The organism is Paenibacillus monticola (genome assembly GCF_009664975.1).
Taxonomy (GTDB): Bacteria; Bacillota; Bacilli; order Paenibacillales; family Paenibacillaceae; genus Paenibacillus_AQ; species Paenibacillus_AQ monticola.
Map to the genome: position 1 here is coordinate 173015 of NZ_WJXB01000003.1, position 57671 is coordinate 230685.

General features: G+C 47.9%; 51 protein-coding genes, 2 pseudogenes, 2 riboswitches and 1 other annotated feature (2 of these 56 running past the window's edge). Of the genes and pseudogenes, 14 read left to right on the plus strand and 39 right to left on the minus strand.

Going from position 1 to position 57671, the window contains the following annotated elements:
* From GJB61_RS09885 to leuC, 9 genes are all read right to left on the minus strand, one after another.
* Positions 1-2491 carry the 5' portion of a dynamin family protein gene (locus GJB61_RS09885; protein WP_229521588.1) on the minus strand. Its footprint begins 1193 nt before the window's first position, so only the first 2491 of its 3684 coding nucleotides appear in the window; the start codon lies at positions 2489-2491; the stop codon falls past the left edge of the window.
* A 231-nt stretch (positions 2492-2722) separates the two neighbouring features.
* Complete coding sequence (locus tag GJB61_RS09890) at positions 2723-2989, minus strand: NAD/NADP transhydrogenase alpha subunit (protein WP_154118352.1); 267 nt, start codon at positions 2987-2989, stop codon at positions 2723-2725.
* 25 nt (positions 2990-3014) lie between these two features.
* Positions 3015-3695, minus strand: coding sequence for an endonuclease III (gene nth / locus GJB61_RS09895; protein WP_154118353.1), 681 nt, complete (start codon positions 3693-3695; stop codon positions 3015-3017).
* A 210-nt stretch (positions 3696-3905) separates the two neighbouring features.
* Entirely contained in the window at positions 3906-6629 is a 2724-nt protein-coding gene (locus GJB61_RS09900) for an S-layer homology domain-containing protein (RefSeq protein ID WP_154118354.1), read from the minus strand.
* Positions 6630-6742: 113 nt separating this feature from the next.
* Positions 6743-7402: a GerMN domain-containing protein gene (locus GJB61_RS09905; RefSeq protein ID WP_229521589.1), complete on the minus strand. Its 660-nt coding sequence runs from the start codon at positions 7400-7402 to the stop codon at positions 6743-6745.
* A 106-nt stretch (positions 7403-7508) separates the two neighbouring features.
* Entirely contained in the window at positions 7509-8951 is a 1443-nt protein-coding gene (locus GJB61_RS09910; protein ID WP_154118355.1) for an N-acetylmuramoyl-L-alanine amidase family protein, read from the minus strand.
* 165 nt (positions 8952-9116) lie between these two features.
* Positions 9117-10691, minus strand: coding sequence for an N-acetylmuramoyl-L-alanine amidase family protein (locus GJB61_RS09915; protein WP_154118356.1), 1575 nt, complete (start codon positions 10689-10691; stop codon positions 9117-9119).
* Between the two features lie 191 nt (positions 10692-10882).
* On the minus strand, positions 10883-11485 hold the full coding sequence (gene leuD, locus GJB61_RS09920; protein WP_154118357.1) for a 3-isopropylmalate dehydratase small subunit: 603 nt from the start codon (positions 11483-11485) through the stop codon (positions 10883-10885).
* 27 nt (positions 11486-11512) lie between these two features.
* Complete coding sequence (gene leuC / locus GJB61_RS09925; protein WP_154118358.1) at positions 11513-12937, minus strand: 3-isopropylmalate dehydratase large subunit; 1425 nt, start codon at positions 12935-12937, stop codon at positions 11513-11515.
* A gap of 211 nt (positions 12938-13148) precedes the next feature.
* Here leuC and GJB61_RS09930 point away from each other — a divergent pair, with 211 nt between their 5' ends.
* From GJB61_RS09930 to GJB61_RS09940, 3 genes are all read left to right on the plus strand, one after another.
* Complete coding sequence (locus tag GJB61_RS09930; RefSeq protein ID WP_195724299.1) at positions 13149-13478, plus strand: MerR family transcriptional regulator; 330 nt, start codon at positions 13149-13151, stop codon at positions 13476-13478.
* Between the two features lie 66 nt (positions 13479-13544).
* A complete protein-coding gene (locus tag GJB61_RS09935) occupies positions 13545-14006 on the plus strand; it encodes a GyrI-like domain-containing protein (protein WP_229521590.1) in 462 nt (153 codons plus the stop codon).
* 115 nt (positions 14007-14121) lie between these two features.
* Complete coding sequence (locus GJB61_RS09940; RefSeq protein WP_154118361.1) at positions 14122-15039, plus strand: NAD-dependent epimerase/dehydratase family protein; 918 nt, start codon at positions 14122-14124, stop codon at positions 15037-15039.
* 367 nt (positions 15040-15406) lie between these two features.
* Here the strand turns inward: GJB61_RS09940 and GJB61_RS09945 are convergent, their stop codons facing one another.
* Entirely contained in the window at positions 15407-15958 is a 552-nt protein-coding gene (locus GJB61_RS09945; RefSeq protein ID WP_154118362.1) for a GNAT family N-acetyltransferase, read from the minus strand.
* Positions 15959-16061: 103 nt separating this feature from the next.
* Here GJB61_RS09945 and GJB61_RS09950 point away from each other — a divergent pair, with 103 nt between their 5' ends.
* A complete protein-coding gene (locus tag GJB61_RS09950; RefSeq protein WP_154118363.1) occupies positions 16062-16973 on the plus strand; it encodes a LysR family transcriptional regulator in 912 nt (303 codons plus the stop codon).
* Between the two features lie 109 nt (positions 16974-17082).
* Here the strand turns inward: GJB61_RS09950 and GJB61_RS09955 are convergent, their stop codons facing one another.
* Entirely contained in the window at positions 17083-17280 is a 198-nt protein-coding gene (locus tag GJB61_RS09955) for a hypothetical protein (protein WP_154118364.1), read from the minus strand.
* A 151-nt stretch (positions 17281-17431) separates the two neighbouring features.
* Positions 17432-17646, plus strand: a binding site (T-box leader).
* 60 nt (positions 17647-17706) lie between these two features.
* Here GJB61_RS09955 and proB point away from each other — a divergent pair.
* From proB to proC, 3 genes are read left to right on the plus strand one after another with little or no spacing between them, the layout of a single operon-like run.
* Complete coding sequence (gene proB, locus GJB61_RS09960) at positions 17707-18810, plus strand: glutamate 5-kinase (protein WP_154118365.1); 1104 nt, start codon at positions 17707-17709, stop codon at positions 18808-18810.
* A gap of 42 nt (positions 18811-18852) precedes the next feature.
* Entirely contained in the window at positions 18853-20100 is a 1248-nt protein-coding gene (locus GJB61_RS09965; protein ID WP_154118366.1) for a glutamate-5-semialdehyde dehydrogenase, read from the plus strand.
* 44 nt (positions 20101-20144) lie between these two features.
* A complete protein-coding gene (gene proC, locus GJB61_RS09970) occupies positions 20145-21011 on the plus strand; it encodes a pyrroline-5-carboxylate reductase (RefSeq protein ID WP_154118367.1) in 867 nt (288 codons plus the stop codon).
* Positions 21012-21101: 90 nt separating this feature from the next.
* Here the strand turns inward: proC and atzF are convergent.
* From atzF to GJB61_RS09990, 4 genes and pseudogenes are all read right to left on the minus strand, one after another.
* Positions 21102-22878 (minus strand): annotated as a pseudogene (atzF, locus tag GJB61_RS09975) (allophanate hydrolase).
* A gap of 27 nt (positions 22879-22905) precedes the next feature.
* On the minus strand, positions 22906-26517 hold the full coding sequence (gene uca, locus GJB61_RS09980) for an urea carboxylase (protein WP_154118368.1): 3612 nt from the start codon (positions 26515-26517) through the stop codon (positions 22906-22908).
* Between the two features lie 29 nt (positions 26518-26546).
* Positions 26547-27203 (minus strand): urea amidolyase associated protein UAAP2, encoded by a 657-nt coding sequence (locus GJB61_RS09985; RefSeq protein WP_154118369.1) that lies wholly within the window; start codon positions 27201-27203, stop codon positions 26547-26549.
* Positions 27204-27236: 33 nt separating this feature from the next.
* Positions 27237-27959 carry an urea amidolyase associated protein UAAP1 gene (locus GJB61_RS09990; RefSeq protein ID WP_154118370.1) on the minus strand — a complete coding sequence of 241 codons (723 nt, stop codon included), beginning with the start codon at positions 27957-27959 and terminating at the stop codon, positions 27237-27239.
* A 71-nt stretch (positions 27960-28030) separates the two neighbouring features.
* Positions 28031-28136: riboswitch (guanidine-I (ykkC/yxkD leader) on the minus strand.
* A gap of 192 nt (positions 28137-28328) precedes the next feature.
* Positions 28329-28435, plus strand: a riboswitch (guanidine-I (ykkC/yxkD leader).
* Positions 28436-28552: 117 nt separating this feature from the next.
* On the opposite strand from GJB61_RS09990, the gene GJB61_RS09995 reads away from it, so the two are divergent.
* Genes GJB61_RS09995 through GJB61_RS10020 form a run of 6 tightly spaced genes read left to right on the plus strand, consistent with a single transcriptional unit; the run spans position 28553 to position 34146 of the window.
* The gene (locus GJB61_RS09995) at positions 28553-29599 is read left to right on the plus strand and encodes an ABC transporter substrate-binding protein (RefSeq protein ID WP_154118371.1); all 1047 of its coding nucleotides are present in this window, start codon (positions 28553-28555) and stop codon (positions 29597-29599) included.
* 58 nt (positions 29600-29657) lie between these two features.
* Positions 29658-30263 carry a cysteine hydrolase family protein gene (locus tag GJB61_RS10000; RefSeq protein ID WP_154118372.1) on the plus strand — a complete coding sequence of 202 codons (606 nt, stop codon included), beginning with the start codon at positions 29658-29660 and terminating at the stop codon, positions 30261-30263.
* 33 nt (positions 30264-30296) lie between these two features.
* The gene (locus GJB61_RS10005; RefSeq protein WP_154118373.1) at positions 30297-31103 is read left to right on the plus strand and encodes an ABC transporter permease; all 807 of its coding nucleotides are present in this window, start codon (positions 30297-30299) and stop codon (positions 31101-31103) included.
* A 1-nt stretch (position 31104) separates the two neighbouring features.
* Positions 31105-31881 carry an ABC transporter ATP-binding protein gene (locus GJB61_RS10010; protein ID WP_154118374.1) on the plus strand — a complete coding sequence of 259 codons (777 nt, stop codon included), beginning with the start codon at positions 31105-31107 and terminating at the stop codon, positions 31879-31881.
* Positions 31882-31903: 22 nt separating this feature from the next.
* Positions 31904-32698 (plus strand): N-acyl homoserine lactonase family protein, encoded by a 795-nt coding sequence (locus GJB61_RS10015; RefSeq protein WP_154118375.1) that lies wholly within the window; start codon positions 31904-31906, stop codon positions 32696-32698.
* A 29-nt stretch (positions 32699-32727) separates the two neighbouring features.
* Complete coding sequence (locus GJB61_RS10020; protein ID WP_154118376.1) at positions 32728-34146, plus strand: DHA2 family efflux MFS transporter permease subunit; 1419 nt, start codon at positions 32728-32730, stop codon at positions 34144-34146.
* A gap of 115 nt (positions 34147-34261) precedes the next feature.
* Here the strand turns inward: GJB61_RS10020 and GJB61_RS31615 are convergent.
* The 23 genes and pseudogenes from GJB61_RS31615 to GJB61_RS10130 form a co-directional block, all read right to left on the minus strand.
* Positions 34262-34505 (minus strand): annotated as a pseudogene (locus tag GJB61_RS31615) (hypothetical protein).
* Positions 34506-34631: 126 nt separating this feature from the next.
* Positions 34632-35405, minus strand: a complete 774-nt coding sequence (locus GJB61_RS10025; RefSeq protein WP_154118377.1) for a DnaD domain-containing protein — start codon at positions 35403-35405, stop codon at positions 34632-34634.
* A gap of 21 nt (positions 35406-35426) precedes the next feature.
* Positions 35427-36722 carry an asparagine--tRNA ligase gene (asnS, locus tag GJB61_RS10030; RefSeq protein ID WP_154118378.1) on the minus strand — a complete coding sequence of 432 codons (1296 nt, stop codon included), beginning with the start codon at positions 36720-36722 and terminating at the stop codon, positions 35427-35429.
* 22 nt (positions 36723-36744) lie between these two features.
* Complete coding sequence (locus GJB61_RS10035) at positions 36745-37953, minus strand: acetate/propionate family kinase (protein WP_154118379.1); 1209 nt, start codon at positions 37951-37953, stop codon at positions 36745-36747.
* Complete coding sequence (locus tag GJB61_RS10040; RefSeq protein ID WP_154118380.1) at positions 37950-38822, minus strand: 3-hydroxyacyl-CoA dehydrogenase family protein; 873 nt, start codon at positions 38820-38822, stop codon at positions 37950-37952. Before GJB61_RS10040 ends, GJB61_RS10035 begins: the two co-directional genes overlap by 4 nt.
* Before the next feature lie 133 nt (positions 38823-38955).
* A complete protein-coding gene (locus GJB61_RS10045; protein WP_154118381.1) occupies positions 38956-40458 on the minus strand; it encodes an AAA family ATPase in 1503 nt (500 codons plus the stop codon).
* A complete protein-coding gene (locus GJB61_RS10050) occupies positions 40451-40993 on the minus strand; it encodes a hypothetical protein (RefSeq protein ID WP_154118382.1) in 543 nt (180 codons plus the stop codon). The genes GJB61_RS10045 and GJB61_RS10050 overlap by 8 nt, the downstream gene beginning before the upstream one ends.
* A 435-nt stretch (positions 40994-41428) precedes the next feature.
* Positions 41429-41947: a cell wall elongation regulator TseB-like domain-containing protein gene (locus GJB61_RS10055; protein ID WP_154118383.1), complete on the minus strand. Its 519-nt coding sequence runs from the start codon at positions 41945-41947 to the stop codon at positions 41429-41431.
* Between the two features lie 53 nt (positions 41948-42000).
* Positions 42001-43302 carry an amidohydrolase gene (locus GJB61_RS10060; protein ID WP_154118384.1) on the minus strand — a complete coding sequence of 434 codons (1302 nt, stop codon included), beginning with the start codon at positions 43300-43302 and terminating at the stop codon, positions 42001-42003.
* On the minus strand, positions 43289-43945 hold the full coding sequence (locus GJB61_RS10065) for a redox-sensing transcriptional repressor Rex (protein ID WP_154118385.1): 657 nt from the start codon (positions 43943-43945) through the stop codon (positions 43289-43291). Before GJB61_RS10065 ends, GJB61_RS10060 begins: the two co-directional genes overlap by 14 nt.
* Positions 43946-44013: 68 nt before the next feature.
* Positions 44014-46875, minus strand: a complete 2862-nt coding sequence (dinG, locus tag GJB61_RS10070; RefSeq protein WP_154118386.1) for an ATP-dependent DNA helicase DinG — start codon at positions 46873-46875, stop codon at positions 44014-44016.
* A 116-nt stretch (positions 46876-46991) separates the two neighbouring features.
* Positions 46992-47633, minus strand: a complete 642-nt coding sequence (locus tag GJB61_RS10075) for a tetratricopeptide repeat protein (RefSeq protein ID WP_154118387.1) — start codon at positions 47631-47633, stop codon at positions 46992-46994.
* Positions 47634-47745: 112 nt separating this feature from the next.
* Positions 47746-48129: an aspartate 1-decarboxylase gene (gene panD, locus GJB61_RS10080; protein ID WP_154118388.1), complete on the minus strand. Its 384-nt coding sequence runs from the start codon at positions 48127-48129 to the stop codon at positions 47746-47748.
* A complete protein-coding gene (gene panC, locus GJB61_RS10085; protein ID WP_154118389.1) occupies positions 48122-49012 on the minus strand; it encodes a pantoate--beta-alanine ligase in 891 nt (296 codons plus the stop codon). The genes panD and panC overlap by 8 nt, the downstream gene beginning before the upstream one ends.
* Position 49013: 1 nt before the next feature.
* Complete coding sequence (gene panB / locus GJB61_RS10090; RefSeq protein WP_154118390.1) at positions 49014-49880, minus strand: 3-methyl-2-oxobutanoate hydroxymethyltransferase; 867 nt, start codon at positions 49878-49880, stop codon at positions 49014-49016.
* A 427-nt stretch (positions 49881-50307) separates the two neighbouring features.
* Positions 50308-51105: a biotin--[acetyl-CoA-carboxylase] ligase gene (locus tag GJB61_RS10095; protein ID WP_154118391.1), complete on the minus strand. Its 798-nt coding sequence runs from the start codon at positions 51103-51105 to the stop codon at positions 50308-50310.
* On the minus strand, positions 51092-52375 hold the full coding sequence (locus GJB61_RS10100) for a CCA tRNA nucleotidyltransferase (RefSeq protein WP_154118392.1): 1284 nt from the start codon (positions 52373-52375) through the stop codon (positions 51092-51094). The genes GJB61_RS10095 and GJB61_RS10100 overlap by 14 nt, the downstream gene beginning before the upstream one ends.
* A 10-nt stretch (positions 52376-52385) precedes the next feature.
* Entirely contained in the window at positions 52386-53546 is a 1161-nt protein-coding gene (bshA, locus tag GJB61_RS10105; protein ID WP_154118393.1) for an N-acetyl-alpha-D-glucosaminyl L-malate synthase BshA, read from the minus strand.
* 68 nt (positions 53547-53614) lie between these two features.
* A complete protein-coding gene (bshB1, locus tag GJB61_RS10110; protein ID WP_154118394.1) occupies positions 53615-54313 on the minus strand; it encodes a bacillithiol biosynthesis deacetylase BshB1 in 699 nt (232 codons plus the stop codon).
* The gene (gene mgsA / locus GJB61_RS10115; RefSeq protein WP_338115781.1) at positions 54310-54732 is read right to left on the minus strand and encodes a methylglyoxal synthase; all 423 of its coding nucleotides are present in this window, start codon (positions 54730-54732) and stop codon (positions 54310-54312) included. The genes bshB1 and mgsA overlap by 4 nt, the downstream gene beginning before the upstream one ends.
* Positions 54733-54747: 15 nt before the next feature.
* Positions 54748-55551, minus strand: coding sequence for a 4-hydroxy-tetrahydrodipicolinate reductase (gene dapB, locus GJB61_RS10120; protein WP_154118396.1), 804 nt, complete (start codon positions 55549-55551; stop codon positions 54748-54750).
* Between the two features lie 32 nt (positions 55552-55583).
* Positions 55584-56105 (minus strand): tetratricopeptide repeat protein, encoded by a 522-nt coding sequence (locus tag GJB61_RS10125; protein ID WP_154118397.1) that lies wholly within the window; start codon positions 56103-56105, stop codon positions 55584-55586.
* A gap of 59 nt (positions 56106-56164) precedes the next feature.
* Entirely contained in the window at positions 56165-56494 is a 330-nt protein-coding gene (locus tag GJB61_RS10130) for a nucleotide pyrophosphohydrolase (protein WP_154118398.1), read from the minus strand.
* A gap of 213 nt (positions 56495-56707) precedes the next feature.
* On the opposite strand from GJB61_RS10130, the gene GJB61_RS10135 reads away from it, so the two are divergent.
* Complete coding sequence (locus GJB61_RS10135) at positions 56708-57577, plus strand: YitT family protein (RefSeq protein WP_154118399.1); 870 nt, start codon at positions 56708-56710, stop codon at positions 57575-57577.
* 73 nt (positions 57578-57650) lie between these two features.
* Here GJB61_RS10135 and GJB61_RS10140 read toward each other — a convergent pair whose 3' ends face one another.
* Positions 57651-57671 carry the 3' portion of a sporulation protein YpjB gene (locus GJB61_RS10140; protein ID WP_154118400.1) on the minus strand. Its footprint extends 876 nt past the window's final position, so 21 of the gene's 897 nt are visible here — the last part of the coding sequence; the start codon falls outside the window, past its right edge; it ends in the stop codon at positions 57651-57653.

Below are 57671 nucleotides of genomic sequence, written 5' to 3' on the forward strand. Positions count from 1 at the left end.
GATTGTAGTAAGTTACAAAACAAATCGCATCCGCATCCTTCATATATCCAAAGGTCACACCCGTATGGCGTGCATGCAAGGAATCTGCGCCAGGGGTATCCACAAGCACAATACCGCTTTCTGTTAAGGGACAACTGTAATATAAATCTATACTCTGCACGTAGCAGGCCCGAGTCTCCTCCGCGACAAGCTTGCGATATTCATCCAGTTCTACCGTCCGCACGGTTCCGAGGAGCGGCTCGGCTTCCTCCCAGCCTACCGCCGCGGCCCGCAGAAATCCGGCATGCGGCAAACCCGAGGGATGAACTCCACCTGCTTGTAAATCTGCTGCGACGTGAGTCCATGATTCCCGCTGCGGCTGACCTAGCTGAAGCACGCCAAAGGAGTGAGTAATGTCATCCCAGAATTCCTCCGCGGTCTTCATCTTCACCACTGCACTCTTATCGCGGAAGTCTCCCTCCGGCGCCAGTATGCGATTAACTGCTGCCGTGGCGGGGTGGGGAGACACGGGCAGCACGGCTTCGCCGAGCAAAGCGTTGGCGAAGGAGGACTTGCCGGCGCTGAAGGCTCCGAACAGCGCCAGGGTAAAGCGGCCGCCGGCGAGATCCGCCGCCCGCGCCGCCAAGCTGCGCACCGCCGAGGCCATGGCCGGCTCGCTGCGCAGCAGTTCACTCGCCGCGCTCAGCGTCGCGGCGGCTACGGAGAGCCGGCGGCGCCCGCCCGCCGGCTGTTCCGTGCCCGCCGCCCAGCTTGCGGCGGCGGGGTCTCGCCCAGCTGCGCGCAGCGGCTGGGCTTCACGCGGTGCGGCGCTGGGCGCGCTCGCACGCGGGGTTGCCCTCACCTCCGGCAGAATGCCGGGGGTGAGGGGCCGGCGCGGCGGCAGCAGCGCCGCGAGCTCGTGCGCGCGGGCGGCAGCCGCGCGGTCAAGCGTGCCAAGCGCGGCGAGGGCGCGCGCTTGGGCGCGCAGCGCCTGCTCGCGGTGCGACAGCTCCGCGAGGCGCTCGTCCAAGAGCGCGGGCAGCTTCGCCAGCAGCTTATCGGCTAGCCCTAGTGCGGCGCGGCGGTACTGGCGCTTAATTTCCTCCGCAAGGCTGCGGCAGAAATTAAGCAACGCCTCGCCTGTTGTCCCGGTTCCCGGCTTCACTGCAGCCGCCAGCCATTCCTGGCTCACCGCCGGGAGCCCTTCTTTCAGAGTCAGCTCGGCCTCTTCATTCCAGAGACCCAGATTCTCCGCCCATTCACGAATCAGCAGAATCATGTGCCACTCCAAGCGGGCGGAAATCTCCCGTGTCAGCAATTCAAACCAAGCACCCAGACGTTTGTGCTGTTCCTTCTCCCGCCGTGCGGCAGTAAACAGTAGACCTAGCCGGAACCCTGGGCTGACACTTTCGACATAATTCTTCGCTGCCTCCCTAACATCCGCAGGCATAAGCGTAACATTGCCCAGCAGCGCATCTAAAGCACTCCGCAGATTCACAAGCGATTGCTGAAGAAGACCTTCGATCAGCTCGCGCTCGTTTTCCAGAGAAGCAAGTCCAGTTTCCACCGTCTCCTCCTCAGCACCAGCCAATTCTTCCAGTAAAGCTTCACGCTCCTCTTGCTGCTCCTCGCGGAAGTTCGCCAATGAAGAATCTGCCGTATGCTGTATAGAACGTAAAAGACTGTATTGAAGCAATTCATCCCGGTGACCCAATAGATCCGTGAAAAGTCCTAGCAGAACGTCCCAATCATTAAGTGGATGTTCCTTAACCTTAAGCGAAGTGAACAGAATACCCGCACAATGAATGCCCCATTGACCGAAAGCGCTTTCTAATTGCCGTTGATATTCCTCAATGGAAATCTCCTGTTCCCGATGCTTGTCAATTTGGTTAACAATGAGATACAACGGTTTGCCCCAGTCACTGAGATTTTTGGCAAAAGCCAAATTGTTCTCTGACTGCACATGATTGTAATCCATCACATAGAACACAACATCGGCCAAGTGCAGCGCGGAGTGGGTTGCACTTTGATGTCCATCATCTGTAGAATCTACACCTGGAGTATCCATAAGAACCCCATGGTTAGCCAGCAATGGAATCTCACCCCAAACTTCTATAGAAGAATATTCTCCGCCGTTACGGCAATATTCTTGCAATTTATCTGCTGTTGTCTCCCATGGAGCCTGCTCTATCTTCTGGACCTCTTTTCTGGGATGAATGAGTATACGAGGAGCTCCACTGCGAATAGATACAATGTTTGCACTCGTTGGCACGGGCCCGGAGGGCAGCACAGCGCTGCCGCAGAGCAGATTGATCATACTGGATTTCCCGGCCGAGAAATGCCCGCAAAAAGCTAGGGTTAATTCATTTGCACGCTCTTTATTCTGTAAATCTGCATAAATACGACCTGTTTCCCCATCGCCCCACTGCTCCATTAATCCTCTTAGCCGGGACAACAGTAGTGCCGTTTCACTTACAGTCACCTTTTGGGCTCTAGTCTGTTCCGCTCCCATTAACTTCCCGCCTAACTGTGCCATTTATAGTCCAGATTCCATCAACAATAGAATAATTCCATTTTATCACCAGATTGCCACAAATCAAATGTGCACTACTTACAAAATAACCTATAACCTCCTACGAAATGAGCTCTAGTCCCCCACAAATTTCTACGTTTTTCCATACAAAAAAAAAAAAAAAAAGCCAGCCCCTGGGCTGACTCCATTGATGTGGTTCGATACTAATACTTAAGCAGTTTCCAATACAGGTAGCAGAATTTCAAATACTTTACCATGCTGTAGAATAGTCAGACCACGGGATTTATCTCTCATAACAACAACTTCAGGCTTCACGGACATACGCTCCAAGTAATGCTCAGGAACGTCACCGGAATGGCTGATTGTAATCCCTTCTACTTCTTGCTCTTCGTTCTCTTCAAGGGGACTATCCACTACACGTTCAAAAATATCGGAAAACACTTCAAAATTGTTGGTATATACAGAAATGCATTTCATCTCTATCCCATCCTCTTCTTCATCTCTAATTTCTTGGCATATGCTCTTTATCTTTCCTGATCACAGCCGTTTTCATACGTTTCTTTCCTTCACGACACACATCAAGGAGTGGGCAAACCTGACATTTCGGAGTCTGTGATTTACAGTGGTAACGTCCGAAAAAGATGAGCCGATGGTGCGTGAGCGTCCATTCCTCACGTGGCACCGCCTTCATCAACTTCTTCTCCACTTCCAGAACAGAGTCTTTCCAGCCAGCCAGGGCAAGCCGTTTCGCAACCCGCTCCACATGTGTGTCTACAGCAATAGCAGGAACACCAAAAGCATTAGAAACTACAACATTTGCAGTCTTACGACCGACACCGGGCAGTGTCACAAGTAAATCATGAGCTTGTGGCACTTCGCCACCGTACTGCTCTATGAGTATAGAGCATAGGCTTTGAATATGTTTGGCTTTATTGCGATATAAGCCGATACGCCGGATATCCCCCTCCAGTTCTTCGAGCGGTACTGAAATGTAGTCAAGGGGGGCTTTATACTTTTGGAACAGAACCTCGGTCACTTTGTTCACCATTACGTCCGTACATTGAGCTGATAACAACACCGCTATCGTTAGCTCGAAGGCGTTGCTGTGGTTCAATTCACAATGTGCATCAGGGAACAAGTCTCCAATTGTATCCAGAATGTGGCGGACCTCTGCAACCTTCATTATGTCCCCTCCACAGAGTATTTACCCTCAGCGTGCCCTCTAGGGCAGCCTCTCTGAGGTAAGGAAATATAGCAAAGTACGTATTATAACGCATACTTTCATATATTTCAAGCAAACTCATTACTGGTCTATATTTCAAAAAAAACGTCCTGACGCAAGCAAAGCCCCTGCGTCAAGACGGTGATTCACACGGAAATCCACCACTCGCAATTATTGTTTCACTATTTCAACCACAACATCATTATTGAAATATACTGTAATATTATCATTTTCTTTAAGAGATTGCACGGATAATGTCGTGTCAGCTTGATGAATATATACATTAGCAGCCAGACGGAAGATATTATTATCGTTTGTACTGATACGCTTAGTCACAACTCCGTTAGTTGTACTATCATAACGGGAGAATGTACGGCTAAGTTGGGGCAATACACGGATAATGGTCGTTCCATTAGCATCTTTGCGCAGCTCTACCCGGTCAGCTGTTGTAAGATTGCTGAGTGCAGTGGTAGTTGTCGCATCGCGGATAATTCTAACCCCTCCACTTACAGCAAAGGTTTGCACCGCAGCTGTATAGTCCTTCAAGGTAAGCGTACCGGCGACAGCATCGAGAGCTGTTACCTGACCCGAGGTTAGCTTAACGGATTGTATAGAGAGCGGAGAACTTCCATCAAAGGTTACATTAACGAAATCTCCAGCTTTTAAGTCGCTAAGCTTTATGGTCTGCCCCGCCTCATTGGTCAACGGAATAGCCAGGGTATTAATCTCACTAGTTCCGGCGGTCAATTTAACACTCACCCGGTTTGTTCCTGCATTAACGGTTGCAGTTTCAAGCTGCATTACCGTCTTCACCTTCAATACTGTAACAATTTCCTGACTGGCTGACAAAACAGCCGTCACGGCGCTGCCAATAGGCACATCACTGATCGTTGCGCTTGTTTTGCCAAACAGATCGACAAGCTGTGGATAAGGCAGGGTTACACTTTGTCCATCACTAAGCTTTAATACTATGGTTCTGCTTGTGGCATTAACAGCAGTCACTGTACCTTCATACTTTGCGACAATCTCCAAGGATAAAGCCCGCTGTCCAATCGCTCTAACATTGACCTTGCGGTTCTCCGTAAGCCTGCCTCCAATAGTGGATAGAGTGGGCAGTACGCCTTCATAGTACAGCTTTGTTTTTTCATCTAGTTGAAACACATGCGGCTTATTGCTGCTGTCCATGATCGTCAAAAGCTGTGTTTTGGTATTGTAATCAACGATAGCTGCACCACTAAACTGATCGATTTGCCGACTGAGCACTTCAATCTTTGTAACCTGATCACTGCTATTCAGTGTAAGCTGCACATTATCACCGCCAACTGCATCAGCGATCAGATCGCCAGCTACAGGACTGGTAATATTAGGTATTATGATCGTTGGCGTTGCCCCAAGCAGTTTAACCTCTTTCGTGCCATCAGCCTTTTTATAGACAATAGTGCTGCTTGTCAACTCGTTAATGCTGCCCAGGACGGTACGTTCTACCCCTTGAGTTACTTCTACAGAGCGGATCAAGTTATCCTTGATCGTATACTTCACAGCAGAATTAACCTTCAACTCAGCTGGAAGCAGCACGGAACTTTGAGAGCTGAACAGAGTGGTACCTTCCTCCCATTTGAAGGTTTCAGCGGTACCCGCTGCATTCTTAAATGTAATACTTTTCGCGGTAAGATCAATACTTTGGATAATACCTGTGTTTGTTTTGTTGACGATGCCCGATGTTACTTGAACATTGACAACTTTATGGGAGCCACTATAGGTTTCGCGCTGTAATGTGACTACACTTCCGGCAGCAATCGAAGCTGGCTCAATCTTGTCACCATTCACATCTACAAAGGTAGTCGCAGCATCATAATAGTATTCATTAAAGGTATCCGTAGACTCAAGCCATATTTTATTACCCGACGACAGCTTTGCAAAACTACCAGAAACGCTATCAACCTGTGGTGTTGGATCGGTCACCTCGACATAGGCTGCATTATAGGTAGCTCCAATAACGGTAACCTTGGTGTAAGGCTGAACATCATTCAGACTGATTCGGGTCTCTGAAGTGCTGTTAAAATATGCAGTGCTTGCACTTAAATTAAAAGGGGAAGAGACCCCGTTGTTATAAACAGTGAGCTTACCGTCTTTTATTTCGCTGATACTGCCTTTAACGGTATTGTCATATTCAAGCGTGTTGTGCCCCTCGGCCCGGCTGAAGAAGGTGGCCAGTTGCGCACGTGTCACTACACCCTGCGGATCAAAACGGTTACCGTCCAGACCATTGGCCAGTCCTAGATCAACAGCCGTGTTTATGTATCCACGTTTGCTGGCAGACACTTTGGAATCATCGGCAAAGCCGGTTGGCTCACTTGCTACCGCTGCTGCATCTGAAGTTTTGCCAAGAGCACGGATTAACACTTCAGCAATCCATTCACGGGTTGCCTTGCGTTCACCCCAAGCAGTCTTCAAATTGTCTGTAGCCATCTCCGTAGTCTTATCTAGCAAGCCCTGCTGGAACGCGAGTACGACATAAGCCTTGTAATAATTCGATACCTCAAAGCCCGTTGGAAGTGCCACCGCAGTATTATTATCCACATTGCCCTGCAGCTTCATAAAACGCAATGCCATAAGCACAGCTTCCTGCTGGGTAACTGAATCTCCTGGACGGAATAAACCATTATTCCCGACTACGATACCTTGGGATGCCAGCTTGTAAATATGTTTTTCGGCCCAAAACCCTGTTTTCACATCGCTAAATATACCTGTCGCAGCCGTATTTGTCTGAGTCGTTACTGTGGCTGGAGTTGAAGCAGCTACTGTAGCAGCATCTGCAAATGCAGAACTTGCACCGCCCATAACCATTGCACCAGCCAAAACTGCAGATATCGCTTTAGTAGAATAAGCTTTCATGGGACGGCTAGACCTCTTTTGTGCGGACAATAGGTTGTTCCCCTCTCTAAGACCCTTATAATGAAGTATGCATTTATGTTCGTCAGCCAATCTCTTTATTCCTGCCTTTACACTTACAAACCACTATTTTCTCGAGTCATGGGATGCTCCAGATCTACATGTCCCATCAAGCTCTCCACTTGCTCACCATCTACTAGCATTTCAACACTCTTCACTTCGGAAAATTGAAAAAAAGTTTGCGTTAAAGCACTGATCGCAAAAGCTTCACCACCGGCACCTAGTTGAGCTTCCTCAGGTTTATGAATATCCATCAGAACTTGCCCGTTCTCATACTTCAGGGATTTCAATTCAATCTTGCTCCAGAGCGAGACTAGCTCTGTATTATCGCTCGCTTGCAGCGCTTTAAATGCCTCTGTATATTTCTCTACATCATCAGCAAAGCTTATAGTTGCCTTGGCAGGCACCAGATCCATAAGCTGTGAGTCTGTAAAATAAACCGCTATGCTCTGACTCTGCTTCTCAGGCGCCGCGGGCTCCGTGGAAGCAGGAGTTGCGCTGGCTGTTGGCTGTGCAGTGCTGGCTGAATTCTGACCTTCGTCTCCATTGGTACCCTCTGTATTTCCTGTATTCTCCCCTGCGCCACTGACTACAGTGGAAGAATTTTGTCCTGCTTCATTAGACGGAGCCGCAGCAGGTTTTTCCCCGCAACCAGCTATCACCAGCAGAAGCAATGCAGCTATACCTGCATGACTCAATTTTTTGTTGATCATCATTAACGCCTCCTCTAGATGAATACGGGCAGACCCGTGCCGCAAAGCCATTCTGCCCTTTTGCAATAGGCATATGCTGGCTTTGCGGCGCTAATCTGCCACTTGGCTGTTATTTTAACCCGAGATATTCTTTAACACCACTAACGATAGATGCAGCAACCTTATTTTGGAAAGCATCCGTAAAGAGAGATTTCTCATCGCCTTTGTTGCTCAAGTAACCTACTTCAAGTAGAACAGCTGGCATTTTCGTTTCACGAATGACGTGGAAATTCCCGTATCGTACACCGCGATCACTTAGGCCCGTTGCCTGAACTAGATATTTGTGCATCACATTGGCTAATGCCTTACTGGCGGCCCGCTGATAATAGGTTTCAGTACCGCTGGCTACAGAGGAACCCCCACTGTTAGCATGCACAGAAATGAATAGGTCAGCCTTCAAGTTATTGGCGATAGCTACTCGCTCCTTCAGTTCCAAGAACGTATCGTCACTGCGTGTCAACACAACATCAATATTGCTTTCATTCTTGAGTAGTGCGGCAGCCTTAAGTACAACGGCCAAATTAAAGTTCTTCTCATACTTGCCAGTTACGCCTACTGCGCCTGAATCTTTAGCTCCATGTCCGGCATCTAGCACTACCAGCTTTCTACCACTGTTGCCAGGCTGGGTAGTCGTATCGTCAGTGCCAGCTGCATTCAGATCAATTACAGCCAACTTTGAAGAATCACCCGAAATGTTAACGCTATAGTTCTTAGCATTGTTCAAGTCAATTACAAAACGAACCGTATAAGGATTTGTGCTGTATAGCGAGTACCGTACGGCGGATACATCCGGATAATCTGTCACGACCAGACTACCATTCAGATTAGGGTCAAGGAGTTGACCTGTACCGAATAGATCAGAAAAGGTGGCATTAGGTATATCTACTATAATTCGGTCAGGACCCGTTATCTTGGAGACTTTAGGAACTGAATTACCTTCCATAGCAATGGTCAGCCGATTCTCGCTAAAGCTCACACCGTTAACCAGCGTCAGATTTGCAGTAGTATCAGCAGGAGGAACGACAACACCCGTTCCACTGTCAACAGTACCTCCGCCTGTATCATTGTTATCACTCGGCGTTTCTGGGGTAATAAGATTTACAATCTTGTTTGTGTTATCCCAAGTGACGGTGAGACCAAATTGTTCGCCTATGAACCTGATCGGCACAAGTGTCGTATCGTTACGCAACACAGGAGCTGTAGGAAGGATAATTGTCTTGTCATCTACTGAAGCTGCGGTTTGGTCTACAGCCAGTTTGACAATCCTTCCCTGCTGTTCAATCGTAATCGTCTTATTCTGCTGATCCCATTGCACCTGATAGCCAAGGTTCTCAACAATCATTCTTAGGGGTACCATAATACTGTTATTCACGTTCTCAACCGGGACGTTCTGGACTGCAGTAAGCTCTTTGCCGTCTAAAATAATCTTACTGTTTGCGGCAGCAGCATGTCCATTCTGTGGCAACGCCAATACAAAGAGCAGCAACATCAGTATAAAGCCAAATTTCTTCATTCTTCACCTCTAGGAATCTAGTATTCCGCCTGAGTACAGCGTTCATGTTGATCTAACCACCGGCAACCTTCGACAACTATTATAGACGCGTGCAAACTTCAAAAGTTGCGAATATATTCCATCCTATAATAGGATTCCGCTAATATAAGTTACTAGAATCGAGGACTATAATCCAAGATATTCCATTATCCCCGCTGCTATTTCCCGAGCCAAGTTATCCTGAAGCTTCTCAGTGTACAGCGCGGCTTCGTCGCCCAGATTCGTCAAATACCCGGCTTCCAGCAGTATAGCAGGCATGCTTGTTTCCCTTGTCACATGCAGGCTTTTGTTTCTTACTCCATTATCTTTGAATCCGGTTCCTGCTACTAAATGCTTATGCATAATCTGTGCTAAAGGCAGGCTCTCGCTGCGGCTGTAGTAAGTTTCACTGCCGTTCACGTAATTCCAGTTGGTAGAGGAAGAATCCATCGCGTTCGCATGAACAGAAATAAATAAATTAGCCTTTACAGCCTTAGCTATGTTCACCCGATCCTGTAAACCAAGCGTGATATCATCCGTCCGGGTATAAATGACTTCCACAAGGGAGTTCTGCATAAGTAAAGCTCCAACTTTGCGAATCACCGCAAGATTAAAGTCTTTTTCCTTCTTGCCTGTTACGCTGATAGCACCAGGCTGTGAGCCGCCATGGCCCGCATCAAGTACAACTATCGGCTTCCCACTACCAACAGGTACTGCCGGACTGCCTCCTACGTTGCTTAGTACGTTCAGATCAATAGTCACAAGCCCGGTACTCTCATCCGTGCTAAGTTGATAAGGCTGGCTACCTACCGTTTGAATAACAAAACGCACTGTAGGCGGACTTACACTGAATAACGCATATCTAAGCTCAGAGACTAGAGGATAACCGGTGACATCCAGCTTGCCTTGAGGGCTGCCATTCGCGACAATCACCGGCAGACTGCCGGCAAACTCAGGGGCAAAAGCAGCACCGGGAAAATCTACAATAATACGGTCAGGACTACTCATTGTTGTGACTGTTGGCTTCACAGCACCCGTAACGGCGACAATTAATCTGTTCTCGCTGAATACCGCTCCCTTAACTTGGGGGCCGACAACAATCCCGCCACTGCCTTCTGGTGTAGGACTAATCAGGGGCAGCGGAGTCGGAGTGGCTGAACCTGTTACATTGCCCTCTACCGTCCCTGTTAGGGGAGTTGCTGTAGGAGTGGGAGCTGGAGAGTATGTAGCTGTTGGAGTAGCTGTAGGGATAGCAGCGGTATCCGTGCCGCTTGACAGTCCACCGGTTAAATAGACCGTCTTATCCATATTGTCCCAACCCACTTTAAGTCCAAACTGCTCGCTGACAAAGCGGATAGGAACAAGCACCGTACTCCCACTCTGCTTAGGCGCTGCATTCAAATCAAGGGTTACCCCGTCAGCATTGGCTGTCTTGCGTCCAACAGCCAGTTCAATGCTTTTTCCATCCTGCTGCACGGTTACCTTACGAGTCTTCTGTTCCCATAGCACTTGGAATCCGAGATTCTCCACCACAACGCGAACCGGAATCATAACGCTTCCATTCACATTCTCAAGAGCTATCCCTTTAGGCATAGTGAGTTCCCTATTATCCAGAATAATTCTGCCCGTACTGCTAGCAGCTGCAGAAGCCTCATAGCCGGTAAATGAAAGTAATAACAATGGCAACAGCAACAGTAGTAATACCCGACCGGCTCTTCTCATCCTTTTCTCTCCTTCGGCAAGTAATAGATTTATAGACAGATAAGTATCAGACGACAGAAATCTCCAAATGTTGCCTATCACAGCAACGAATATATCGATTATAGCAAAAAAACTTCTATTTCCGACACCCGGAAATAGAAGTTTTGTGTAAAATTTGTAAAGTTTACGTAAAAGTCCAGCTAATTCATGCTTTAGGCAAACAATTTAGCAGCATTTCGTTCCTCATAAGCCGTAATCTCATCCGCATGCTGCAGTGTCAGCCCGATATCATCGAGACCTTGCAGCAAGAACTGGCGACGATGCTCATCCAGCTCAAAAGTGATACTAAGACCGTATTCATCGCTAAGCTTATTGTTCTCAAGATCAACGCTCAGCTTGTAACCTTCATGCTCAGCCGTCCGCTTGAACAGCTCATCTACTTGTTCTTCCGAAAGCTTGATCGGCAGAATCCCATTCTTAAAGCAGTTATTGTAAAAAATATCGGCATAAGATGGGGAAATTACGACTTTAAAGCCATAGTCAAGAATCGCCCATGGTGCATGTTCGCGTGATGAGCCGCAGCCAAAGTTGGCCCGCGAGATCAGGACAGATGCGCCTTCATAACGCGGTTTGTTCATCTCGAACGTTGCATTGTCATTTCCCTCTTCATCAAAACGCCATTCATAAAAAAGAAACTGTCCAAAACCTGTTCGTTCGATCCGTTTCAAGAACTGCTTCGGAATAATCGCATCCGTATCTACATTTACCCGGTCTACCGGGGCAACGATACCTGTTAATTTTTTAAAAGCATCCATTATATTATCCTCCCACTTTCTCTTGTTCTACAAGCTGACGGCTTCCGTCTTATAGTTCCAATCGCGAATATCGGTAAAATGACCCATTACCGCTGCCGCTGCCGCCATCGCAGGGGATACCAGATGCGTACGTCCGCCGCGGCCCTGACGTCCTTCAAAATTACGGTTCGAGGTAGAAGCACAACGTTGTCCTGGTTGCAGAACATCCGGATTCATCGCCAGGCACATACTGCAGCCTGCTTCACGCCATTCAAATCCCGCTTCTGTAAATACTTTGTCGAGGCCTTCTTTCTCTGCCTGCAGCTTCACGCGTCCTGAACCTGGTACAACGATCGCCGTTACCTTATTAGATACTGTATGTCCTTTGGCTACCTGTGCGGCAGCTCTCAAATCCTCAATCCGGCCATTCGTGCAAGAGCCGATGAATACATAATCAATCGGAATTTCCGACATCGGTGTGCCTGGAGCCAAATCCATATATTCAAGCGCTTTTTCAGCAGCTTTACGTTCATTTTCTGTAGTGAAGTCAGCAGGATTAGGTACACTTGAGGTAATGTCTGCACCCATACCTGGGCTTGTGCCCCAAGTCACCTGCGGGATCAGCGTCTCCACATTAAAGTCAAGAGTAGTGTCATATTCTGCACCTTCATCACTTACAAGGCCCTTCCAAATCTCAACAGCAGCATCATAAACTTCGCCTTGCGGTACATATTCACGACCACGCAGGTAGTTAAATGTAGTCTCGTCAGGTGCGATCAAGCCCGCTCTGGCCCCGCCTTCGATCGACATGTTGCAGACCGTCATACGTTCTTCCATCGACAATTCGCGGATAGCTTCGCCTGTGTACTCGATAACATAACCTGTTGCAAAGTCTGTACCGTATTTCGCGATAACGCCCAGAATCAAATCCTTTGCCGTTACGCCTGGATTGCGTTTGCCTGTGAAGCGAATTTCCATAGTCTTAGCCTTGGACTGCTGCAAACATTGCGTAGCCATTACATGTTCTACTTCACTAGTGCCAATACCAAAAGCGAGTGCGCCGAAGGCACCGTGAGTAGAGGTGTGGCTGTCACCGCAAACAATCGTTTTGCCGGGATGTGTCAGGCCAATTTCCGGGCCCATAACATGCACGACACCTTGATCGATGTTATCAAGATCATACAGCTTCACGCCAAAATCGCGGCAATTCTGCGAAAGAGTGTCAATTTGTTGTTTGGAAATCGGATCTTTAATGTTGAAACGGTCAGTCGTAGGAACATTATGATCCATGGTTGCAAAGGTAAGCTCCGGACGGCGAACCTTGCGGCCGCTGAGACGAAGACCTTCAAAAGCTTGTGGGGAAGTAACCTCATGTACCAGATGCAGGTCGATATACAAAATACTCGGCTTGCCTTCTTCTTGATGAATAACGTGATTATTCCAAATCTTCTCAAACATTGTCTTGTTGCTCATGATTTCACCTCATTAGTAGAATCGTTCAGTTGGAAGAGAGCGTGGAGTCTCTCTTGAATGTTCTAAATATAACATCCCTGTGTTTATAATTCCAAGATATGATATCTATAAAACCCATAGGTGTGGCCTATAAGATGGAATAGGTTTGAATTATCAAGTAATTGCCACTAACATGAATATATTATTTATTTATAAAGGAGTTGTTGGAGCTATGAGTAATGATCAATCTTATTCCATAGGTCATGCCGCAAGGATATGTAATATATCCGTTCAAACTCTGCGATACTATGACAAAATCGGCCTGGTGATCCCCAACCACACGGATAAGCTCACCGGTTACCGTTATTATGCAAATCAGGATCTGCTTAGAATTATGATCGTGCAGGATATGAAAATGCTGCAATTCTCGTTAGAAGAGATCGGAACGCTTTTGAAAAGTGGTAATTTGAAAAGCCTGCAAATAACCCTCGAAGCCAAACATAAAGAAATGTCAGAAGAGCTTAAACGATTAGAACAGACTGTGAAATCAATAGAACTATGAGCGGCTCGAATTATTCTGCTTCAGGAACTGGGCAAAGGGTTGGTAGACTTAGACGTACTGGTAGAAATGAAGCAGCTTCCAGAACGGCATGTACTGTCTGACCGAGGGTTCTATGCCTGTGGAATGGAGCCTTCAATCGTAAAGTTCACAGAATTATTCCACAAAATTGAGGCCAGTGGATTAACTCCAGAAGGAATCATGACCGTCTATCATGAGAATATTATGGATTTTGATCGTGCTAAATCTGACTTGGAATATTGTGTCATGCTCGAGAGCATTGGATTGGAAACCGCTCCTATACGTACCCTTCCCCAGGGAGATTACATCACTGCACGTTACTGCGGAATTCCCAATGATACATCCTGCAAAAAGATTTATAGTAAGCTTCAAGATTGGATTGAGACTCACGGATACATAGAAAGTGGTGATCCAATAGAGTACTATATTGTCGATAGAGCACAGATGTTGAAGCCGGAGGATTTTATCGTAGAACTGCAAGTACCCGTTCGTAAGGTCTTGACCCTATAGTAGCTATAGGGTTTATTTTATTATTATCCAGTACTTATGGTTATGCTTTCGAAGCGAGTTTTGAATGAAGTGACTCAGTTGAAGCAGATACTATCAAAAATTTAGGAGGATAATAATGAATATAATTCTAGGAACAGGACCGTTAGGTATGGCTGTAATGAGGGAGCTTGTGGCTCAAGAGGAACCAGTTACCATGATCAGTACCAGTGGGAATGCGTCTGTGCCGCCAGGAGTAAGGTTAGAAAGAGCTGATCTCTCAGATATAGAGCAAGCAAAGGCAAGTCTGAAGCATGCTTCGGTGGTATTTCAATGTGCACAGCCTCCGTATCAAAAGTGGAGTAAGCTGTTTATGCCTTTTCAAGATCATATTATTTCAGGTGCGATGGCAGCTGGAGCAAAGCTAGTTGCGGCTGAGAATATGTATATGTATGGCTTGGTTAAAGGATCGATGCACGAGCAGCTTCCTTATGCAACGAATACCAAAAAAGGTCAAGTCAGGGCATCGATGTCCGAAAAGTTGCTGAAATTATATCAAAATGGAACTATGCAGATGGTAATGGGCAGAGGTGCAGATTTTTTCGGACCTAATGTCCACAATTCTTCCGTTGGCTCAAGGCTGTTTCAACCCATCGCTAAGGGTAAAGCATGTACGGTATTGGGAAATCCTGATAAGAAGCACACATATACGTTTATAGTTGATTTTGGAAAAGCACTCGTTCTGCTGAGCCAACATGAGGACGCCTTTGGCCAAGTATGGCATGTACCGAATGCTGATACTGTTACTACAAGAGAATTTATTGATACGTCCTACCGGATTGCTGGCTTCCCCCCAAAGATCAGAACAATGGGAATAGGCATGTTAAGATTCGGTGGCTTGTTCATTCCCGCAGCCAGAGAAAGCATAGAGATGTTATACCAGTTCGACGAGGATTTCATTGTGGATAGCAGTAAATTCACCGAACGATTTGGGATGACTGCAACACCCTTAGAAGCTGCGATAGAGCAAACTCTTCAATCCTCACTTAGCATATAGATTGTTCCAGTTATTCTATGGAGAACAGCAAGCGCAGTTTAACTACCCCCAGCTTTAACTCGAAGTGATTGCCAGCACAGCGATCGCAAGAACCCTCCGAACCCGTAGCGCTTGTTTCACAAACGGTCAACCGCTGGTTTTGGTTTTGAGCCACAAGAAAACCCAGTCCACCTGTATCGGTGTGAGATGGTATTTAGTATGCATATAATTTGTCTATACTGATGTATATGCTGACGATTTGATATCCTAATCTTTCCATGAATTTCCGAAGGATTGTTCAACCAAGCTAATAAAAAGACCTTCTTTATTCTTAAAATGGTGATAAGTACTCCCCTTGCAGTCGCCGGTAGCTCTGCTAAGCCATACATTATTGTCCCTTTCCAGCTTCGATATAAAACAGCAGATGTTCTTCCCAATTTCCATTGATTTTGACTCTATGAGGATTGCTTCCTTCTACTGTTTGGAAACCCGCCTTCTTCAGTACCCGAATCGAAGCGGCATTCTCGGGAACGGCCCCTGCTTCAATACGCTTGATCCCCGCCTCTTGAAAGGCATAATTCAGAACTAGCGGAATGGCTTCGCTCATATATCCATGACCCTGGTGCGCCTGATCCAAGGCATAACCAAGAATCCATTGCTTTGTGGTGTCTGGCATGATTTCCACCAGTGAAATATCACCGATCAATTGCCCTGTTTCGTGCAGAAATATCCCGAATGCATAGCGCTGATGTGCTTCTATTTCTTGTGCCCAACGTGTGATAAGCTCGACCTGACCTTCCAAGGTGTAATAGGATTCGTCACGATCGATTGATACTTTTTCAAAAACAGCCCGGTTGCGGATCTGCACATCCACACGCTCCTGCGCATCGCCAGCGACAAAAAAACGAAGATAAATTCGTGTTCCAAGCTCATTATTCAAGTTGATCAGCTCTTCTCGTTGATGTAGGTTTACTTATATTAAACCCCAGCTTTATAGGATATACTTATAAGCAATTCTATTCATTCCCAAGGAGTTTATCAATATGGAACTAAGACAATTGCAATATGCGCTGCAAATTGCAGCCGAAAGGAACTTCTCCCGGGCGGCTGAGAAGCTGCACATTGCTCAGCCCTCGCTCAGCCAACAGCTGTCCAAGCTGGAGAAGGAGCTCGGAGTCCTGCTTTTTCAGCGGAATACAAGTTCGGTGGAATTGACCCATGCTGGATCAAAATTTATAGAACAAGCCCAGATTATTATTGACGCTGTTGAATTGCTGCGTCAGGAAATGTCCGACATTTCCCAACTGCGTACCGGCCGCGTTGTTGTTGGCAGCATGCCAATTACCGGTGCACATCTATTGCCGCATGTACTGCCGGTCTTCAAACTAAAGTATCCGGAAGTGGAAATCACACTGCTTGAGGATTCCTCCATGAATCTGGAAAAGCTTACCGCTAGTGGACAGACTGATCTCAGCCTGCTCTCTCTTCCGCTGGAGATCCCTAGCCTTGCTTACGAAGTGCTTGGTGAGGAAAGGATTGATCTCGCGGTCCCGCCTGAACATCGGCTAGCTTCCCGCAATGCTAAGGGAATCCGCACTTCTCTGGTAGAGCTGAAGGACGAACCCTTTATTGTACTTAAGGAAGGTCAAGGCTTTCGTAAAATGACGGTGGAACTCTGTCAGGCGGCAGGTTTTGAGCCGCGGATCGTCTTTGAGAGCAATAACATGGAAACGGTACAGTCACTTGTTGCTACAGGCATGGGGGTAACGCTGGTGCCTCATTTTATTGCCCGTGCGCCACGGAGTGAATTCGTTCCTATCTATTTGCCGCTCGCTGATCCCATTCCCAGCCGTACATTAGTGGTGGCTTACCGGCGCGGCCGTTATTTGTCTAAGGCTGCGGAAGCTTTTATGGAAACCTTTAAATCCACTGTTGCTGGTCTGGTAGAGAAATAATATGATAAAGAAGAGCAGCTGCATCTAACACAGCTGCTCTTCTTTATCAATCAATGTAAGTGAAATCGCAGCACCCGTCTCGCAACTGATATCCATATGATCCTGTGGCCTAATCCTGCCTATTGTGCTCAGTAATTAGCCTGTTCTGATCGTCTGACATACGGGCGGTACTCTCATCAACCGGTCCCTTGGTTCCAGGGTTTCCGGTCTTTTCTTCCACAAATTCGCGGATCGCATTACTATGAAACGCTAGTGATTCATCTGAATTCTTATGCGGTTCCTTATTGATATTTTCACTTCCAGCCATTTTCATCAACCTCCTACTAACAGATTATAAGTATTTTGCCCGATCTACCGCAGGATAAACATAATATTTGAGGCTTGCTACAGTTAGAAAGATATAGTTCCATCCCCCTTTGCAAACCGTCTTGCTCCATGGTATTCTAAATGACAAATAGTGAAACGTGCAGACGGGACCAGTAAGAACGAGTCTACCGCGCCCAGAGAGTAAATCCTGATAGCTGAGAGAATTTACCGCGGTATCGTTCTGAATCCTACCCCCGAGCGGCCTGCCTTGTTGCAGGACGGATGCTCCCGTTATGAGAATGAAGTCGGATGAACCCTCATCAATGAAGGTGGTACCGCGGAAGTTAACCAAGCTTTCGTCCTTTGCTAAGTCTAAGGATGGGGGCTTTTTTGTCATTTTATTAATCCATTGAGGAAGTGAAAGGCAATGACGACACGAGTAGTGGTCAAAATAGGGAGTAGCTCGCTTACAGGCCCGGAAGGCGGATTAAACCGCGAGGCTGTCGCTTTCTTCGCCGCTGAGATTGCCGGACTACGGCAAAGTGGCTGTGAAGTTCTGCTGGTCACCTCAGGTGCGGTAGCGGCAGGCTTCCGCAGTATCGGTTATCCAGCACGCCCAAAGCTGTTGCACGAGAAGCAGGCCGCCGCAGCTGTAGGCCAGGTGCTGCTCATGCAGGCTTATCAGGAAGCCTTCGCAGCGTTTGGTCTTACAACCGCTCAAATATTGCTGACCCGCACCGACTTCTGCAGCCGCCGGGCGATGAATAATGCAGTAATGACAGTTGAAGAACTGCTCCGGCAAGGCGCTGTCCCCGTATTCAACGAGAATGATACCGTCTCGGTCGATGAACTGAAATTTGGCGACAACGATACACTATCGGCGCTTGTCGCCAACCTGCTTAAGGCGTCGCGGCTGTTGGTATTGACCGATATGGATGGATTATACAGTGGGGACCCGCGCAAACAACCTGATGCTGTCCGCTATCAGACGGTGGAGGATATCACACCTGAAATTTATGCCATAGCCGGTGGCGCTGGCTCCAGTGTAGGAACAGGCGGCATGCGTTCCAAAATTGATGCAGCCAAGATTGCTACTCGAGGCGGGGTCCCTGTCTTTATCGGGAGAGCAACCGAACCGGGAGATTTACAGCTCGCGGCGGATGGGGCGGGTAGAGGTACTTATTTTGCCACTACATCAGCTTCCCTACCCGTCAAGAAACAATGGCTCGGCTTCATGTCCACTCCGCTTGGCTCCCTTTATGTAGATGAAGGGGCCGTTGAAGCTCTGCTGCACGGCGGCCATAGTCTGCTCCCTGTTGGTGTCAAACGGACAGAAGGCAACTTCCATGCTGGCGATGTGGTTGAGGTTCTCGGACCAGATTCACAACTGCTTGGACGGGGCATTGTCAATTATGATGACACACAGCTTCGCAGCATTCAAGGATTGCCTAGCCGGCAGGTTGTGCCTAAGCTGGGGGAAGTGCACCGCCTGGAGGTCATCCACCGAGATGAATGGATAACCTTGAGATAACAGGTTTAACTTATGCTCGCAAATTTTTTAGGAGGTATCGCCATGAGTGAAGTTGTAAATAAAGCAACCTTAGCCAAGGGAACCACGGGAGTGTTGGCAAGCTTGACTACTGGACAGAAAAATGAGGCTTTGCTTGTGATGGCCGCAGCACTACGCCGCGAAGCCACGGCCATTATTACCGCCAACGGCGAGGATCTGGAACGCGGACGCTTGAATGGTACGCCGGAATCTATGCTCGACCGACTCGCCCTAAATGTGGAACGAATTGGTAGCATTGCCGACGGGCTGCAGCAGATTGTTGTACTTCCTGACCCCATCGGCGACACGTTAGAAACCATTGAGCGCCCAAATGGGCTCTCCATTGAGAAGATTCGCGTACCCCTTGGTGTTATCGGCATCATCTATGAAGCGCGTCCGAATGTAACTGTAGATGCGGCAGGACTATGTCTGAAGACTGGCAATGCTGTAGTTCTGCGCGGCGGCTCTTCTGCACTGTCGTCCAACCGCAAAATCGTCGAGGTGCTACACAGCGCCCTTGCCGAAACTGACATGCCCAAGGATGCGCTGCAACTGATCGAAGACCCTACACGGGCCTCTGTAGATGAAATGCTGAAGCTGAACGGTTTGCTTGATGTTATTATTCCGCGCGGGGGCAGCTCGCTTATTCAGAATGTCGTGCTTAATGCCACAGTACCTGTTATTGAGACAGGGGCCGGTATTTGCCACACTTATCTTGACTCCAGCGCTATCCCGGAAATGGCCTTAAATATTAGTATCAATGCTAAGGCTCAGCGTCCCTCCGTCTGCAATTCCATGGAAACTCTGCTTGTACATCGTGATTATGCCAGCAAATCCTTGTATTCTCTAGCCGAAGCTTTCCGGGAGGTTAATGTAGAGTTGCGTGGCTGTCCAGAAACAGTAGCTATTGTTCCTTGGGCTTTACCAGCAAGTCTGGAGGACTATGCAACGGAATACAACGATTATATTCTTAATATCAAAATCGTCAGCAGCCTTGATGAAGCCTTGGCCCATATCGCCAAGTACGGGACCAAACATTCCGAATGTATCGTTACTGAAGATCAAGCGCAGGCGGCACGTTTTTTGCAAGAGGTTGACGCTGCTGCTGTATACCACAATGCTTCCACTCGCTTCACGGATGGCTTCGAGTTCGGGTTCGGTGCCGAAATCGGCATCAGCACCCAGAAGTTGCATGCCCGCGGACCGATGGGCCTGCCAGCACTCACTTCAACCAAGTATAAAATATACGGCACCGGCCAAGTCCGGAGTTAGTATTCATTTATTTGATTCACCAAACATTTAGGAGGAATTTAGCCATGTGTCAGCAACCTTCCATTCCACTCATTAATCATAATATTGTGTTTTATGGCGCAGGCTCGATGGCAGAAGCTATCGTTCGCGGAATGATTTCCCGCAGTGTGGTGTCGTCCGACAATATCATTATGCTAAACCGCAGCGGCAGCGAGCGCCTGGCTGAATTGCGAAGCCGCTATGGCGTTATAGGCAGCAACGATTCTGGGCAAAAAACAGAATATCTGCGAAATGCTCCGGTCATTGTATTAGCGATGAAACCCAAAGATGCTGCGGAAGCTTTGCGGAGCCTTGGACCGATCCTCTCTGCGAATCAGTTGATCGTCTCTGTCATTGCAGGCCTATCTATCCGTACTATTCAGGGTCTGCTTGGCACCCAGCAACCGATAGTGCGCACGATGCCCAATACTTCAAGTTCAATTGGCCTCGGCGCTACAGGTATATCTTTCTCCAAGCAGGTGGATGAGAATGGCCGACGCCTTGCGCTTAATATCTTTGAAGCCGTCGGCCTGACAACCGTCATCGATGAGGAACGTATGGAAACCTTAACCGGTATCTCTGGCAGCGGACCAGCTTATATCTATTACATGATGGAAGCCATGATCGCTGCCGGTATCCGTGGCGGACTTCCTGTGGAACAGAGCACTGAACTCACGGTACAAACCGTTCTGGGGGCCGCCCGCATGGTACAGCAGACCGGAGAAACACCCGCTGCTCTGCGCAAGAAAGTAACTTCACCGAACGGTTCTACCCAAGCAGCTCTGGAAGTATTAGATAAAGGGGAATTCTTCGAAACTGTCATTGCCGCAGTGAATCGCTGCGCAGAACGCTCCCGGGAGATGGGCGTGGCACTGGAGCAAGAACTCAAATAAGCTGTTTCCTAATATACCCACTATAATAGAAGAAGTATGAAAAAGATCGCAGTCCAGTCCAAAAAAGGACTCTGATTGCGATCTTTATTATTACTGGCTTATATTTCGCCAGCCCCCAGAAGAAGTAATATCTTCGGCTCCCTGCGCCGCATATCCCTCACAGATAAAACCACTGACTTCTTCACCATTCTCCAGCTCCACCTTGCTGATCCCAAGCGGTGCTGGAATCCCGGCAGTAAAGGCTCCGAATTCTGCCAGCGGCATTTCCCAGATTTCCAGTCGGATCATATTGCCGCCTACTGTTTGTTTAATTAGACCTGGCTTAGCTGGTACGGTAGGCAGCTTGTAGAGCTTATATTTTGCCGCTGTATTATCTTCACGCAGAAACTCTGCATGATATTCGATCATCTGTTTTTCGAGTGGAAAACCCCGCATATGCAGACCGCACACCGCTACTAATAGGGTTGTATTCTTATTGTTCAACAACATGATCACTCTCCCCCCTTAACTCCAGCTCTAGCGAAATAGTGAAAAGCTTCGCTGCCGCACGGACAAGCCCCTCCGCTTCTGCGGGTGCAAACAGGGTAATGCCAAATGGCAGATCCACGTCCGCATAACCGGCTGGCAGTGCTACGGCACACAGATCCAGTAGATTACAGTGATTCGTATACAGACCCATCTGGCGGTTGGTGGCAATAGGGTCCGCTCTGACCTGATCGCGTGTCCAAGTTCCTCCTGCTGTTGGAAGGATTAACACCGCATCTTGAAGTCTTTTCCGGGCTTCAAGCTTAAAGCTCTGCAGCTTATGCATCGCCCGAAATACCGAAGCTGCATCATATTCAGCAGCCGCTCCGGAGCGCAGCACGGTTTCGGTAACCGGAAAAGCTACACCAGGATTAGCTTCAATAAAGCTCCCCAAGTCAGCCCAGCGCTCGGCTACCCAAGGACCTTCGTACAGAATCGCTGCTGCCTCAGAAAACAGATCTGTATTTATGGTTTCTACGGTAATGTTTAAAGTCTGCATTCTCTCCAGTGCTGACTCCCAAGCGCGTTGATACAATTCCGCGAACGGACCAAAGAAGACTAGCGGCTCTTCCGGCACACAGATTCGTAGAGGTAATTTCTCCTCTGGTGCCGGTAAATGGCGTGACCACGGGTCATTCTCATGGAAACCTCTGGCAACTTCGTCAACCTCCAGCACATCTTCCAGCGTGTGAGCCATAACGGTGACACAGTCAAGGCTCGCACAGGCGGGAACTACTCCAATAACGGGCCAAGAGCCTAGACTTGGTTTCCAACCCACAAGCCCGTGTAAGGCAGCAGGCACCCGTCCGGAGCCGGCAGTATCGGTGCCCAGCGAGAAGGCTGCCTGTCCACGGGCGACAGCAACCGATGAGCCCGCACTGGAACCGCCACTAATCAGTTCAGGCCGCAGCGCATTGTGGGCTTCACCGTAAGGACTTCGTGTTCCGACCAACCCGGTAGCGAACTGATCCAGATTACTTTTGCCCACCGGGAGAGCACCTGCTTCAATTAATCTTGCCACTATGCCAGAATGCTGCTCGGGGGTATACGCATACTCCGCACAACCCGCTGTAGTCTCCACTCCGCCAAGATCGATATTATCCTTGATGGCAAAAGGAATGCCCCAAAGCGGATATTCCTGTGGATCAAGCGTCGACAAACGGTCCAAGTAAGGCTGAATCAAAACCAAGGATGGCGGTGTAATCCAAATATTCATGTTTTCGTCATCGGAGGCACGTGCTATAACGGCAGCGATGACTTCTTTTGGTGTCAATTCACCAGCCAGATAGGCTGTCCGTAGTCCGGTTACCGATAATTTCAAAGGAATTTGCTTAGGGAACATATGGTGAATCTCTCCTCTCATATTCGACTATTCGACGATGCTGACCAGAAGCTGTCCAGCTTGAACTGCCTCTCCCTGATGGACATAAATGGCAGCAACGGTACCGGTACTGATTGCCTTTTGATTAAACTCCATCTTCATACTCTCCTGAATTACCAGCGTATCTCCTTCGTTAATCTTCTGACCCACCTCGACCAGAATCTTCCACACACTACCCGGCATATCACTTCTTATCGCTACTGCTCCGTGAGGAATCTCCTGTTCTACAGACGATTCAGTAGTTTCCTGCTCAGACATATATTCAGCCAGTCCTAATCTTTTCCAGCTTTCCCGTTCCTCATTAAAAGCCTGCTGTTGCCGGCCGCGGAACTCTCCAGCAGTCTCTTCGATCGAATCCAAGAAATCCAAATATCCACCAAGATCAAAGGTAGTCTCTACAATATCCGCTTCAAAACGGCCATGCAGGAAATCCTCACGCAAAACCAGCAGCTCCTCCGCACTCACCGGATAAAAGCGAATCTGGTCGAAGAAACGTAACAACCACGGTTTATCCGGCTGGAAGCTTTCTGTCGAACGCAGCCGATTCCACATCTGAACCGTACGTCCAACGAATTGGTAGCCGCCTGGCCCCTCCATTCCGTATACACACATGTAAGCTCCACCTATGCCGACGGCATTCTCCGGGGTCCAGGTTCGGGCCGGATTATATTTCGTTGTGACCAGTCGATGGCGCGGATCGGTCGGTGTAGCTACGGGCGCACCCAGATAGACATCCCCTAACCCAAGTACTAGATAATTGGCCTCAAAAACAATTTTTTTCACTTCTTCCATACTGTCCAATCCATTGATCCGGCGGATAAAATCAATATTGCTCGGACACCAGGGTGCATCAGGACGCACATTATTCTGGTAACGCTCAATAGCAATCCGGGTAGCCGGATCATCCCAGGACAAAGGGAGATTCACAATACGCGAGGGTACGCGAATCGAGTCCAAGGAGGGAAGCTCACGGTCAATGCGAACAATAATTTGCGTGGCTTCCTTAACTGTCATTTGGGATAGGTCCAGATGAATCTGCAAAGAGCGGATGCCGGGTGTCAAATCTATGAGCGGGATTTCCCCATTATCCTGTATGGCTTGCATCAAGGTATGAACCTGGAATCGAAGCAGCAGATCCAGCTCCATAGCCCCGTACTCTACCAGTACATTGCTGTCACCGCTGCAGCGGATGGTAATCGGAAACTGGCGATTTCCTTCCTCATGGAAGAGGATCGGATAATTCTGCATAAATTCCCTGGATAGCTGCGGCAATCCAGGGAGCGGTAAGTCGGCAACCCGGTTATTTCCCAGAGCCTGCAGAAACTGCTCTTGGGAATCTCGCAACTCTTCAGCTTCTTCCAAGGTCAGTAGTTGAAAGTGAACCTTGTCCCCCGGGCGAAGCTGTCCAAGCTTCCAGAATTCCGCTGTAGCGGTAGTTACCGGACAGACAAAACCACCCAGACTTGGACCGTCAGGGCCAAGCAGAATCGGCATGTCACCCGTTAAATCAAGTGTACCTACAGCATATGCATTATCATGAATATTCGAAGGATGTAGTCCTGCCACGCCACCATCCTCCCGCGTCCAGAGTGGGGCCGGACCAATCAGGCGTACGCCGGTGCGCGAGCTATTGAAATGGACTTCCCATTCTGTTCCTGTCAACTGATCCAAGTACTCAGGACTAAGAAATTCCACTGTGCAATGCGGACCTGGGATTACGCCTATTGTTGGCGTACGGGAGAGTATCGGACGGCTCGCTGGCAATAAAGCTTCGCGAAGTACAGAAGGCTTCGAAGGCATAATACCCAGCACATCCCCCGTGCGGAGCGCCCTACCTCCATGCCCCCCAAACTTGCCTAGGGTGAATGTTGAAGAGCTGCCCATCACCTGCGGCATATCAAGTCCGCCTGCTAGCAACAAATAAGTGCGAATGCCCACTTTCGCCTCGCCAAACAACAAAGTCTGGCCTAGTCTGGCCTGGACCGGAGCCATCATCGGGACGAGTACTCCATCTAGGGTTGCACTCATATCCGCACCAGTGAGGCAGAACCAAACCTCACCACGGAACCGGTAGGAACCTCCTCGGAGCGTCATTTCTAACCCCGGAGCATGTTCTGGATTGCCCAGCAGCTTGTTGCCGATTCGGAACGACAGCGGGTCCATCGGACCACAGGGTGGAACACCGACATTCCAGTAGCCGATACGTCCTGGATGATCTTGAACGGTAGTTTGAACGCCTCCATCCAACACTTCAAGCGCATGCTCCGTTGGGGCAAATCCTTCGAGCAGGCGTGTGAACACGCGTCCAGCAAGAAATTCCTGTTCCTGGAGCAGTTCGGTAACATAGGATAAATTCGTCGTTACGCCGTAGAAGCGGCTTTCTTGCAGAGCAAGCACTAACTTATGAACCGCCTCTTCCCGATCCTGCCCATGAACAATAATCTTGGCCAGCATCGGATCGTACAGCGTTGTTACCTCTACGCCGTCAGTTACCCAAGTTTCATTACGTGCTTTGGCGGAGAGAACAACACGATCCAACTGTCCTGCACTGGGACGGAAATCGCGCAAACAATCTTCGGCGTAGATTCGTGCCTGAATGCTGTGTCCCTGCGGTGCAGGTACAAGGTTCTGCAATCCCTGCAGCTCATCCGCTGCTTCACGGACCATCCATTCCACCAGGTCTATACCCAACACTTCTTCGGTAACCCCGTGCTCCACTTGCAGACGTGTATTTACCTCCAAAAAATAGAAGGCTTCAGCCTCAGGATCATATAGAAATTCGACCGTTCCAGCACTGCGGTAACCTGCCGCCTGAGCCAGCTTACAGGCTGCATCAAGCAATTCAGTTCTTACTTTAAGAGGTAGGTTCGGAGCTGGTGTCTCTTCGACAACCTTTTGGTTGCGCCGCTGTATGGAACAGTCTCTTTCTCCAAGTACAGCAACTTCCCCGTAACGGTTCCCAAAGATCTGCACTTCAATATGGCGGGCCTTCGCTATATATTTCTCCACAAAAACTCCACCATTGTTAAAATTGGACTTTGCCAGATGGGTTACGGAAGCAAAGGCATCGCTTAGCTCCGACTCCCCCCAGCAAATACGCATCCCGATTCCGCCGCCACCGGCGGTGCTTTTCAATATCACAGGATATCCGATGGCATCCGCTTCTTGCAGTGCTTCTTTCAGTTCAATAAGCAAGCCGGTTCCCGGCAGCAGCGGAACACCTGTGGAAGCGGCGATTTCTCTTGCCGAATGCTTCAATCCGAATATCTCCATCTGCTCTGGAGTGGGACCGATGAAGACAATCCCTTCCTCTCGGCAGGCTCGGGCAAATTCTGCATTTTCACTTAAAAATCCATAGCCTGGATGAATCGCCTGCGCACCCGTCTGTTTGGCAATTTGCAGAATAAGTTCGGTATTCAGATAGCTGGTCTGTGGGGCACCCTCACCAATCAGAAATGCTTCATCAGCTCCATTTACATGAAGGCTGGCCTGATCCGCTTGGGTATACACCGCTACGGATGCAATACCCATAGCTTTAAGAGTGCGCTCAATACGAACGGCAATCGCACCTCTATTGGCGATTAGTACTTTAGTAAACATATTAACTCCCCCTCCCCTTATTCATGTTGTCATGTATTCCAGATCAAGATCCTGACCGGTGTAGGATTGTAGGCATTACAGGGATTATTCAACTGCGGGCAGTTGCTGATCAGCACCATTGCCCGGCGTTCAGCCTGCAGCTCCACATAACATCCAAGACCAGAGACTCCATCCTCAAAGGATAATCCTCCCTCTGGTGTCACTGGCACGTTCATAAAAAAATTAATATTGGGCGCTAAATCCTGTTTGCCGTATTTCGCCCCCTCTGGATGTCGCGAAAGCTCCAGCATAAAAGTATCGCGGCAATTATGCATATGCCCCTTCTCGTGCGCATAACGTACCGTGTTGCTCTGAGAAGAACATGCACCGCCAAGCGTATCGTGACGTCCACAGGTATCTGCTACTATCGTAGCCAATGGTATACCAGATTCCGTACGCAATACGGAACCCGTCGTAAGATAGATATTGCCCTGGGCAGTGATCGTCTGCACTGCACTATAATGATCCTCTGGATTATCGGCATCATACAGCAGCGTATCTGCCGCCTGATTCCCTTCCAAATCTATAATTCGCAGCACTTGTCCTGGAAGCAATTCCTTCATCCATCCATCTCCAGCAGAAACAACTTGATCATAGATCGCCTCTTTAGCTATCCGTTTACTTTCCACCCGTATGAATGCACTCATAATTCGTTCCTCCCTATCTTTATAATGAATACCTCAGTGCTGAAGCTTATAGTAGTCCCATGTATTCTCAAATGCCCGGCGGTTCTCCGGACAGTAATTCACACATTCATCATGAGCATCTACCGGTGCGGCTGGAAGAACTTCTATTTTCACAGGAACGGAAGGATAAGCAGTACTTGTATCTAATGGATTAGGTGTGTTGGATACCAGCAGCAGAACATCCATTTCAGTACGCAGGGTAATGCTCGCACCAGCTGTGCAGTGTCCAGATTCAAAATGCAGATTGCCTTCTTCATCGCAGAATACTTTGGAGAATAGATTTACCACAGGTGACAGATCCCTAACACCCAAACCGTTGCGCACAAGTTCTGTAGCCAAATTATCCTGTCCGCTGCGAAAGCGATCATTGCGTTGTTCTTGATAACGGCTCACACCATATTTCGCCTCCGTCACCGAACGTAGGATATAACCTCCAATAGGATCATGCCAGCCCAGATCATCCAGGATTATACTCGCCAACACACGGCCATTATCGCTCATCAGCACATTTCCTTGGGTTAGGTGGGCGGTATGCTGCGCTTTCAGTGTATCTGGCATATTGAAGTGCTCCGTTAAATCAAAGGCATTGAACAGCATCAGTGAGACATTCGCCCCCGGTTCCATGGCCGTAAAGCGTATTTGCTTACCCCGGCCAATTTTGCCGGACCATTTACCACCCGGATGCATCATTTCACTCCATATATCTTGTAGTTTCATTCCGCTCATCCCCTATCTTTCTATTATGGAAAAACAAAAAGGAGACATCACAAGACTAATGTCTTGATGATATCTCCCAGGTTTTTATCCTTCCGTGTCCGCTCCCCCTGCAGGGGAACTGTCTACTCTCGGACCAGACTCGGCACAGACACCGACGGAACCCTAGTAGACTAAATATTCAATTATTATTAACGTGAGTTAATATAACATTCATTTCTTTGAAGTGTCAAACAATAGTTTGGTTTAGGTAGTTAAAACGACTATTATCAACAACTTTCATCACTTTTCAGCATATTTTTCAGTAATTTTCAATAAAACCTTGTCAAATTATTTTATTCTGTGTTAGTATACGTAACATAAATCAAATATAAAACAGTTTACTAGGGTTCCGCCTGACAACAGGGACAGGTCCGAGAGTAAACCACAGAGCGTATTTCGATACTCCTGTGACACGGAGGGATAAAAACCCGGGAGATTATTTCATATAATCTTCCGGGTTTTTAATTTTTTCATAAATAAGGGAGGACAGAGAGCAAGACCTAGAATTAAAGAAAACACTACGTAAATAATACAATTAAACGGAGGTTACAAAAATGAAAACTAACAAAACAACAGGATTTTTCGTGCTTGCCATGTCCTCTCTGCTTGTCCTTGCCGGCTGTGGTAATGACACTTCTAATACTGCAGCAAATAATGCGGCTGCTACGAATTCACCAAGCGCAGAGGTCACTTCTTCAGCTGCACCAGCAGCAGACGATGTAACCATCCGCTTCGGCTTCAGTCCTTGGCTCGGCTCCGCAGGTGCTATTGTTGCCAATGAGAAAAAGATTTTTGCTGACAAAGGCGTTGATGTAGAGTTTGTACAAATGGAAGGCAATACGAGAGACGCATTTATGTCCGGCAAGCTCGACGCTGTAGTTCAATCACTGGATGCTGTCGTACAAATGAAAGCTAAAGAAGATCCGAAAGATCCAGTACAGGTTATTGCCGTAATCGACAGATCCAAAGGAGCAGATGGTATTATTGCTAACGCTGATATCGCTTCATTGGATCAATTGAAAGGCAAAAGCGTTGCTGTATCCATCGGTTCGGTTGCCCACTTCCTACTGCTGAACGCTCTGCAGACTGCTAACCTAAAAGAATCCGATGTGGAAATTGTCAATATGAACAACAATCTAGCTGGCTCAACCTTTATGGCTGGCCAAGTCGATGCCGCGGTTACTTGGGAGCCTTACTTGTCAGAAGCTGCCGCTAAAGGCGGGCACCTGCTGTATTCCACTGCCGAAGCACCAAACTTGATAGTAGATGCATTGGTGGTGAAGAAAAGCATGATCGACGAGCACCCGGATGCGGTAAAAGCTATGGTCGAGTCCTTTAATGAAGGTCTTGAATTGTTCAACACTACAGATGAAGGCAAGAAAATTGTAGCTGATGCATTAGGGATGGATGTTCCTGCAGTAGAGAGCACCATTACAACGCTGGATCTTACGACCTCCGCAGCTTCAAAAACGATGCTCGTTGATAACAAAGCTGAATGGGAAACAACTATGGATGGCTTCTCTGCATTCTTTTTGGATCAAAAGATTCTAACCGAAAAAGTTGATTCCGCAGGAATTATTAACGGCTTCCTATACGAGTAGTACAAAATCCAAGCGAATGTTGCTTGATAACACAATTAATTGGGGGACTGATTTAGAAATGGATAAGGAAACACGTAAAATAGTTGGGAATCCGGCATTGCTTATGATCGATCCACAGAAAGGGATTTACCGCTCACCCGCCAAAGATGTCGAAGCTTCGGTTGACGCATTGGAACGGGTACTGCTAGCAGCAAGAAAAGCTGAAATGCCCGTTATATTTTTTCAAGAGATTCATCGTAAGGAAATGGTTGATTACGGACGCGAGCTAGACGGAACTGAGAATATCCACTGTCTCGAAGGCTCTGAATACATTGATATTATTGACCGCTTACAGCCTATCGATGGTGAACATACGAATATCAAACGCCGATATAGCTGCTTCTTCGGAACCGACCTGGATATTCTGCTTCGAGGTCTTAATATCCAAACATTGATTATTGGTGGCTATTATACCGATGTCTGTGTGCATTATACTGCCGTGGATGCCCATCAGCATGATTATTATATTCGCGTAGTGCATGACGGTTGCCGGGGCTCCAGCGATGAAGCTCATGAAGCCTCCCTGAACGCAATCACCTATCTCCAGCACGCGTCTAAAACCAACTCCGATGAGATGGTGCCCCTGATTGAAGCTTGGGGATCAGCAAAGAAGACATCACTTTAGAGAAGTCGTTTAATGGAGGGGAGTTATAACCAGATGCAAAAAAAGAAGAAACATCAACTGTTCAAAATCCGCGGCGAAATTAGCCGCAAGGTATACATGATCACTGTTGTCGCCACTTTTGTCGGAATCCTCGCCCTATGGAGCTTGCTAAGCTATGGCAATCTGGTCAGCCCTACTTTCTTGCCTTCTCCGGGAAAAGTATGGGCTAGCATGGTCACAAACGTACAAAGTGGTGACTTTTGGGGGTATGTATGGATCAGCTTTTACCGTGTACTCATGGGGTATTTAATAACTTGTCTGCTCGCCATTCCGATCGGCATACTAGCTGGCACCTTCAAAATCGCTGAAGCCATCTTCGTGCCTGTTACCGAATTTATCCGCTATATGCCGGCAACAGCGTTTATTCCTTTGATTATAGTGTGGATCGGACTTGGTGAATCTGCTAAGATATCCGTTATTTTCGTCGGGTGCTTTTTCCAGATGGTGCTAATGGTCGCAGACAATGCCAAATCCGTCTCTGGAGAGCTGCTTCAAGCCTCGTACACACTGGGAGCCAGTAGATTTCAGGTTCTCCGCAAGGTGCTGTTTCCAGCACTACTGCCGGATCTGATGAACACCATGCGCCTGATTATGGGTTGGGCCTGGTCTTACTTGGTAGCAGCCGAGCTGTTCGCCACTAGCTCCGGTCTCGGATTCATGATCATGCGTGCACAGCGCTATATGCAGACTGAAGTTATTTTCCTCGGGATTCTCGTTATCGGGCTGCTGGGTCTTATCATCGACCGACTATTCGCTTTGATGAACAAGAAACTGTTCCCTTGGGCAGAAGGAGGCCGATAAGATGAGTACATCCGACAAGACCAGAAACCGTAAAATCATCGTAAACTCCTTATCCAAAAGTTATGTAACTAAAAAAGAGAGCTTTCTCGCACTCGATCATGTCAATGCTCATATTTACGAGAATGAATTTGTCACGCTTGTGGGCCCTTCGGGCTGCGGTAAATCTACCATCCTGCGAATTCTGGCTGGTTTGGAGGATGCATCCTCCGGATCTGCCTCAATATCGGGCAGAGAGATTGAAGGACCTGGCGCAGATCGGGGAGTCGTATTCCAATCCTATACGCTATTCCCTTGGTTATCCGTCCGTGACAATATTGAATTTGGGCTTTCCCTAAGAAATGTACCACGCAAGAAACGCAAAGAGATCTCTGACAAATATCTGGAGCTCGTGAATCTCGTGAATTTCGCCGATACCTATCCAAAACAGCTGTCTGGCGGTATGAAACAGCGAGTCGCCATCGCCAGAGCACTTGCCAACTCTCCTGAAATGCTGTTAATGGACGAGCCGTTTGCGGCGCTGGATGCCCAGACCCGGGGCGATATGCAAGAGCTGTTGCTTAATATTCAAAAACATGAGAAAGCCACGATTCTTTTTATTACCCATGATATTGAGGAAGCCATCTTTCTGTCAGAAAGGCTATATGTGATGAAGAGCCGGCCCGGCCGGATCGTCAGAGAAATCGAAATCCCGATGGAGATGCGGCAGAATAAGGAGCTTAAGGACTCTGAGCCGTTCATCAAGATCAAGAAAGAAATTGTTGATCTTCTGCATTCCTAATTTTCAAAGGATTGGGGTCTTTATGTCTATGATAACCAACACTTCTGTTAAAAGATTCTATGTACTGCTGTGCGGCTTCGAAATTCTGCCCCGGGGCATCTCCGTCCGTGGTGGAGATAACCGCATCATCATTGCCGAACCAATCTGCGCTTATCTAGCTGACACGGACTCCGGCTGGATTCTATTCGACACAGGTATCGATGCAGCAAGGATTCATGATCCGGCGCTGGCAAAAGAATATTATACTGACCGCGGCTGGACTACGTTGCCTGTGGTTGGACCGTCTCACTCGTTCATTGGGCAGCTAGAGGAGCTCGGCATTCAACCAGAAGACATCAAGCACGTGGTGCTATCACATATGCATGCGGATCATACAGGCTACCTTAAGCTTTTCCGCCATGCGACAATCATTGCCCAGCAAGCAGAGATTGAATACGCACTCCATACACCGCCGCTACTGGGAAATATCATAGAAGACTATAGCTTTCCAGATCTCCATTGGCAGCTTATTGAAGGGGATTATGAACTAGCCCCCGGCGTATTGCTCCTTTCCACACCAGGACATACGCCGGGACATCAATCGGCACTTATAACCTTACCGAGCGGTGAACGTCTGGTGCTTACTTTTGATGCAGGCGATTTTCTGGAAAACTTTGAGCAGGAAATTCTGCCAGGTTCATCTAGCGATGATGAGCAAGCGCTGGCGTCGATCCTCCGCTTGAAGTCATTGGCGGCCGAACCTAGCAGCACTTTGTTCCCGCTGCATGATCCCAACTTCATCCAGACCGCCAAACTGGCTCCACAATATTATGAATAGCGTCATGTCCACTAAGGAGCTGTAATGAGTTGAAGTCACTTTCACCAAGCACTGCTAGTGTGCCCTTATGGCCGATCATGACTGCAGTCTTCTGCAGTGTGTTCATATCCAATCTGAATACCAGCACGGTCAATCTGGCCGTCCCTACATTGATCAAGGCCTTCCATTCCGACATGTCCATCGTGCAGTGGGCGCTCACTGGCTACATGATGGCTATCGGAATCGGCTCACCCATGGCCGGATTTCTCATCTCCCGTTATGGCAATAAAAAAGTTTACGCCACTACCCTGATTGGATTCTCTCTGGCCTCGCTGCTCTGTTCGCTGGCCTGGAGCCCTCTCTCTTTGATTGGGGCGCGGGTTATTCAAGGGGGCTGTGCCGGCTTGATGCTCCCGGTCACCCTTACGCTGCTCTACCGTACGGTGGATCGTAAACAGCAGCCTATGGCAGTCAGCCTATGGGAAGCCGCCGGGTGGCTTGGCCCCGCACTGGGACCGGTCGTTTCCGGCATCTGCCTGCAATATTTGAGCTGGCGCTGGCTATTCTTACTAAATATGCCGCTGCTGATCCTGTCCATTGTGTTGGTGCTCCGTTATGTGCCAGCAAGTGTTGGAGACCATTCAAAAAGGCTGGATAAACTCAGTGCAGTGCTCTCCAGCACAGGCAGCTTTACCGTGCTGCTCTCCTTTAGCAGAGCCTCGGCCTGGGGGCTCCTGAATATCAAAACACTTCTGCTGCTAGCGGTAGGAATATTGCTGCTGGTTCTTTTTGTCAGACGCCAATTGCATGCAGATAACCCGCTGCTGGAATTTCGTGTCTTTCGTTATCGTCCATATGCCATCAGTGTTCTAATGCTCGGCCTGATCAATGCTGCCTTATTTGCGGTAGTTTATTTCGTGCCTTACTTTCTGCAGACGGCGCAAGGTCTTCGAGCAGCCGATACCGGACTCATTATGCTGCCCTCATCCGTTATTACGGTGCTGCTTCTCCCGCTGGTAGGCAAGCTTTATACGAAGTTGGGTCCCATGAAGCTGGCAGGTACCGGAATCTCGCTTATGATCCTGGCAACCTGGATGCTCTCCCACATTAACGTAGATACCAGTAGCGGTACGGTTATTCTCTGGACCGTTACTCGTAACATTGGGATCGCCTTCTCCTCCATGCCGCTGATGAATGCCGGACTCTCGGGCGTGTCTGACTCTCTGATTGGTTATGCGACATCTATGACCAGCTGGGTACGCCAGTGTATGGGTTCCCTATCTATTGCGATATTGACCGCTTATTATACGTGGAGAACCATCAGTTATTCCGGTACAACAGCTGCAGTCGCTGAATCTACTGCAGCTGTTACGTACGGTGTACATCACGTATTCCTGTTGGTCACTTTACTACTGGTCTGCATGCTCCCGTTAGTGCTCATTTTCAAGAAAAAGGTTCCGTCCGTATAGAACAAGGAGACAGAATCATAATCTCCATGTATAAATAGGATTTAGACAGTAAGAAGGTGTTCGAGGCTCATGGCGTCCGAACACCTTTTTACTGTCTACTTTTAAACATCAAACCTCAAATATCCTTCTTCAGATAGTAATGCGAATAACCACCCGCATTATTAATCGTTCCATACACTTCATAACCTAACTTTTTATAGAAATCCAGAGCTTGAAAGCTTAAAGTTCAAACACAGGTTCACCTCTTGATATCTGCCTCTTAACTCACTCGGAAAATGCATGAAGTTAAACTCGAAAATTTTATCTCTCACATAGGTTTTGTCAGCAGTAGTGGATTTATTAGTAATGTATAATTCCATACTTTTCATGCTCCTTTTGAATTTGTGATTTTATGTATGATAATGCCAGAAGAACCGTGCCATCCTTAGCTAACTTGCCCAGGACAATACGGTTCTTCTGTTTATATCAATCATTTCTTATACAATCTATCTTCCGCCACCGCGAAACTTCTGCGAATGGTTCTTCACATCCTGAGCATTCTTGACGCGGTTACGGGCCCATTCCAGCAAGATCCGGTCAATATAGCGGAAATGAATCTTCCCCGCAAATACCGATTCCTTCAGAGCTAACAGAATCAGCTCCTCCGGGTACCGGTCCTGATCAACCCAATTGGAGATGGTCTCACATTCCATTGGAGACAACGGACGCCCGAATTCCTTCTCAAAAATACTGAATAAGCTGCGGCTTTCTTCATCATCCTTACTCTGTGTAGGTGAGGTAGGCCTGCCGTATCCACCCTCTGGAGCAGTTGCTCCGGAATAATGGGCGGCGGCTCGGAGACCCGGTGAATTACCGGCTCCTTTGTCCTTAACCTCCTGTGCATTCTCTTTTGCTGCTTGCGCCAGAAAAGCACCCAACTTTCCGTATAATCCGGTAAAATTGTAGCGTTCATAATGAATGTCTCTCAGCTCGTCATTATCTCCATCGATGCTGAGAAAACCTTCCTTCATGAGCTTCTGCAATTCTCCCGCAATCACGGTGATGCTGCGGCCAGTTACGACCTGCAGCTCCTCCAGAGAAGGGAACTCAATGCCCTCCACCTGCCGAAAAGATAGTAGATGGATCAGCAGCATAGCCTCACTGCCGCCTAAACCCAGCTTCCGGTAATGCTTCAGTAGTGCGTAAGGAATGACGGCCATCCCGTTCTCCAAGCCGAAGGAGACTCCTTCGCCCCAGTTAGTCCATTCTTTGCCGTCCATGTGCGTCCCCCTTTGGTTCCCTTACGGGTAGAGACGATACAACGTACGAGGGAACGGAATGGTCTCGCGCACATGGTCTAGACCACAAATCCAGGCCACTGTGCGTTCAAGTCCAAGACCGAAACCCGAGTGAGGCACAGATCCATAAGTACGCAGATCCATATACCACTTGTATGAGTCCATTGAAAGATTATGTTCTTTAAAGCGTTCTTCCAGCAACGCCGGATCATCAATACGCTGCGAACCACCAATAATCTCTCCGTAACCTTCAGGAGCGATCATATCCGCGCACAATACCACTTCCGGACGATCCGGATGCGGCTTCATGTAGAAGGCTTTAAATGATGCCGGATAGTGAGTGATAAATACAGGCGTATCATTCTCTTCAGCGATCGCTGTTTCATGTGGCGCACCAAAATCCTCACCCCAAGCGATTTCAAAACCCTTCTCATTCAGGAACTTGATCGCATCATCATAGGTAATGCGCGGGAAAGGCGCTTTGATCAGCTCCAACTTGGATGTATCGCGGCCAACCGCCTCAAGCTCGGCGCGGCAGTTCGTCAGTACAGATTGCACAATATAGCTGATGAACTCCTCTTGAACCTGCAGACTTTCTTCGTGATCGGTAAAAGCCATTTCCGGCTCAATCATCCAGAACTCGATCAAGTGACGGCGCGTCTTCGATTTCTCCGCACGAAAGGTAGGTCCGAAAGAATATACACGGCCCAGTGCCATTGCCGCAGCTTCCATATACAACTGTCCACTTTGCGTCAAATAGGCATCTTCTTCAAAATACTTCGTGTGGAACAGGTTGGTTGTTCCCTCTGCTGAGGTAGGGGTCAAAATCGGTGGATCTACAAGTGTAAATCCATTCGTATCAAAATACTGCTGAATCGCCCGAATAATTTCCGCACGAATAACCAGCACTGCCCGCTGTTTCACAGAACGAAGCCAGAGATGACGGTGGTCCATCAAAAAGTCAACGCCATGCTCCTTCGGAGTAATGGGATAGTTCTCGGTTAAATGATAAATCTCTATTCCGGTTACTGTCATTTCAAAGCCCGAATTACTGCGGGGTTCTTCGCGAATGATTCCGGTCACATATAAGGAGCTTTCCTGAGTGAGGCTCTTGGCATCATTCCATACTTCCTCAGATACTTCCGATTTCACTACAACACCCTGAATATAACCCGTACCATCGCGAAGCTGCAGGAACTGAATTTTGCCGCTGGAACGTTTGTTATTTACCCAACAACCGATAACAACACTTTCTCCGACATGTTCATTCACGTTCTTGATAACACTCTTGTTAGCCATGCCTGCTGATCTCTCCTCTGAATTAACTATTAATTCCTTGCACAATACGGTGTGTATCGCGTGCAATGACAAGCTCTTCGTTTGTCGGCACTACAAGCACCTGTACCTTGGAATTAGCCGTAGAGATACGGCGCGGATCGCCAGAGCGAACTTTATTAGCTGCAGGATCCAGTTCAATTCCAAGGAAAGTCAGATTATTCAGTACTTTTTCACGCAATAGTGCCGCATTCTCGCCAACACCAGCTGTAAATACGATCACATCTACACCGTTCATGGCTGCAGCGTAAGAACCGATATATTTACGCAGACGGTATTCATACATTTCAAAAGCAAGCATAGAATTTGGCTCGCCTTTCTCTGCACCTTCAATAATATCACGCATGTCGCTGCTGGAGCCAGAAATGGCCAAGAGACCACTGTGTTTGTTAAGCATAGAGTTAACCTCGCCTACGGACAGCTCCATCTTATTCATTACATAAGGGACAATTGCCGGGTCAAGATCGCCACTACGCGTACCCATCATTAATCCTTCCAATGGTGTCATTCCCATAGAGGTATCTACGGATACTCCACCTTGAACTGCCGTCACGCTGGCACCATTACCGATGTGACAGGTAATGATCTTCAGATCATTCAGCGGAAGCTCCAGATATTCTGCTGCAGCCTTGCTGACGAAATCATGGGATGTGCCGTGTGCGCCATAACGGCGAACCTTGTATTTATTGTACAGCACTCTCGGAATAGCATACATATAGGCCTTCTCAGGCATTGTTTGATGGAACGCAGTATCAAATACAACCACTTGCGGTACACCAGGCATGTTGATTTCAGTTGCTGTAATCCCCATCATAGCTGCGGGGTTATGCAACGGTGCAAGGTCAATCAATTGACGGATTTTTGTCTTGGCGTCAGCATCTACAATCGATGACTCCTTGAAGAATTCTCCGCCGTGTACAACACGGTGGCCTACAGCATTAATCTCATCTGTAGATTCCAGAACTCCATGTACTTTGTCTGTCAGACAAGCAAGAACTTTACGAATCGCTGTATTGTGCTCCAGGATTTCGCTTACTTCTGTTACTTCCTGTTTACCAGTTGGTTTATGAGTCAGAATAGAGGAATCCATCCCAATGCGTTCTACCAAACCTTTAGCCAGAACAGATTCATCGGTCATATTATAAAGCTGATATTTAAGTGAAGAACTGCCTGAGTTAATAACTAGAATATTCATACACGGTCACCATCCTTGTCGTACTTGAAGAATCCTTCGCCTGACTTCATACCCAGCTGTCCTGCACGCACCATCTTTTTGAGAATGGTCGAAGGACGATATTTCAGTTCGCCAAACTCGCGGAACATCCGTTCCAACGCAGCCAGCACCGAATCAAGGCCGAAATGGTCAGCCATTTCAAGCGGTCCATATTGGAATTGGTAGCCCATGCGCATAGCGTCATCAATATCTTCCGCTGTAGCAACGCCCTCTTGCAGCACATGCATAGCTTCATTGATGAACAGACAAATAAGACGTGAAGTTACAAATCCCGGGGATTCATAGATCATTACGCCTTTTTTCTCAACAATCTCATCAACAAAGGCTTTCGTGTCTTCAAAAGTAGCATCTGAGGTTTTCAGTCCACGTACAATTTCAACAAGATCCACTTTGGCTACTGGATATATGAAATGCATACCGATTACGCGCTCCGGATATATTGTAGAGCTTGCAAGTTCCGTCAAGCTAAGCGTTGACGTATTGCTGGCAAGAATAACATGGCTCGGACACACCTGATCGAGCTGATTGAATACTTTTTGTTTTGCTTCCAAATCTTCGGTAATGGTTTCGATGACCATATCGCAAGAGCTAAGCTCAGCGAAATGTGTCACTTTTTCGATACGGCTAAGGATTAGCTTCTTCTCAGCTGCAGTAATCGCCCATTTCTCCATTTGTTTATCAAGGCTTGCCTCGATCATTTCATAAGAATAGTTTAATCGTTCCTCTGTTTTCTCCACCAGCATTACATCCAAACCCTTGGCTGCTAGCATTTCGGAAATACCTTGTCCCATCGTGCCACCGCCGATGACACCAATTTTCTTAAAATTCATAAAAAAGTCTCCATCCTTTCAGGTATCTATACTTTTGTATTGTACCTTGTCTGTCGTAAAGATTTATATAGCCCGACATATAATGATATCTTAGCATGTCTGAAAAGTAAAAAAAAATAACCGGCATAAAGAATTATGCCGGTAAAAGGACACTGTCACTAAATTGACAACGAAATTGCTCTCCAGAGAGGACTTCTTCCTTCATTAAGATGTCAAGGGAGTAATCGAACACATTTCTCTGCTTCTCCAGCAGCTCATGCGTACGAGCCATCAGTTCATCCAATATTTTACTATTCTCTTTCATAAGCTCTTCCGTGGTGACCATTTGCAGATTCGCAATCCCCAGTGAGGTTAGTCCTGATTTCATCATCGTCTCCACAATATTCAGCGCCTGATCAAAGTCTCCACGGGAACCGGTACTTCGCCCACCGTAGAATATTACTTCAGCGGCGGCTCCACCAAGAGCGATCATAATCTGATCTTCCAAATAATTCTTGGTATACAAATACTGCTCTTCCTGCGGATTATGACGAACATATCCCAGTGCTTCTCCACGCGGAGTCAGTGTAACCTGGCTGACACTTCCGGGACGTAGCATCTCGGCCATGATAGCATGTCCCAATTCATGAATAGCGACCCGTTTCTTTTCTTCATGATTGGTTTCACGGTCCGTCTTCTCGCCCATCATCACCTTGTCAATGGCCATCGACAGATGGCGTTGCTCTACTTCTATCAGGTTTTCGCGCATCATATAGATGGCCGCCTCATTCATGACACTTTCGAGCTGGGCACCGGAGAAGCCATAAGCTTCCTCGGCAATTTTGTCGAGGCTTACATCGTCACGCAGCGGCTTGTTCTTGGCATGCAGATCAAGAATCGATTTACGACCTTTTTTATCAGGCATATCCACTTGAATGTGACGATCAAACCGCCCCGGACGCAGCAGTGCTGTATCGAGCATTTCTTTACGGTTCGTTGCTGCAACCAGCAGAATACGCGGAGCTTCGTTATTAAATATGCCGTCCATTTCGGTTAACAGCTGATTCAAAGTTTGATCATATTCACGCTGCTGACCACCCTCGCGCTTGCCGCCGATAACATCAATTTCATCAATAAAAATAATGGCACTTTCTTTGTTTTCCTTAACCGCCCGAGCGCGGGCATCCTTGAATAAATCACGAATACGTCCGGCACCCACACCAACATACATTTCCACAAACTCACTGCCCGCTGCAGCTACGAATACAGAATTCGTGTAATGTGCTGCGGCTCTAGCCATTAACGTCTTACCGGTTCCCGGAGGGCCTGTAAGCAAGATGCCTTTTAGTGGACGAATCCCGAATTTACTGATTTCTTCGTGTCGGATCAGAAAATCCAGCGCTTCACGGAGTTCCTGCTTTGCACTATCCTGACCGCCAATTTCATCAAAGGTAAGCTTGGATGGTCCGTTCTTCTTACGTTTTTTCTCCGCTCCGGCACTCACGGTCATGCCGCCACGTAAATGGGTAATAAGTAGAAGTGCACCGACCATTCCTCCGGCGATAACTATAGGAAAAATATTAACACCAATAAACGCCATGAAAATCAACAATACAGGAATAAATCCCACAAAAGCTTCTTTCAACCACTTAGGCATTATTCCATACCCCCATCGTTCCCGGTTGTCGCGGTAAAATGATGAATTTGCTCTCTTTACCGACACTTAAGCTTACATAGACATTATTGTCGTCGATTTCCGTCGTAGCGATCACATCGTTATATTTCGAGTATTGCTCCTTCAATCCATCAAGTTTAGCAGGTATTAGTGTATACTTTCGGCTTTCCATTGCTTCTGCAACCGAGAACATGGCTTTATCCCAATATTCATCTATTAATGTGTTGGAATGCTGATCAACATCAAGCTTCAGTGTACGAGCACCGATTACTGACTTCCCTTCGGTAGACACATATTGAACCAGTTCACGCAATTTCGTGCCCGGCTGCAAATCCAGTTTCAATGTGACCTCGTTACGGTTAATAGTAATATGTGAACTGTTAACACCTTGGTATCCTGCCACAATCTTTTGGAGCGGCTCTTGAATGACAAACTGACGATATAGAAACCACCCACCGAACAACAGGGCAGCCGACAGCAGTGACGTTAGCAGTACAGGAACAATACGCAATTTCAAGAAACGTCCTCCTCTCAAAGATCACAATCAATAGATTTAAGAACGATTAATAATAGCGTGTCCAGCGCTAATCCGAGACTAGCATGCTCTTAGGCATGCATCAATACAAGTAATAGTATATCATAGGTGTATATACGAAATCGGAAGAAGATGTGAATTTATTTAAAATTTTTAATACTAATTCCTTCCTATTTGAGGCTCTCCTTTCAGCTATTATCGACAGCATCGTTCTCGAATCTTCCTAATCAAGATATATTTTGATCTATCTATTGGATATACATAAATCCGCAGGATATTACAGAGATTGATCTAATTACAATACTACTAGTGGCAGACGGAAAAATCAAAAAAACAGCAAGTCTCCCAATTATGGGTGACTTGCTGTTTTGACGTTGTGTACTTTAACGTGGAATATTTCCTCAGTTGTCTCACAACTTAACGATTAGGCAGACTGTAGCCTTCTCCAATCGGACTTCCATCAGAAAAACGGTAGAATTGATAATAGTAACGTTTGCCCTGCTCATAGAAGAGCTGCCAAGCATACTCTCCGTTATATACGCCCGGCAGCAGCCGCTCAATCTTAATATCCGGCAACTGAGCAGTGATAATTGCGCGAATTTGCTGCTCTGAGGTTCCCTTACTCAGTTCTTCCCCGTAAACGGCGTTGTCGCCATCAGCAACCTTACCCTCTACTGTAAAGCGTACCCAGACCATCATCGCGGTTCCAGCTTCATTCTTCCCCGTAAGAACCCAATACACCGAGTTTTCATCCCACACTGATTTCTGTGCCTTCGATACCTCTGTCAGTCCGGTACGCGTTCTGGCAACGTCCTCAGCGGCGTCCCGCTCGTTCCATTGATCTTTCATGATGTAGGCATAGAACTGACTAAGTCCGACCAGAAGGAGCAGAATGAGGGCCGAGCCCAGCAGGATCCATTTTCTCCTATTCTTCAAGCTGCAGCTTCCTTTCGTATATTTAGTTCAGACAACTAAGAAGTACATGTCAGTTACCGCTTCAACAGACCCTCAAAGGATTCCTGTGCCTTGCGGCAGATGGCTTCCTCATCAAGCGTCAGACATTCACCGTGCTTCACAACCTGCTTGCCATTGATCCAGACATGCTCCACATCTCTGGCACTGGCTGAGTAGACAGCATGAGAGAGCAAATCCGTGTGCGGCAGCAGATGGGGCTGGTCAATATCCAGTGCAATGAAATCTGCTTTCATTCCAGCAGCAAGTCTGCCCACCTTATCTAGAAAGATCGACTTTGCCCCATACTCCGTAGCCATACGCATGGCTTGTGGAGCAGGTACAGCTGTTGGATCACCACTTACACCTTTATGAATGAGTGCTGCAAGCCGCATTTCCTCGAACATATCCAGATTATTATTGCTTGCTGCGCCATCCGTACCTAAGGATACCTTTACACCTGCATTAAGGAGATCTGTAACGCGAGCCACTCCGCTGGCCAGCTTCAGGTTGCTACCGGGATTATGGGAGACGCCCACATTATGGCGGGATAGAATTCCGATTTCTTCATCGTTCAGATGAACAGCATGCGCTACAAGTGATGGGCGAGTGAACATACCCAGCTTCTCCAGATGCGCTACAGGCCGCAAGCCGTAATCCGCTATGTTCTGCTCCACTTCGCGTTTCGTCTCCGACATATGTGTGTGCATCGGCAAATCCAAATCATGAGCTGCTTGCACAAACTTCACAAAAAAGTCCGGTGGGCAAGTGTACGGTGCGTGTGGCGACATCATAGTTGTGATTCTACCCTCAGCCTTGCCGTGCCAGTTGCGGGCAAACGCAATAGCTTCTGCAAGCTTTTGATTCTGCACCTCTTCAGAACACAGACCAATTACTCCACGCATCAGAACAGCACGAATGCCTGATAGCTCAACAACTTCGGCAACCCGGTCCATATGATCATACATATCCAGGAAAGTGGTTGTGCCACCTTTCAACATTTCCAGCACAGATAGTGAAGTGCCCCAGTACACATCGTCTCCAGTGAACTTCTCTTCCATCGGCCACATTTTCTCCTGAAGCCATACCTGCAGCGCCAGATCATCTCCGTATCCGCGCAGCAAGGACATCGCTGTATGTCCGTGTGTATTCACAAGTCCCGGCATAAACAGGAGGCGACTACCGTCAACGATTTGTACACCCTCTTCAGACAGGGGTTCCTCTTCACCTATGTAAGAGATTAAATCATCTTCTATAGTCATATACCCACTCAGAACAGGCTTAATTGCTCCCGGTACGAGAAAACGCCCATTTTTGATAACAGTCTTATTGTTTGCCATCTTCAATCTCTTCCCTTCCATCTTGTAAATAATAGGCCAGACTCTGCAAATCCGTAGTAAAATCAGCCGCATGAATGCGCACATAAGAAGGCGTCTTCAAAATAACCGGTGCGAAATTCAGAATCGCTTCGATTCCTGATGCAACCAAAATGTCAGCCACATTCTGTGCTTCAAAATCCGGAACAGTAATAATCCCGATGCGGATTCCCTGCTTGCGGATGGTACTTTCCAGTTCTTCCATAGGTTGAACGGTCAAGGAGTGAATTTGTTGACCTACCTTGGGTGCAAAGGAGTCAAACACCGCTGTTATCTTCATCGTGTCTTTCAAGTAAGCATTGTAATTGGACAACGCATGTCCGAGATTACCGGCACCTACCAGAGCTACGTTAATTTGCTGGTCCAACTTCAAGATGTGGCGGATCTTCTCAATGAGATAGGATACGTCGTAACCAATCCCTTTTCTGCCAAAATCGCCAAAATAAGCCAGATCCTTGCGGATCTGAGCCGGGTTAAGATCTAATTTTTGACCAAGCTCCTGAGAAGAAACTGTGGGAATTTCACGTTTTTGGAGATCATTCAGGAAACGCAGGTACACTGGCAGCCTGCGAACCACAGCCTCCGATATTTTATTATCCGATTTCATGTTTTCTCCTCCTAATTTAAAATACAGTTCCTATATTGTTGATTCTCATCAACGGAATTGGCGACGTTTTAGTTAACGCCGCCTTCTTCCAGCCATTCAGCAATACGAGGAACCATTTGATCAGTAAGCATATGCTCCATCTTGGGGCCTGGTAGTGAATAAAGGAAATACTTCCCATAATAAGATTCAATAACTCTGGTATCATATACAATAACAATTCCGCGGTCCTGAGCCGTGCGCACCAGACGACCAAAACCCTGCTTGAAGCGAATGACTGCTTGTGGGACAGACAGCTTCATGAACGGATTCTTCTTCTGAGCCTGCAGCAGCTCAGCCTTCGCCTCGGCGAGCGGATGGTTCGGCGGCTGAAACGGCAGTCTGACGATGGCAAGACAGGTCAATGCCTCACCCGGAATATCTACCCCCTCCCAGAAGCTACTCGTACCGAGCAGCACTGAAGCTGTGCTGTCCTGAAAACGGCGGATCAGCTTGCTCCTGCTCCCACCTTCCACTCCTTGGCCCAGCACTGTAATCTCTTGCGAAGTCAGAGCTTCTTTAAGCGGCTCGTACACTTGGCGAAGCATCTTATAAGAGGTGAACAACACAAGCATCCGCCCACGGGTGACCACTGCCGCTTCAGCAAGTGACTGCACTAGCATATCCACAAAGCGGGCATCCCCCACACTGCCTTTCACACTTGGAAAATCGCGCGGAATGACGAGCAGCGCTTGTTCCCGGTAACGGAATGGAGAGGGTAGCAACACTGTCATGAGGCGTCCTTCTTCAACAGCTCCATTCAGACCCAGATTATCAATCATGAACTGAAAAGATTTATCGACAGAGAGCGTAGCCGAAGTTAGGACAATACTCCTCTTCTTATCGAAGAACAGCTCCTTTAGCTGCGAGCTAACATCCACAGGCACCGCATAGAGTTGCAATGATTTGCTGCGATAATTACCATTTGCCTCCAGCCAATATACTACATTGTCGTCATTCATTCCCATAAAGAAACGCACTTGTTCACGAATAGAAGCCAAATCCTTAAATAAACCACTGATATCGGTCACAAGACTGTCAGAGGAGGACTGTCCGTCCTGATCACGCATCTCATTCAGCATCTTGTCACCCTTGCGGATGATATCTGTTAGAGTGAGATTCAAGGCGTTCTCTAGAGCCTCCAACTCCTCCCACGTCTTAGGTTTATTCCCAGGAAGCAGCCGCAGAACTAATTGCCCAGCTTCGCCAGCAGACGCATCACTGCGCTCAGGCATAAGGCTGAACAGCTTATCCGTGAGCATATCCCAGGTTTCCTTCACGGTGAGTAAATCAGGATAAATCCTGTCTATAACTCCGCTCCATTCCGAGGCCTGCTCACTGCCTGAAGATTGCAGCATCAGACGAAGTGCAGGGAGTTGACCGTTGCGGCTATCCTTATAAAGACGTGAGAGCGTATGCGTCACGGTGAAATGCTTCATATTCATACCGAGATGCTTGCCTGCGACATCCTCCAAATGATGTGCCTCATCAATAACAAGATGCTCATAAGCAGGAAGCAGTTGGTGACCAGCCTTCACATCTGCGAATAGCTTGGAATGATTCGTTATTACTACATCAGCAATACCGGCTTCATGTTTAGCACGGTGGTAGTAGCACTTGCGGAACCAAGGACATGCGCGTCCTAGACATGAATCGGTGTCGCTGGCCACAGTCTCCCAGAAATCACCACCACGGCCACCCAAATTGAGTTCCTCATCATCCCCGGATTCGCTTTGAGTCAACCATACGATCATTTGAGCTGCTGTAAGCGAATCTTCCCTGGGACTTATAAAGTCCTTCTTATTAATTTTATGTTCAAACTTGCGCAGACACAAATAGTGCCCTCTTCCTTTGAAGATTGCAGCTTTGAACGGAAATGGAATGACCTTGGTCAGTAAAGGGATATCACGTTCACGTAATTGATCCTGTAAATTAATGGTATGAGTGCTGACCATGACCTTTTGACCACTTCGCACGCTCTGATATATAGCCGGAAGCAGATAACCGAGTGATTTGCCGGTTCCCGTCCCCGCTTCAATCAGCAAGTGTTTATCTTGAGCAAGCGCAGTCATCACCTCAGTGATCATAATATCCTGTGCTTCCCGGCTTTCGTAGTGGGGCAATGTATCTTTAAGCCGCCTGGTTACCTCTTCCATATAATCAGTAAAGGAGAGATTATCCAGTGGATTAGCGTCATGCTCATCTCTTGGTGGTGCAAGCTCGGTCCAATCTCCTATAGCCAGCGCCAACTGCCGATAGAAGGTGAGATCACCTTCAGGTTGAAGGGTTTCCATCTCACGTTCCCGCAACAAACCATCGAAATACCAGCCCAGATCGCTTTCCTCTTCGTTGAAGAGCTCACTAAGTCTCTGAATGGTAAGCAGCGGAAGACTATCCAACTCCTCCAGACACTTCAGCAATATAAGTGCGGTTGCAAGCGCATCACTGTCCGCCTGATGCGGACGTTCATGCGTAACCCCAAAGCTTACGCTGACCGCTCCCAACTGATACGATGTCAGGGAGGGAAAGCATATTTTGAGGAAATCAATCGTATCCAGAATCCGCCCCTGAAAAGGCAGATAGCCACACCGGTCTAAAGCACTTTGTAGAAAGCTGAAATCAAAAGCAACATTATGCCCTACAAGCACAACATCATCCAGCAGTGGAACGAGCTCCATCATCATCTCTTCCAGCGCTGGAGCGTCCTGTACATCTGTATCTGTAATACCGGTCAGACCCGTTATAAAAGGAGGAATCGGCGCTCCGGGCTTGACAAAGGAGCCATAAACCCGGGAGATGGACCGGTCTTCTTCTATAATGGCAAGGCCAACCTGGATAATTTCACCCACGGATTGGGTTCCCGTCGTTTCAAAATCAAGCACGGCAAATTTCATTATAAGTTCTAATCCCTTTCACTTGAGACTCTTTATCAGCATAACAGAAGTTGCGAAAAAAGGCGATGCACACCGCTTCTTCAGTGGATGCATCGCTTAAATGGAAAAGCTTATGCTTACAAAAGCGAAACAAGTTGATTGCCGAATTGGAGCTTGCCTCCACGGCGACGGCAGACCTCCAGATTGACAATAGGCTCAGGAAGTTCAGGATCGAGCTGCAGGGAGAGCCTGAACAACTCTTGAGCTTCATTAAAGCGCTCCTGTGCGGCTCGAATACAACCCATAGCATTATAGATCATTGCCTTAAGTTTAATCTCGCGGATTAAAGCCAGCATATGATCCAGATGATTCCAGGCCGTCTCACCTTCCCCTTCCTGCAAGTAAGCCATCGCTAAATACAAACGGGCAGCGAGGCTATCCGGATAACGCAGGATCACTTCTTTAAACTGCTCGATGCATTTCCGGTACATAAGCAGCTTGTAATATCCTTGTCCCCTGACAAAAGAATCCATGGAAAGCTCAGGGGCTTCCTTCTCCGGCTCCTTCTCCTCAAGCTCAGCTGACAAATCCGTATGTTCGCGGAAATTGCTCAGCTTCTCAGCAAAGACCAGCCATTCGTCCATTACATTATCGCTAAGTCTATGCAGCATGTTGTACTTGCATAAAAGCTCATTCCGGCGGGTACCCTCCGCTGTAGGGAAGTCAGTGACGATCTCCTGGAGCATCTCGTTCATTTCAGCAAATAAATGTTGAAACATGGGACATCCCACCCTTACGGAAAATGAAATCAGTTCAGCTTGCCTGTCTTCATTTTTCGCTAAGTGGGTGCCTTTCATCCCTTCCATTCATTACATGACTTAAAGTCGGGTCTCAGGCAATCGTGGCATGCAGCTCATGATCGGCCAGCTTAACAGGCTTGTTATTCTCATCCACAAATACAACCGTTGGCTTATGTGTCGCCAGCTCTTCTGTAGACAGCATGGCGTAGGAAATAATAATAACTGTATCCCCTGGATGCACTAGACGAGCCGCCGCACCGTTCAGGCAGATCACTCCACTGCCGCGTGGACCAGGAATTACGTAAGTTTCAAGACGTGAGCCATTATTGTTATCAACAATTTGTACTTTTTCATTTTCAAGTAAATCAGCAGCTTCCATCAGATTCTCATCGATGGTGATGCTGCCCACATATTCCAGATTGGCTTCGGTAACTGTTGCACGGTGAATTTTGGATTTCATCATATGTCTAAACAAGGGTAGCAACCTCCTTGGGAGTAAATACATTGTTGTCAATAAGACGGGTACGGCCGAACTTCACGGCAAGCGCCATGATGATCTCTCCATCTACATTCGTCAGCAGATCGTCCGTTTCCAACACCTCAAGGTCAGGAAACGTTAATATTTCTGCATATTCAATAACAGCGAGAGGAGAGGAGGAGATCACTGACACCAGCAGCTCACGAATGTCCGCGGCTGTTCTGGCCTTCCCTTCCTCCAAAGCTTCTCGAGCAGTACGAAGGGAACGAGAAAGAACCAAGGCCTGAGTGCGCTCCTCCTCAGACAGATAAACATTGCGTGAGCTTAGTGCAAGTCCATCGCCTTCACGAACGATAGGGCAAGGAACGATTTCCACATTCATATTAAGATCAGACACCATCCGCCGCAGAACGGCCACTTGCTGCGCGTCCTTCAGACCAAAGAAAGCATAATCCGGCTGTACCATGTTGAACAGCTTGCTAACAACCGTCGTCACTCCATCAAAATGTCCAGGCCGTGATGCCCCACACAACTGAGTAGTTAGGGACGCTACGGAAACCTTACTGCGAATCGGCTGCGGATACATTTCTTCCACAGTTGGAATAAATACAATATCTACTCCCTCTCGCTCCGCCAGCTCCAAATCACGGCGCTCATCGCGCGGATAGGATTCGAAATCCTCACCCGGACCGAACTGCAGGGGGTTCACAAAAATACTCATGACAACCGTATTGCTCATTTCTCCAGCTCGGCGTAGGAGACTCGCATGTCCTTCATGCAGGAATCCCATAGTGGGTACAAAACCGATCGGCGTATGGCCGCCTCGACGCATATATTCAAGTGCTTCACGCAAATGTTCTACACTTCTGACTACTCTCATCTTATTTCGCTCCTTTTTCGGCTGCGCCGTATAGAGATTCCAGAACAATTTCGTCCGCCGTAAAGACATGGCTTTCGTCCGGGAATGACCGCTCTTTCACTTCCCGAACATATTGGCTGATGCCCTCACGAATCTGGTTTCCTATATCGGCGTAGGTTTTGACGAATCGTTTCTCCCGATAGGGAGAAGCGTAACGCAACAAATCATGGTACACCAACACCTGACCATCACAGTATCGGCCTGCACCTATTCCAATGGTTGGAATACTAACTGCTTTGGAGATGGCTTCAGCAACCTCCTCTGTAACCAGCTCCAAGACGATACCAAAAGCTCCAGCGGCTTCGAGAGCCTTTGCTTCATCCATCAGGCGCTGGGCATCTTTGGCATCCTTGCCTTGAATACGGTAACCGCCGATCATATTCACCGACTGGGGGGTAAGACCAATATGTCCCAGCACAGGTACACCTGCAGCAACTACAGCAGCTACCGTTGCGCAGATTTCCAAACCGCCCTCCATCTTAACGGCTTGAGCCCGGCCTTCCTGCATTAAACGTCGTACGCCGCGCAAACTCTCATCAATACTTCCGTGATAAGTCATAAACGGCATATCTGCCACAATAAACGTGTGCTGCGCTCCCCGGGTCACTGATCGGGTGTGATAGACCATATCATCAATCGTAACCGGCAGGGTAGTATCATATCCCAGTACTACATTCCCCAGTGAATCACCGACTAGTATAAGATCAATTCCGGCTTCTTCGGCCAGTCGGGCCGAAGGATAATCATAAGCAGTCAGCATGCTCAGCGGCACACCCTCTACTTTCATTTTTTTCATTTTGACAATATTCAGTGGCTGTTTGTCTGCCATGGCTCTTCATTCCCCTTTTCCGAATTAAAATTACGCTAAAATGCGTAAACAAAAAAACCCTTTAGCAATATTCCGCTAAATAGGTCCGAAGGGCAAAAAAGAGTCACTCGCGATCGTCCCTTCTGTCTCGGTCCTTACGGCTCAGAGCAGAATCCAACGTAACCGTCAAACGCAGTTATGAAGGTACTTTCCAAAATACTATTCATTAGCATCATTCACCAACCAGAGTGCAGCTCAAACATTTGGATACCGCCTCTGAACATAGTATATCAAAATTAATACTTAATTACACTAAGAAGAAACGGCTTCGCCATCCTTTTATGGACGGTATCCGTTTCTTCGAGAAATGTAAGGATAATTTATCGTGTGAAACATGTAAATTCTTATATTTCTAAGAAATATGACAAGGGATGATACCCTTGCCATATCAGATGATCTCAATTTCCCCCGAGCATACGTTAGTAATATGCCCAGTTTCATCTTCTAGCAGCAATCCTCCATTGTCGTCCAGACCCACTGCCAAACCTTCACTACGACCTTGCGGTGTATTCAGGGCGATCTGGCGACCAAGAGTGACCGACATGGATTCCCAAAGCTCTCGGATGGGCTTAAATCCTTGCTCCATATACAGATTGTATAGATATTCGAGCTCGGTCAGCACAGCTCCAGCTAACTCTGAACGGTCAACAGGAATGCCCCCACGTTGTATTAGCAGTGAAGTGCCAACTCCGCGCAGATAATCCGGATAATCTTCTTCCGTCAGGTTCACAGCAATTCCGATTCCGGCGATACAGTAGTGAAGTCCTCCTTCTCTTAGCGAGGATTCCAGCAGGATTCCGCAGATTTTGCGTCCTCCTGCCAGCAGATCATTTGGCCATTTAATGCCAGCTTGTACACCGGTAACTTGACGTATTGCTGTGCATACAGCGACTCCGGCAAGTAATGTAAGCTGTGGTGTCATTAGCAAAGGGAGCTTCGGACGCAGCACAACACTCATCCAGATGCCCTTGCCGCGGGGAGAATGCCATTTCCGTCCCATACGTCCCCGACCACCAGTCTGTTCTTCAGCAAAGACTGCTGTCCCTTCGGGAGCGCCGCTCTCAGCCAGTCTTTTTGCTTCCTCCTGAGTGGACACTACCGTTTCCAGCAGCTGCATTCCGCCAGACCAATTTGAAGCAGGATTCTTCTTCAAGTGGCTTAAACGTAGCGTTTCATAGTTGCTCATGTCCATCCATCCTTTTTGCTTCCTGCAGCAATAATTGTTTATCGTTAGGGATATCCCCAACTGCAACAGCTTGCAGCAACTGCTGCAGTATGATGCCAAGCCAGGGCCCCGGGGTCTTCTGTAAAGTCTCCACCAACTCATTGCCGGTGACAGCAAGTGCTGTAAGGCTGCTGAGCGGCATTTGCTTCATCCACTCTCTTGCAGCAGCAGAGTGGCCCTCCGGCGCTGCTGGCAGGGCCGCAAGCAGCGTAAGCCACCCTTCGGCGGCTTCCCTGCCGTAGGCCAGCACGGCGGCGATCCAGTGCCGCCGCAGGGCCTCAGTGCCGCCAACGCTACCCGGCGGCACTACCTCAAGGGCAGCGGTCCAAGCTTCGCGGACCCGCAGCACCAAGACGACGCCATTCCGCGTCGTCCCTGGGAACGTCCATGCCCGCAGCAGCACGTCGGCCTCTTGGGCCGACTGCTTCAGGGCATGGAGCAGCAGCGCCCACCGCAGGCGGGCGCTCTGCAGTTCCCCGATCCCGGCGCTCAAGGCGGCGGCTGCCGCCAGATCAATGCCGGTCCAGGGGAACGGGGCTTTGCCGCGCGGCAGCAGGCCGCTGCGCAGTAGCATCCCGAGGCCGCGCCGGGGGTGCGGCCCTTCTACAATGCGTTCCAGCTCCGCGCGGACTCGCTCAACGGCAATATGCACCAGCTTATCCCGCTGGCGCAACAGTCCCCGCCACGTATTCTTGGTGACGGAGAAATCTAAACCAGACGCAAAGCGCACGCAGCGCAACATGCGCAGCGCATCCTCTGCAAATCGTTCCTCTGCGTCTCCGACGCAGCGTATCACTTGGTGCTCCAAATCTACCGCACCACCAAAAGGATCGATCAGTAGACCATCGATTCCACAACAGATGGCGTTAATTGTAAAGTCACGCCGTCGCAAATCCTCATTCACATCACTAACAAAAAAGACATGCTCCGGACGGCGATAGTCGACATAGCCACTTTCCGTGCGGTACGTCGTCACTTCAAAACCAAATCCCGCCTGCAAAACGGTTACCGTTCCGTGCTGTAAGCCTGTAGGAACACAGCGTGGAAAGATTGAGATGACCTCTTCCGGTAGCGCAGAGGTCGTAATATCCATATCATGTACAGGTCGGCCTAACAGCTCATCGCGAATGCAGCCTCCGACCCAATAGGCCTCGTGACCTTTCTCCAGCAGTTGGGCAATTACATGCTCCGATGCTTCGGCCATACCACTAGATGCCATTTTCCATTCCATTACGAACTCCTTACCCCCGGACTGGGTCCAGCCTAGGCACCTTGCACCCGAGTACACGGTAATATATATCCTCATATTGATTCGTTATAGCATCCCTGCTGAAGTCATCACAGGCTCGCTTCAAGCAGGCTTGTCTAAATTGTTCTGCCATTAAATCATCCGACAGGAACTCTATTGCATATTTTGCCATAGTTGTAGTATCTCCGATTGGAGCTAGAAAGCCCGTCTTACCATGCTGTATTAATTCCGGTATGCCCCCGGTTTGTGAACCAATTGTGGGGACACCACAGGCCATCGCTTCCAGCGCAACTAGCCCAAAGCTTTCCTTCTCGGAAGGAAGAAGCAGCAGATCTGCCATAGAAATAACCTGGGCAATTTCATCCTGTCTGCCAAGAAAGCGAACCTTGTCCTCCAGCCCCATTTCGTTAATCTTTGCCTGTATTTTAGGCAGATCTGGGCCTTCGCCAACAAGCAGCAGACGGGATGGTACCTCACGACTAACCTTGGCAAAAATATCAACAACATCACTCACTCTTTTTACTGGACGAAAGTTCGAGATATGCATGAGGATCTTCTCATCTGGCGAAGCAAAATCACTACGCAGATCCGACACATCGCGCGGATAATAGACACGTTTATCTACAAAGTTATAGGTCAGGTCAATATCGCGAGTAATATCCAGTACCTGACGGGTTTCTTTGATCAGATCCTGTGATACGGCTGTAACCGCATCACTCTCATTAATGGCTAGTCGGATCAAATCCTTCAGCGACTCATCTTGGCCCAGCACTGTAATATCCGTACCATGCAGTGTAGTTACCACCTTTATATCATTGCCCAGCATTTTCTTGGCGAGAAAGGCACATACGGCATGCGGTACAGCATAATGAACATGAAGCAAATCCAAATTCTGCATTTTGGCGACCTGAGCCATCTTGGTTGCCAGAGCTAGATCATAGGGAGGATATTTAAATACATAATAATCGTTAACCTCGACCTCATGATAAAATATATTTTTCTGAAACGTCCCGAGCCGGAACGGAATACTGTGTGTAATAAAATGGACCTCGTGGCCTTTCTCAGCCAGCAGCTTGCCCAGTTCAGTAGCCACTACGCCCGAGCCCCCAAGAGACGGATAACAGGTAATACCAATTTTCAACATCCGGTCCATAATTCCGTCCCCTTCTTTGACATGTGGTTATCCCTCATGTTCCTCATCTATTCATTCTATTCAAACCTTCATTTACTAGCAAACATTTCTACCACATAAGGAATCTTGGTCGCAAAACCTTCCGCATAAGGAATAAGTCTGCGCTGACCGAGCAGCATATCTCTTGATCGGACACGCTCGATGTACCCTTCAGTCAACGGGGTGATTACATAATCTTCCCCTGTCACTTTCTCGAATTGGGAGCGATAGCAGGCGAGGGATTGCTCCTTAAGTGCATATTGGTCCGTTACATCGACGACAAGATCACTTCGTCCCAGATCGTTTATGAAATAAAAATATAGCTGTGGCGCAGGTACAGCCGGCTTGTCCGGCATATATTTGCGCAGCTTGGCATTAAATACTGCCTCTTCCACCAGCTTGCTGCAAGCGATATGATCAGGATGACGATCCTCCCAATAAGGAGCGAAGACCACAGCCGGTGCAAAACGGCGAATCTCCGCCGCCACCGCCGCCACATGTGCTTCTGTCATATAAAGTCCTCGGTCAGGAAGCCCCAAGTTACTTCGCACAACCGCTCCTAACACGTCTGCTGCTTGCTGCGCCTCCGCTTTTCGACGTTCAACCGTTCCGTTTGAGGACATTTCCGCAGCCGTTAAATCACACAGACCAACCTTGAGCCCTGCCGCTGCATGCTTGGCAATGGTACCTGCCATGCCAATTTCGGCATCATCCGCATGCGCGCCGAATACAAGAATATCCAGCTTCATTCATCTACACCTGGCTTGTACTTATGTACTAGATCACGCCAGGCAAAATCACCACGATCAATGGCCTTGACCAGAATCTCAGCCGTAGCAATATTCGTTGCAACAGGAATGCCATACACATCACATAAACGCAGCAATGCCGAAATATCCGGCTCGTGTGGCTGCGCCATCAGCGGATCACGCAAGAAAATAATTAGATCCAGCTCATCTTGAGCCACCATCGAACCAATCTGTTGATCCCCGCCAAGAGGCCCGGACATGTACCGATGAATCTGAAGCTTCGTTACTTCCATAATTCGCAGCCCGGTCGTACCTGTAGAAAACAATTCATGTCCTATAAAGACATGTTCATAGGCTGTAATAAAGTTAACCATTTCATCCTTTTTGCGGTCATGTGCAATAAAAGCAATCTTCATTATGGTCTTCCTCCCCGACTAATCTATAAAGTGCTCAAATCCATATATTAAACCGGTATATCCCATCACTTTTTGCACACCCATTTTGACCCCTGGCATATATCCCGCCCGTTCATAAGAATCATGACGGATCTTTAAAGACTGTCCATAGCCGCCAAAAATGACTTCCTCCTGGGCAAAAACACCGGGAAGACGGATGCTGTGGATGCGAAATCCGTTATAATAACCCCCACGTGCTCCCTCAATAGTCTCTTCTTCCTGAGGATTGCCCTGACGAAGCTCCTTGCGTACTTCCGAGATCATCTCCGCTGTCTTGATTGCGGTCCCTGAAGGTGCATCTAACTTCTGGTCTCCATGATACTCGATAATCTCCAGATGAGGAAAATACTTTGCGGCCTGCGCGGCGAATTTCATCATAAGAATAGCTCCTATGGAGAAGTTCGGGGCAATCAATCCACCAATCCCCTGCTCCTTGCATTGCTTGTCCAGCTCAGTGATCTGCTCCGGAGTGAATCCGGTTGTACCGATAACCGGACGCACTCCATATTTGATAGCCAGTGCCGTATTCTCATAGGCTGATTGTGGGATCGTAAAATCAACTAATACGTCTGCGTTACTCTCGGCGAGAGCAACCTCCAGATCAGAGGTAACCAGTATTCCGATCTCTTCCAGACCTACAAGCCGGCCTGCATCCGTATCCATAGCTGAGCGATCCACAGCTGCTGCCAGTTCCAGCTCTTCATCCTGAAGTACCAGCTTCACAACTTCCTTGCCCATTCTTCCGCCAGCGCCGGATACAATAACCCTAATCTTATCACTCATATGCTTTGTCCTCGCTTTCAGTGGTTTCATGATTACTGCAGATAAGACTGTAATGATTTTTGCAGATCCTTCATCAATTGCCGCAATCCGGTATCGTCCGGATGCAAGGACATAACTTCTTTCAAGGCTGCGATAGCCTGTAAATGCTCATTCATTCGGCTATGCGCAATAGCCAGCCACACATAAGCGTCTCCATATAAAGGGTCCAGAGAAATGGCTTCTTTTAATAGGGTAATCGGATGATACGGGTTCATGGTACGTGTCTGTTCATCTTCCAGCAGCCGTTTGGCTTCCTGCACAAGCATCAGCGCCTGCAAATGCTGCAGGTGCAGATTGTACTCAGGTTTGCTGCTATCCAGCTTTACAGCAGCTACAGCATGCACTAAAGCCCTATCCAGCATGCCGCTGCGAGCATAGGTTATGGAACAGCGATACCTGACCTCAGCATCAGCCGGGCTAGCCGCAATAGCAGCCTCAAAGCACACAATGGCCTCGGCAAAATCACTGCGCAATATATGACGGTAAGCCTCTCTTACATATTCACTTGGATTCATATACACACCACCCTAACGACTAAACGCCGTTTGTTTGGTACAGCATATGAAGTAGCTGCCTAATCGGTGTTTTTCATTGTCCAGCGCCCGGCATCCCGAGTATTAAACTTGTGCATTACTTTATCGTGGGCTTCCGTAAGGTCGATTCCAAGTGAATTGGCGAAACAGATCGTAATAAATAGGATATCGCCCAATTCTAGCTCAATTGAATTTTCTGCTTCATCTGCACGTTTCGGTTTCTCGCCAAATTGGTGGTTTACTTCACGGGCCAATTCTCCGACTTCTTCGGACATGCGGGCAAGCATTGATAACGGACTGAAGTAACCTTCTTTAAACTGCGATATATAAGCGTCTACCTCACGCTGGATGTCACCAAGACTTCTGTCCATAAATAGTTACTTCGCCCCCTTGCTTCATCTTGCCTTCTGTTTGCCCCTATGTTATCGTAAAGACGTTTTGAAGACAAATTTTTTTTATTATTTTATAGCATCAGACAACAAAAGGTATACTTAATTGTAGGACTGTAGTAATGCACAACTTAAATTAGCAGCGAAATTTATATTAACAGAAAAATTGCCCATAGTGGCCTAACGAGGGATTATATGAATTCATCCAAAATTATTACAATTAGTAAAACATCAGCCCCCATCATGTTGGGAGCCGCCGTGTATGCCTTTGGCCTGCTATATTTCATCATTCCCAACCAGCTTATGGAGGGTGGCGTGACCGGGATTACGATCCTGCTCAACTATGCTTTTGACATCCCCATCTTTCTGACGACACTCCTGCTGAATCTCCCGCTGTTTCTGCTCGGCTGGAAAGTACTGGGTGCCCACCAGATTGCCTACACCGGTGTAGGTATTGGAGCACTGTCTTTTTTCCTCTGGTTATTCGAAAGAATGATCTCCGCCGGATGGATAGTCCCGTTCACCACCGAAAATGATTTTATTCTTGCTTCATTATATGCCGGGGTAACGCTGGGCGCTGGTCTTGGCATCGTGTTCCGATTCGGAGGCACCACAGGTGGTGTCGACATTGTAGCGCGAATTCTCGGCCGGAACTTCGGCTGGAGCATGGGACAGATTATTCTGGCCGTAGACATTCTCATCATTGGCTCTTCGCTGTTATATATCCCTAGAGAAAAAATATTATATACATTAGTCGCGGTCTTTATCTCATCACGTGTGATTGATTTCATTCAAGAAGGTGCCTATGCCGCAAAAGCTTTCACCATTATCAGCGACTACGCCCCACAAATCGCCGATCTGATTACGGCGGATATGGATCGCGGCGTGACTCTGATTCCAGCAATCGGCGCATATTCCAAGCAGGCTAAGCACATGGTGTACTGCGTGGTATCCAGGCAGGAGATTCATCGACTCAGTCAGTTAGTGAAATCAATCGATCCTCAGGCCTTTGTGATCATCAGCGATGTGCACGATGTTCACGGTGAAGGCTTTCGTCAGACCTAAACGTGTGAAACATATAAATTCTTATCTTAAAAAAACAGCCAGCCTTCTTCATTGAAGGCTGGCTGTTTACGTATTATACAATCTTCCATTCCTG

Bases quoted from the DNA above. Each gene is read 5' to 3' on its own strand.
- GJB61_RS09890 (WP_154118352.1), bottom strand. From the start codon at position 2,989: ATGAAATGCATTTCTGTATATACCAACAATTTTGAAGTGTTTTCCGAT.
- nth (WP_154118353.1), bottom strand. From the start codon at position 3,695: ATGAAGGTTGCAGAGGTCCGCCACATTCTGGATACAATTGGAGACTTG.
- GJB61_RS09900 (WP_154118354.1), bottom strand. From the start codon at position 6,629: ATGAAAGCTTATTCTACTAAAGCGATATCTGCAGTTTTGGCTGGTGCA.
- GJB61_RS09905 (WP_229521589.1), bottom strand. From the start codon at position 7,402: ATGATGATCAACAAAAAATTGAGTCATGCAGGTATAGCTGCATTGCTT.
- GJB61_RS09910 (WP_154118355.1), bottom strand. From the start codon at position 8,951: ATGAAGAAATTTGGCTTTATACTGATGTTGCTGCTCTTTGTATTGGCG.
- GJB61_RS09915 (WP_154118356.1), bottom strand. From the start codon at position 10,691: ATGAGAAGAGCCGGTCGGGTATTACTACTGTTGCTGTTGCCATTGTTA.
- leuD (WP_154118357.1), bottom strand. From the start codon at position 11,485: ATGGATGCTTTTAAAAAATTAACAGGTATCGTTGCCCCGGTAGACCGG.
- leuC (WP_154118358.1), bottom strand. From the start codon at position 12,937: ATGAGCAACAAGACAATGTTTGAGAAGATTTGGAATAATCACGTTATT.
- GJB61_RS09930 (WP_195724299.1), top strand. From the start codon at position 13,149: ATGAGTAATGATCAATCTTATTCCATAGGTCATGCCGCAAGGATATGT.
- GJB61_RS09935 (WP_229521590.1), top strand. From the start codon at position 13,545: ATGAAGCAGCTTCCAGAACGGCATGTACTGTCTGACCGAGGGTTCTAT.
- GJB61_RS09940 (WP_154118361.1), top strand. From the start codon at position 14,122: ATGAATATAATTCTAGGAACAGGACCGTTAGGTATGGCTGTAATGAGG.
- GJB61_RS09950 (WP_154118363.1), top strand. From the start codon at position 16,062: ATGGAACTAAGACAATTGCAATATGCGCTGCAAATTGCAGCCGAAAGG.
- GJB61_RS09955 (WP_154118364.1), bottom strand. From the start codon at position 17,280: ATGGCTGGAAGTGAAAATATCAATAAGGAACCGCATAAGAATTCAGAT.
- proB (WP_154118365.1), top strand. From the start codon at position 17,707: ATGACGACACGAGTAGTGGTCAAAATAGGGAGTAGCTCGCTTACAGGC.
- GJB61_RS09965 (WP_154118366.1), top strand. From the start codon at position 18,853: ATGAGTGAAGTTGTAAATAAAGCAACCTTAGCCAAGGGAACCACGGGA.
- proC (WP_154118367.1), top strand. From the start codon at position 20,145: ATGTGTCAGCAACCTTCCATTCCACTCATTAATCATAATATTGTGTTT.
- uca (WP_154118368.1), bottom strand. From the start codon at position 26,517: ATGTTTACTAAAGTACTAATCGCCAATAGAGGTGCGATTGCCGTTCGT.
- GJB61_RS09985 (WP_154118369.1), bottom strand. From the start codon at position 27,203: ATGAGTGCATTCATACGGGTGGAAAGTAAACGGATAGCTAAAGAGGCG.
- GJB61_RS09990 (WP_154118370.1), bottom strand. From the start codon at position 27,959: ATGAAACTACAAGATATATGGAGTGAAATGATGCATCCGGGTGGTAAA.
- GJB61_RS09995 (WP_154118371.1), top strand. From the start codon at position 28,553: ATGAAAACTAACAAAACAACAGGATTTTTCGTGCTTGCCATGTCCTCT.
- GJB61_RS10000 (WP_154118372.1), top strand. From the start codon at position 29,658: ATGGATAAGGAAACACGTAAAATAGTTGGGAATCCGGCATTGCTTATG.
- GJB61_RS10005 (WP_154118373.1), top strand. From the start codon at position 30,297: ATGCAAAAAAAGAAGAAACATCAACTGTTCAAAATCCGCGGCGAAATT.
- GJB61_RS10010 (WP_154118374.1), top strand. From the start codon at position 31,105: ATGAGTACATCCGACAAGACCAGAAACCGTAAAATCATCGTAAACTCC.
- GJB61_RS10015 (WP_154118375.1), top strand. From the start codon at position 31,904: ATGTCTATGATAACCAACACTTCTGTTAAAAGATTCTATGTACTGCTG.
- GJB61_RS10025 (WP_154118377.1), bottom strand. From the start codon at position 35,405: ATGGACGGCAAAGAATGGACTAACTGGGGCGAAGGAGTCTCCTTCGGC.
- asnS (WP_154118378.1), bottom strand. From the start codon at position 36,722: ATGGCTAACAAGAGTGTTATCAAGAACGTGAATGAACATGTCGGAGAA.
- GJB61_RS10035 (WP_154118379.1), bottom strand. From the start codon at position 37,953: ATGAATATTCTAGTTATTAACTCAGGCAGTTCTTCACTTAAATATCAG.
- GJB61_RS10040 (WP_154118380.1), bottom strand. From the start codon at position 38,822: ATGAATTTTAAGAAAATTGGTGTCATCGGCGGTGGCACGATGGGACAA.
- GJB61_RS10045 (WP_154118381.1), bottom strand. From the start codon at position 40,458: ATGCCTAAGTGGTTGAAAGAAGCTTTTGTGGGATTTATTCCTGTATTG.
- GJB61_RS10060 (WP_154118384.1), bottom strand. From the start codon at position 43,302: ATGGCAAACAATAAGACTGTTATCAAAAATGGGCGTTTTCTCGTACCG.
- GJB61_RS10065 (WP_154118385.1), bottom strand. From the start codon at position 43,945: ATGAAATCGGATAATAAAATATCGGAGGCTGTGGTTCGCAGGCTGCCA.
- dinG (WP_154118386.1), bottom strand. From the start codon at position 46,875: ATGAAATTTGCCGTGCTTGATTTTGAAACGACGGGAACCCAATCCGTG.
- GJB61_RS10075 (WP_154118387.1), bottom strand. From the start codon at position 47,633: ATGTTTCAACATTTATTTGCTGAAATGAACGAGATGCTCCAGGAGATC.
- panC (WP_154118389.1), bottom strand. From the start codon at position 49,012: ATGAGAGTAGTCAGAAGTGTAGAACATTTGCGTGAAGCACTTGAATAT.
- panB (WP_154118390.1), bottom strand. From the start codon at position 49,880: ATGGCAGACAAACAGCCACTGAATATTGTCAAAATGAAAAAAATGAAA.
- GJB61_RS10095 (WP_154118391.1), bottom strand. From the start codon at position 51,105: ATGAGCAACTATGAAACGCTACGTTTAAGCCACTTGAAGAAGAATCCT.
- GJB61_RS10100 (WP_154118392.1), bottom strand. From the start codon at position 52,375: ATGGAATGGAAAATGGCATCTAGTGGTATGGCCGAAGCATCGGAGCAT.
- bshA (WP_154118393.1), bottom strand. From the start codon at position 53,546: ATGGACCGGATGTTGAAAATTGGTATTACCTGTTATCCGTCTCTTGGG.
- bshB1 (WP_154118394.1), bottom strand. From the start codon at position 54,313: ATGAAGCTGGATATTCTTGTATTCGGCGCGCATGCGGATGATGCCGAA.
- dapB (WP_154118396.1), bottom strand. From the start codon at position 55,551: ATGAGTGATAAGATTAGGGTTATTGTATCCGGCGCTGGCGGAAGAATG.
- GJB61_RS10125 (WP_154118397.1), bottom strand. From the start codon at position 56,105: ATGAATCCAAGTGAATATGTAAGAGAGGCTTACCGTCATATATTGCGC.
- GJB61_RS10130 (WP_154118398.1), bottom strand. From the start codon at position 56,494: ATGGACAGAAGTCTTGGTGACATCCAGCGTGAGGTAGACGCTTATATA.
- GJB61_RS10135 (WP_154118399.1), top strand. From the start codon at position 56,708: ATGAATTCATCCAAAATTATTACAATTAGTAAAACATCAGCCCCCATC.